At 71.1% G+C, this 57,671-nt stretch carries 38 protein-coding genes and 1 riboswitch; of the genes, 24 read left to right on the top strand and 14 right to left on the bottom strand.

From position 1 onward, the window contains the following. Window positions 1-84 precede the first annotated feature (84 nt). Together ACFVFR_RS06355 and ACFVFR_RS06360 are read right to left on the bottom strand one after the other, a co-directional pair. Complete coding sequence (locus tag ACFVFR_RS06355) at window positions 85-762, bottom strand: potassium channel family protein (RefSeq protein ID WP_383698513.1); 678 nt, start codon at window positions 760-762, stop codon at window positions 85-87. A 100-nt stretch (window positions 763-862) separates the two neighbouring features. Beyond that, entirely contained in the window at window positions 863-1,528 is a 666-nt protein-coding gene (locus ACFVFR_RS06360) for a potassium channel family protein (protein ID WP_383698514.1), read from the bottom strand. A gap of 567 nt (window positions 1,529-2,095) precedes the next feature. Between ACFVFR_RS06360 and ACFVFR_RS06365 the strand changes: the two genes are divergently transcribed. The 8 genes from ACFVFR_RS06365 to ACFVFR_RS06400 all read left to right on the top strand — a co-directional run bounded on the left by ACFVFR_RS06365 (window position 2,096) and on the right by ACFVFR_RS06400 (window position 11,676). Next, the gene (locus ACFVFR_RS06365; RefSeq protein ID WP_383698515.1) at window positions 2,096-3,478 is read left to right on the top strand and encodes an ATP-binding protein; all 1,383 of its coding nucleotides are present in this window, start codon (window positions 2,096-2,098) and stop codon (window positions 3,476-3,478) included. Beyond that, a complete protein-coding gene (locus ACFVFR_RS06370) occupies window positions 3,475-3,912 on the top strand; it encodes a roadblock/LC7 domain-containing protein (RefSeq protein WP_383698516.1) in 438 nt (145 codons plus the stop codon). The genes ACFVFR_RS06365 and ACFVFR_RS06370 overlap by 4 nt, the downstream gene beginning before the upstream one ends. Next, the gene (locus ACFVFR_RS06375) at window positions 3,909-4,265 is read left to right on the top strand and encodes a DUF742 domain-containing protein (RefSeq protein WP_383698517.1); all 357 of its coding nucleotides are present in this window, start codon (window positions 3,909-3,911) and stop codon (window positions 4,263-4,265) included. Before ACFVFR_RS06370 ends, ACFVFR_RS06375 begins: the two co-directional genes overlap by 4 nt. After that, complete coding sequence (locus tag ACFVFR_RS06380; RefSeq protein WP_383698518.1) at window positions 4,243-4,845, top strand: ATP/GTP-binding protein; 603 nt, start codon at window positions 4,243-4,245, stop codon at window positions 4,843-4,845. The genes ACFVFR_RS06375 and ACFVFR_RS06380 overlap by 23 nt, the downstream gene beginning before the upstream one ends. A gap of 201 nt (window positions 4,846-5,046) precedes the next feature. Continuing rightward, complete coding sequence (locus ACFVFR_RS06385) at window positions 5,047-6,495, top strand: cytochrome P450 (protein WP_383698519.1); 1,449 nt, start codon at window positions 5,047-5,049, stop codon at window positions 6,493-6,495. Continuing rightward, complete coding sequence (locus ACFVFR_RS06390; protein WP_383698520.1) at window positions 6,492-7,601, top strand: cytochrome P450; 1,110 nt, start codon at window positions 6,492-6,494, stop codon at window positions 7,599-7,601. The genes ACFVFR_RS06385 and ACFVFR_RS06390 overlap by 4 nt, the downstream gene beginning before the upstream one ends. Before the next feature lie 70 nt (window positions 7,602-7,671). Beyond that, entirely contained in the window at window positions 7,672-9,723 is a 2,052-nt protein-coding gene (locus ACFVFR_RS06395; protein WP_383698521.1) for an APC family permease, read from the top strand. 633 nt (window positions 9,724-10,356) lie between these two features. After that, a complete protein-coding gene (locus tag ACFVFR_RS06400; protein WP_383698600.1) occupies window positions 10,357-11,676 on the top strand; it encodes a class I SAM-dependent RNA methyltransferase in 1,320 nt (439 codons plus the stop codon). Window positions 11,677-11,819: 143 nt separating this feature from the next. Here the strand turns inward: ACFVFR_RS06400 and ACFVFR_RS06405 are convergent, their stop codons facing one another. Both ACFVFR_RS06405 and ACFVFR_RS06410 read right to left on the bottom strand, forming a co-directional pair. Beyond that, window positions 11,820-12,023, bottom strand: a complete 204-nt coding sequence (locus ACFVFR_RS06405) for a hypothetical protein (RefSeq protein WP_383698522.1) — start codon at window positions 12,021-12,023, stop codon at window positions 11,820-11,822. A gap of 218 nt (window positions 12,024-12,241) precedes the next feature. Beyond that, the gene (locus tag ACFVFR_RS06410) at window positions 12,242-12,694 is read right to left on the bottom strand and encodes a hypothetical protein (RefSeq protein ID WP_383698523.1); all 453 of its coding nucleotides are present in this window, start codon (window positions 12,692-12,694) and stop codon (window positions 12,242-12,244) included. Between ACFVFR_RS06410 and ACFVFR_RS06415 the strand changes: the two genes are divergently transcribed. From ACFVFR_RS06415 to ACFVFR_RS06465, 11 genes are all read left to right on the top strand, one after another. Further along, complete coding sequence (locus tag ACFVFR_RS06415) at window positions 12,686-14,464, top strand: AIPR family protein (RefSeq protein ID WP_383698524.1); 1,779 nt, start codon at window positions 12,686-12,688, stop codon at window positions 14,462-14,464. The genes ACFVFR_RS06410 and ACFVFR_RS06415 overlap by 9 nt on opposite strands. A gap of 255 nt (window positions 14,465-14,719) precedes the next feature. Beyond that, a complete protein-coding gene (locus tag ACFVFR_RS06420; RefSeq protein WP_383698525.1) occupies window positions 14,720-16,876 on the top strand; it encodes a restriction endonuclease subunit M in 2,157 nt (718 codons plus the stop codon). Continuing rightward, complete coding sequence (locus ACFVFR_RS06425) at window positions 16,873-18,297, top strand: restriction endonuclease subunit S (RefSeq protein ID WP_383698526.1); 1,425 nt, start codon at window positions 16,873-16,875, stop codon at window positions 18,295-18,297. The genes ACFVFR_RS06420 and ACFVFR_RS06425 overlap by 4 nt, the downstream gene beginning before the upstream one ends. After that, a complete protein-coding gene (locus tag ACFVFR_RS06430) occupies window positions 18,297-22,691 on the top strand; it encodes a protein kinase (protein ID WP_383698527.1) in 4,395 nt (1,464 codons plus the stop codon). Before ACFVFR_RS06425 ends, ACFVFR_RS06430 begins: the two co-directional genes overlap by 1 nt. After that, window positions 22,682-24,328, top strand: coding sequence for a hypothetical protein (locus tag ACFVFR_RS06435; RefSeq protein WP_383698528.1), 1,647 nt, complete (start codon window positions 22,682-22,684; stop codon window positions 24,326-24,328). The genes ACFVFR_RS06430 and ACFVFR_RS06435 overlap by 10 nt, the downstream gene beginning before the upstream one ends. Further along, on the top strand, window positions 24,328-30,015 hold the full coding sequence (locus tag ACFVFR_RS06440) for a hypothetical protein (protein WP_383698529.1): 5,688 nt from the start codon (window positions 24,328-24,330) through the stop codon (window positions 30,013-30,015). Before ACFVFR_RS06435 ends, ACFVFR_RS06440 begins: the two co-directional genes overlap by 1 nt. Before the next feature lie 894 nt (window positions 30,016-30,909). Further along, on the top strand, window positions 30,910-31,506 hold the full coding sequence (locus tag ACFVFR_RS06445; protein WP_383698601.1) for a tyrosine-type recombinase/integrase: 597 nt from the start codon (window positions 30,910-30,912) through the stop codon (window positions 31,504-31,506). Window positions 31,507-31,742: 236 nt separating this feature from the next. Continuing rightward, window positions 31,743-31,949: a helix-turn-helix transcriptional regulator gene (locus ACFVFR_RS06450; protein WP_383698530.1), complete on the top strand. Its 207-nt coding sequence runs from the start codon at window positions 31,743-31,745 to the stop codon at window positions 31,947-31,949. Between the two features lie 59 nt (window positions 31,950-32,008). Further along, window positions 32,009-33,097 carry a tyrosine-type recombinase/integrase gene (locus ACFVFR_RS06455; protein ID WP_383698531.1) on the top strand — a complete coding sequence of 363 codons (1,089 nt, stop codon included), beginning with the start codon at window positions 32,009-32,011 and terminating at the stop codon, window positions 33,095-33,097. A 178-nt stretch (window positions 33,098-33,275) separates the two neighbouring features. After that, window positions 33,276-34,415, top strand: coding sequence for a hypothetical protein (locus tag ACFVFR_RS06460; RefSeq protein WP_383698532.1), 1,140 nt, complete (start codon window positions 33,276-33,278; stop codon window positions 34,413-34,415). A gap of 590 nt (window positions 34,416-35,005) precedes the next feature. After that, window positions 35,006-35,398 carry a hypothetical protein gene (locus ACFVFR_RS06465; protein WP_383698533.1) on the top strand — a complete coding sequence of 131 codons (393 nt, stop codon included), beginning with the start codon at window positions 35,006-35,008 and terminating at the stop codon, window positions 35,396-35,398. 88 nt (window positions 35,399-35,486) lie between these two features. Here ACFVFR_RS06465 and ACFVFR_RS06470 read toward each other — a convergent pair whose 3' ends face one another. Then, window positions 35,487-35,984, bottom strand: a complete 498-nt coding sequence (locus ACFVFR_RS06470) for a hypothetical protein (RefSeq protein ID WP_383698534.1) — start codon at window positions 35,982-35,984, stop codon at window positions 35,487-35,489. A 521-nt stretch (window positions 35,985-36,505) separates the two neighbouring features. Between ACFVFR_RS06470 and ACFVFR_RS06475 the strand changes: the two genes are divergently transcribed. Next, the gene (locus ACFVFR_RS06475; RefSeq protein ID WP_383698535.1) at window positions 36,506-38,461 is read left to right on the top strand and encodes a TerD family protein; all 1,956 of its coding nucleotides are present in this window, start codon (window positions 36,506-36,508) and stop codon (window positions 38,459-38,461) included. A 271-nt stretch (window positions 38,462-38,732) separates the two neighbouring features. On the opposite strand, the gene ACFVFR_RS06480 is transcribed toward ACFVFR_RS06475, so the two are convergent. The 4 genes from ACFVFR_RS06480 to ACFVFR_RS06495 form a co-directional block, all read right to left on the bottom strand. After that, entirely contained in the window at window positions 38,733-40,916 is a 2,184-nt protein-coding gene (locus tag ACFVFR_RS06480; RefSeq protein WP_383698536.1) for a UvrD-helicase domain-containing protein, read from the bottom strand. Window positions 40,917-41,158: 242 nt separating this feature from the next. Beyond that, complete coding sequence (locus ACFVFR_RS06485; RefSeq protein ID WP_383698537.1) at window positions 41,159-42,418, bottom strand: NUDIX domain-containing protein; 1,260 nt, start codon at window positions 42,416-42,418, stop codon at window positions 41,159-41,161. Between the two features lie 98 nt (window positions 42,419-42,516). Next, the gene (gene fxlM, locus ACFVFR_RS06490; protein ID WP_383698538.1) at window positions 42,517-43,821 is read right to left on the bottom strand and encodes a methyltransferase, FxLD system; all 1,305 of its coding nucleotides are present in this window, start codon (window positions 43,819-43,821) and stop codon (window positions 42,517-42,519) included. Window positions 43,822-43,844: 23 nt separating this feature from the next. After that, on the bottom strand, window positions 43,845-45,836 hold the full coding sequence (locus ACFVFR_RS06495) for an ABC transporter ATP-binding protein (RefSeq protein WP_383698539.1): 1,992 nt from the start codon (window positions 45,834-45,836) through the stop codon (window positions 43,845-43,847). Window positions 45,837-46,800: 964 nt separating this feature from the next. Here ACFVFR_RS06495 and ACFVFR_RS06500 point away from each other — a divergent pair. Together ACFVFR_RS06500 and ACFVFR_RS06505 are read left to right on the top strand one after the other, a co-directional pair. Then, window positions 46,801-47,847 (top strand): beta family protein, encoded by a 1,047-nt coding sequence (locus tag ACFVFR_RS06500; protein ID WP_383698540.1) that lies wholly within the window; start codon window positions 46,801-46,803, stop codon window positions 47,845-47,847. Between the two features lie 365 nt (window positions 47,848-48,212). After that, window positions 48,213-49,211 carry a ferric reductase-like transmembrane domain-containing protein gene (locus ACFVFR_RS06505; protein WP_383698541.1) on the top strand — a complete coding sequence of 333 codons (999 nt, stop codon included), beginning with the start codon at window positions 48,213-48,215 and terminating at the stop codon, window positions 49,209-49,211. Between the two features lie 42 nt (window positions 49,212-49,253). On the opposite strand, the gene ACFVFR_RS06510 is transcribed toward ACFVFR_RS06505, so the two are convergent. The 5 genes from ACFVFR_RS06510 to ACFVFR_RS06530 are packed head-to-tail and all read right to left on the bottom strand — an operon-like array spanning window position 49,254 to window position 54,494. Further along, window positions 49,254-50,003, bottom strand: coding sequence for a class I SAM-dependent methyltransferase (locus ACFVFR_RS06510; RefSeq protein WP_383698542.1), 750 nt, complete (start codon window positions 50,001-50,003; stop codon window positions 49,254-49,256). Further along, complete coding sequence (locus ACFVFR_RS06515; protein ID WP_383698543.1) at window positions 49,972-51,231, bottom strand: MFS transporter; 1,260 nt, start codon at window positions 51,229-51,231, stop codon at window positions 49,972-49,974. The genes ACFVFR_RS06510 and ACFVFR_RS06515 overlap by 32 nt, the downstream gene beginning before the upstream one ends. Beyond that, window positions 51,224-52,483 (bottom strand): ATP-grasp domain-containing protein, encoded by a 1,260-nt coding sequence (locus ACFVFR_RS06520; RefSeq protein WP_383698544.1) that lies wholly within the window; start codon window positions 52,481-52,483, stop codon window positions 51,224-51,226. The genes ACFVFR_RS06515 and ACFVFR_RS06520 overlap by 8 nt, the downstream gene beginning before the upstream one ends. Next, window positions 52,480-53,502, bottom strand: a complete 1,023-nt coding sequence (locus ACFVFR_RS06525) for a cysteine synthase family protein (protein ID WP_383698545.1) — start codon at window positions 53,500-53,502, stop codon at window positions 52,480-52,482. The genes ACFVFR_RS06520 and ACFVFR_RS06525 overlap by 4 nt, the downstream gene beginning before the upstream one ends. Further along, complete coding sequence (locus ACFVFR_RS06530) at window positions 53,499-54,494, bottom strand: hypothetical protein (RefSeq protein ID WP_383698546.1); 996 nt, start codon at window positions 54,492-54,494, stop codon at window positions 53,499-53,501. The genes ACFVFR_RS06525 and ACFVFR_RS06530 overlap by 4 nt, the downstream gene beginning before the upstream one ends. A 127-nt stretch (window positions 54,495-54,621) precedes the next feature. Continuing rightward, window positions 54,622-54,842: riboswitch (cobalamin riboswitch) on the bottom strand. 364 nt (window positions 54,843-55,206) lie between these two features. On the opposite strand from ACFVFR_RS06530, the gene ACFVFR_RS06535 reads away from it, so the two are divergent. Both ACFVFR_RS06535 and ACFVFR_RS06540 read left to right on the top strand, forming a co-directional pair. Continuing rightward, complete coding sequence (locus ACFVFR_RS06535; RefSeq protein ID WP_383698547.1) at window positions 55,207-55,662, top strand: NUDIX hydrolase; 456 nt, start codon at window positions 55,207-55,209, stop codon at window positions 55,660-55,662. Window positions 55,663-56,044: 382 nt separating this feature from the next. Continuing rightward, window positions 56,045-57,397, top strand: coding sequence for an MFS transporter (locus ACFVFR_RS06540; RefSeq protein WP_383698602.1), 1,353 nt, complete (start codon window positions 56,045-56,047; stop codon window positions 57,395-57,397). Window positions 57,398-57,671 lie beyond the last annotated feature (274 nt).

Here is a 57,671-nt window from a genome sequence, read left to right on the forward strand (position 1 = left end):
GGGGGGGCGTCGGTGTACCCCCACCCCCCGGGGCCCTTTGGGGGGGGGGGGGGGGGGGGGCGGCGCCCCCGCACCACGGACGCGCTAGTCGGCCACGTCCTCGCGACGCAGCGAGAGCAGGTCCTCAAGCTGTTCCTCGCGGGCCTGGGCCGCCACGAACAGCAACTCGTCACCGGCCTCCAGGACGTCGTCCCCGCTGGGCGTCAGCACCCGCGTGCCACGGATGATCGTGACCAGCGAGGTGTCCTCGGGCCAGGCGACATCGCCGACCCGGGTGCCCGCGAGCGCCGCCTCGGGCGGCAGCGTCAGCTCGACCAGGTTCGCGTCACCGTGGCTGAAGCGCAGCAGCCGCACCAGGTCGCCGACGCTCACCGCCTCCTCGACCAGCGCCGACATCAGGCGCGGCGTGGAGACGGCGACGTCCACCCCCCACGCCTCGTTGAACAGCCACTCGTTCTTCGGGTTGTTCACCCGGGCCACCACCCGGGGCACCCCGTACTCGGTCTTGGCCAGCAGCGAGACCACCAGGTTGACCTTGTCGTCACCGGTGGCGGCGATGACCACGTTGCAGCGCTGGAGCGCGGCCTCGTCCAGCGAGGTGATCTCGCACGCGTCGGCCAGCAGCCACTCCGCCAGCGGCACCCGCTCCACCGAGATGGCGGTCGGCGCCTTGTCGATGAGCAGCACCTCGTGGCCGTTCTCCAGCAGTTCCCCCGCGATGGAGCGGCCCACCGCGCCCGCTCCGGCGATAGCGACCCTCATGCCGCCGCCTCCTTGTCCGCCTGGCCGCGCCAGCGGCCACCGATCCCGCCAGCGGCCGCGCCGTGGCCCCCTGCACCCGCGCCCCGGGCGCGCACGCGGCTCACGCGCCGCCCTCCGGGCCCTTGGCGAACGCCGCCTCGACGGCCTCCACCTCGTTGGTGCGCATCATCACGTGGACGAGGTCGCCCTCCTGGAGCACCGTCTGCGAGGTGGGCAGGATCGCCTCGCCCAACCGGGTGAGGAAGGCCACCCGCACCCCGGTCTCCTCCTGGAGCCGGCTGACCTTGTGGCCCACCCACGCCGGCGAGGTGTGCACCTCGGCGAGCTGGACGCCGCCGCTCGGGTCGCGCCACAGCGGCTCGGCCCCCGAGGGCAGCAGCCGGCGCAGCATCTGGTCGGCCGTCCACCGCACGGTGGCCACCGTGGGGATGCCCAGCCGCTGGTAGACCTCGGCCCGGCGCGGGTCGTAGATCCGGGCGGCCACGTTCTCGACGCTGAACATCTCGCGCGCCACCCGGGCCGCGATGATGTTGGAGTTGTCGCCGCTGCTGACCGCGGCGAACGCCCCGGCCTCCTCGATGCCCGCCTCGCGCAGCGTGTCCTGGTCGAACCCGACGCCGGTGACCCGGCGCCCGCTGAAGCCCGCCCCGAGCCGCCGAAAGGCCGTCGGGTCCTGGTCCACGACGGCGACGGTGTGCCCCTGCCGCTCCAGGGTCTGGGCGAGCGCGGCTCCCACTCGGCCGCAGCCCATGATGACGATGTGCATCCGCCTTTACCCCGCACTCCTGGTCGGCGCGCTGTCCTGCGTGAAAACCCTGCTCATATCTTCCTTCCGGGCATCCGGGGCGACAACGAGGCGGCTGGCCCCCGGCGACGACGGTACGCGGCAGGAGTGAGTGTCATCCGGCCAGGCGTCCGGCACAACGGTAGCCGCACCACCCGCCGCCCCCACGCGGCCCCTACGCCGGCGCCCGGCGCCGGGGAACCGGCGGGCCCTCGCCGCCCGCGACCGCCCGCGCACCCGCCGCGACCAGCGCCGCGACCGCCCTCCGCGCCGACCACGACCCGGCGCCCACCGACCGCCACGGGCCTGGGCGCCGGGCCGGCCCACCGGCGCCCCGTCAGTCGGACAGGGCGCCCCCCGTCACCCGACGGGGGCGGGACCCGGCCACCCGCGCGCCTGGCGAGGGTCCGCGCCCGTCCCGACCGATCCGCCGGGCACCGTGCCGGATCTCGCCAAACACGACCTCGTCGGAGATCGTTCTGGCTAGGATGAGCGCCCGTATTCCGCTTCGGCGATACGTGCTGCCCACCCCCGTCGCATGAGGACTTGATGACACAACACATATCGGAGGTGGTGTTCTGGTGTGTGGCCGCCGCGTTGCTGGTCGTCTCCGTGCTGCTGCTCCGCCAGCGACAGATCACGACCGGTCTGCGTAAGCACAACGCCGCACTGGAGGGCAGCCTGCGCGCCCGGGACGAGGAGGCGCGACACCTCGTCGAGGTCAGACTCCCGGCCGCCGAGGACTTCGGACACCAGTCACTGCCGACCCCGGGCCTGCTGGACGAGCAGTTGACCGGCACCGCGTACGCCTGGCACCTCCAGCAGGCCACCGAACTGTTCGCCGGTGCCGTGGAGAAGGCGCAGACCCGCGCGGACCAGGCCGCCAAGGCCGCCCTCAAGGCGTCGATGCGCGCCCTCCAGGGCCTGGCGCACGAACAGCAGCTGTCCATCTCGGGCATGCAGGACCGGCACGACAACGCCGACGTACTGCGCGACCTGCTGGAGATCGACCACGCCAACTCCCAGTTCGGCCGCCGCGCCCAGGCCATCGCCGTCCTGTGCGGCTCCTGGCCGGGCCGCCAGCGCGCCGCCTCCCCGCTCCTGGACGTGGTGCGCGGGGCCACCAGCCGCATCAGGGACTACCGCCGGGTGCGCGTCCACGCCCAGGTCGACATCGCTGTCGCCAGCCGGGCGGTGGAGCCCGTGGTGCTCGCCGTGGCCGAACTGCTGGACAACGCCGCCCGCCACTCGCAGCCCAACACCACCGTCGAGGTCAACCTCCAGCCCGCGCACAACGGCGCCTGTGTCGTCATCGACGACGCCGGTGTCGGCATGGACGGACAGGAGGTCGACCGCGCCACCCGACTGCTGTCCGGCCGCCAGTCCATCGACGTCTCCCGGCTCGGCGACCCGCCGCAGTTCGGCTTCGCCGTCATCGGTGTCCTGGCCACCCGTTACGGCTTCAGCGTCTCGGTCGACACCCGCTCCCCCTACGGCGGCGTGCGCGCGGTGCTCTTCCTGCCCAGCGTGCTCCTCACCCACCTGGCCGAGGACGGACCGAGCACGGCCTTCACCCCGCCCACCGCCCCCGAGATCACCGCCGCGCCCCAGGGCACCCCCACCCGGGCCGGTGCCCCGGCCGGCCAGGACACCGCCGCGGCCCGCCCCCCCGCTCCCCGCGCGCCAGCCGACGAGGAGGCGGGACCGGTCATTCACGGTTCGACAGCGGGCGGCCTGCCCAAGCGCCGCCGCAGGCAACCCACCACGGGCCACGCGAGCACCGGCGCCACGCCCACCGCCCCGCCGCCCGCCGAGCGGGCACCGACCCGGTCGGCGGAGGAGACGGCACGCCGCATGGGCGCCTTCGCCCGCGGCACCAGGTCAGGGCGCGCCACCCACCCCACCGACGAGGAAGGCAACTCCCCGGCATGACCAGCGTGAACGACCACATGACCAACGACCTGGGCTGGATGCTCGACGAGGCCGTGCGAATGCCGGAGGCCAGCCACGCGATTCTGCTGTCGGCCGACGGCATGCTGCGCGCGCACTCCCAGGGCATCGGCCGGGACGAGGCGGAGCGACAGGCCGCCGCGCTCTCCGGCCTCCAGTCCATCAGCCGCAGCACCGCCGAGTTCTGCGCCCACGAGAACACCCCCTGGCAGCAGACGCTGGTGGAGTTCGCCGACGGCTACGTCTTCCTGGTGGCCGCCGGCCAGGGCGCCTACCTGGCGGTCTCGGCCACCGCCGAGGTCGACATGGAGGCCGTGACGTACCGGATGCAAAAGCTCGTGGACCGGCTCGGCAAGGAACTGACCAGCCCGCCCCGGCACACCGCCGCCGAGCAGGGCATCGGCAGCCCGGCATGACGCCGCCCCGGCGCGAGCGGGGACTGATCCGGCCCTACGTCGTCACCGGCGGCCGGGCCTATCCGACCCGTAACACCTTCGACCTGGTCACGCTCGTCATCGCGCAGCACGACCGACCGCTGGGCGAGCTGAACCCCGAACAGCGGCGGCTCGTGGAGCTGTGCCGGGGCGGGGCGCTGTCGGTCGCGGAGGTCGCCAGCCATCTGGGGCTGGCCGTCAGCGTCACCAAGGTGCTGCTCGGCGACCTCGTCGACAGCGGCCACATCGTCACCCGGGCCCCCATCCCCCGGGCCCAACTCCCCGAATCCCAGCTCTTGCAGGAGGTGCTCGATGGACTCCGCGCTCGCCTCTGACAACGTCTACCTGCGACAGACGGTCCGCACCGCGGCCAAACTCCTGGTCGTCGGCCACTTCGCGGTCGGCAAGACCACGTTCGTCGGGTCCCTCTCGGAGATCAAGCCGCTGCGCACCGAGGAGACCATGACGCAGGCCAGCGCGCTGGTCGACGACCTGGCCGGCATCGAGGGCAAGTCCACGACCACCGTCGCCATGGACTTCGGCCGCCTGACCCTCAGCGACCAGCTCGTCCTCTACCTGTTCGGCGCCCCGGGCCAGAAGCGCTTCACCCGCCTGTGGCAGGACATGACCCAGGGAGCCCTCGGCGCCCTGGTCCTGGCCGACACCCGGCGCCTGGACCAGTCCTTCGACGTCATGGGCCTGCTGGAGGAGCACGACCTGCCGTACGCGGTCGCCGTCAACCACTTCGACGGTGCGCCCACCTACGCCGACGACGAGATACGCGAGGCGCTCGACCTGCTGCCCGACACGCCGCTGATCACCTGCGACGCCCGGGACCGCATCTCCTCCACGCACGCGCTGATCGCCCTCGTGCAGTACCTCCAGGCCCGCAACGCCCATCGCGCGCTCGCCTGACGACCCACCGCACGCCCGTCGGCGGCGGGCCGCCCGGCCACCGCGCACACCCCGCGCGCCCGCGCGACCCGCACCGCCGCACGCCCACCCCCCACCGCTGCCCGTACCCGCCCCTCACCCCCCGCGTCCGCACCGAGCGGCCGGCCGCCCCCAGCCCTCTCCCGTACCACCCGCCCCTCCCGCTTCCGATCAGGAGCACGCGTGACCTCTCACCCCGACGTCGGCGTCCAGCCGCCGCCAGGCTGCCCCGCGCACGCCGGCCGGCCCAGCGGCGAGCCGATCTACGGACCCGACTTCGCCGCCGACCCGACCCGCGCCTACGAGCGGATGCGCCGCTTCGGCCCGGCGGCCCCGGTCCAGCTCGCCCCCGGCGTGGACGCCACCCTCGTCACCGGCTACCAGGCGGCCCTGAACGTGCTGCGCAGCCCGGAGACCTTCGTCAAGGACCCGCGCCGCTGGCGGGCCCTGGCCGACGGCACGGTGCCCATGGACAGCCCCGTGGTGCCGATGATGATGTACCGGCCCAACTGCCTGTTCGCCGACGGCGAGCAACACCGCCGACTGCGCCAGGCCGTCACCGACTCGCTGGAGCGCATCGACCCCAACACGCTGCGCGGCTACGTCGAGGAGAGCGCCGACACCCTCATCGACCGGTTCTGCGCCCAGGGCGAGGCCGACCTGCTCGTCGAGTACGCCCGGGCCATCCCGATGCTCGTGTCCAACCACATGTTCGGCTGCCCGCCCGAGATCGGCCAACGGCTGCTGGCCGGCATGTCCGGCATCTTCGACGGCGTCAACGCCGAGCAGGCCAACGCCCAGCTCACCCAGGCCCTGGTCGAACTGGTCGCCCTCAAGCGGGCCAAGCCCGGCGCCGACGTCACCTCCTGGCTGATGGCCCACCCCGCCGCGCTGACCGACGAGGAGATGCTCCACCAACTGGTGGTCCTCATGGGCGCCGGCACCGAACCCGAGCAGAACCTGATCGCCAACGGGCTGCGCCTGCTGCTGTCCGACGACCGGTTCGCGGGCAACCTGGCCGGCGGCAGCCTGCCGGTGGACGACGCCCTGGACGAGGTCCTGTGGACGGACCCGCCGATGGCCAACTACGCCGTCCACTACCCCCTCCACGACGTGGACCTGTCCGGACTGCGCCTGCGCGCCGGCGAACCCGTCGTCATCAGCTTCACCGCCGCCAACAACGACCCCTCCCTCGCCTCCGACCAGCGCGCGGGCAACCGAGCCCACCTGGCCTGGAGCGCGGGCCCGCACGCCTGCCCGGCCCAGGGCAGCGCCCGACTGGCCGCCTCGGTCGCCGTCGAGAAGCTCCTGGACCGGCTGCCGGACATCGAACTCGCCGTCCCCGTCGAGGCGTTGGAGTGGCGCCCGGGCCCCTTCCACCGCGCGCTCGTCGCGCTGCCCGTCCGCTTCCCCCCGGTCCCCGCGCCGGCGCGCGACATCCCGTCCGCGACCACCAGCGCCACACCCGCCCGAACCGACGCGACCTCTGGAGAGACCCCATGGAACGCCAGTCCTGCCCCGTCGCCATCGACCCCACCGGCCGCGACATCCACGGCGAGGGGAACCGGCTCCGCGCCCACGGGCCGGCGACGCTGGTGGAACTCCCTGGCGGGGTGGTGGCGTGGGCGGTGACAGGGCAGGCCATGCTCAAGGACCTGCTCGCCGACCCCCGCGTCTCCAAGGACGCGCGCCAGCACTGGCCCGCCTGGGCCAACGGTGAGATATCCCCCGAGTGGCCGCTGTTCACCTGGGTCGCGGTACAGAACATGTTCACCGCCTACGGCGACGACCACAAGCGGCTGCGCTCCCTGGTATCCAAGGCGTTCACACTGCGCCGCTCCAACGCGCTGCGCCCGCGCATCGAGCAGATCACCGAGGACCTGCTCGCCGGCTTCGACGCGGTCGAGCCCGGCGGCGTGGTGGACCTGCGCCAAGGCTACGCGTACCCCATCCCGATCCAGGTCATCTGCGAGCTGTTCGGCGTCACGGACACCGCCATGCGCGACGGCCTGCACGCCTGCGTGGACAGCATCTTCCACACCTCCGCCGACCCGGAGGAGGTGACCGCCACCTACACCGAGATCTACCGGCTGCTCGGCGAGCTCATCGAGACCAAGCGCCAGCAGCCCGCCGACGACATGACCAGCGGGCTCATCGCCGCCCACGACGAGGACGGCGACTCGCGGCTGAGCGGGCAGGAGCTGGCCGACACCCTGCTGCTGATGCTCAGCGCCGGGCACGAGACCACCGTGAACCTGCTCGACAACGCCCTGCACGCGCTGCTCACCCACCCCGACCAGCTCGCCCTCGTCCGCTCCGGCGAGGTGAGCTGGGACGACGTCATCGACGAGACGCTGCGCGTCCAGGCCCCGGTGGCCAACCTGCCGCTGCGCTACGCGGTGGAGGACATCGAGCTGGCCGGCACCACGATCCGCAAGGGCGAGGCCATCCTCGCCTCGTACGCCGCCGCCGGCCGCGACCCGGAGGTGCACGGCCCCGACGCCGACCGCTTCGACGCGACCCGCGCCAACAAGGAGCACCTCTCCTTCGGCCACGGCGTGCACTTCTGCGTGGGGATGTCGCTGGCCCGGCTGGAGGCGACCATCGCCCTGCCCGCGTTCTTCGAGCGCTACCCGGATGTGGCCCTCGCCGTCGCGCCGGACGAGCTGCGCCCGGTGGAGTCCTTCATCTCCAACGGCCACCGCGAGCTCCCAGTGCGGCTGCGCCCGCGCGGCTAGGAAAGTCAGGGGGGCCGCCGTACGGGTGGCGGGTGGGCGGGCCGTGAGGCGACCGCCTACGATCCTCTGCGTGTCCAAACTGACCGACCTGCCGAAACGGATCCTGATCGGCAGGGCGCTGCGCAGCGACAAACTGGGCGAGACCCTTCTCCCCAAGCGCATCGCCCTGCCGGTCTTCGCCTCCGATCCGCTCTCCTCCGTCGCCTACGCGCCGGGCGAGGTCCTCCTCGTTCTCTCCGTGGCAGGCGTGTCGGCCTACCACTTCAGCCCGTGGATCGCGCTCGCGGTCGTGGTGCTGATGTTCACCGTGGTCGCCTCGTACCGCCAGAACGTGCACGCCTACCCGAGCGGCGGCGGCGACTACGAGGTCGCCACCACCAACCTCGGCCCCCGGGCCGGACTCACCGTGGCCAGCGCGCTGCTGGTGGACTACGTCCTGACCGTCGCGGTGTCCATCTCCTCCGGGGTGGAGAACCTCGGCTCCGCCGTCCCCTTCGTCGTCGAGCACAAGACGCTGTGCGCCGTGGGCACCATCGTGCTGCTGACGCTGATGAACCTGCGCGGCGTCAAGGAGTCCGGCAAGCTCTTCGCCATCCCCACCTACGTCTTCGTCGCGGGCGTCTTCCTGCTCATCGCCTGGGGCGCCTTCCGTGGCCTGGTGCTCGACGACTCCATGCACGCGCCCACCTCCGACTACGAGATCCACGCGGAGAAGACCGGCCTGGCCGGTTTCGCCATGGTCTTCCTGCTGCTGCGGGCGTTCTCCTCCGGCTGCGCGGCGCTCACCGGTGTCGAGGCCATCAGCAACGGCGTGCCCGCCTTCCGCAAGCCCAAGAGCAGGAACGCGGCCACCACGCTGCTGCTGATGGGGACCCTGGCGGTGACCATGTTCTGCGGGATCATCGCGCTGGCCATGGCCACCGACGTCAAGATGGCCGAGAACCCGGCCAAGGACCTGCTGCACAACGGCGTGCCGGTCGGCGCCGGCTTCACCCAGGACCCGGTCATCTCCCAGGTGGCGGCGGCCGTCTTCGGCGACGGCTCGTTCCTGTTCGTGGTGCTCGCCGCGGCCACCGCGCTCGTGCTCTTCCTGGCCGCCAACACCGCGTACAACGGCTTCCCGCTACTCGGCTCGATCCTCGCCCAGGACCGCTACCTGCCCCGCCAGCTCCACACCCGTGGCGACCGGCTCGCCTTCTCCAACGGCATCGTGCTGCTCGCGCTCGCGGCGGCCGTCCTCGTCTACGTCTACGGGGCCGACTCCACCAAGCTCATCCAGCTCTACATCGTCGGCGTCTTCGTCTCCTTCACGCTCAGCCAGACCGGCATGGTCCGCCACTGGAACCGCCACCTGCGCACCGAGAAGGACCCGGCCCGACGCCGCCACATGGTCCGCTCCCGCGCCATCAACACCTTCGGCGCCTTCTTCACCGGCCTGGTCCTGATCGTCGTCCTGGTGACCAAGTTCACCCACGGCGCCTGGGTCGCCCTGCTCGGCATGGTCATCTTCTACGCGACCATGAGCGCGATCCGCCGCCACTACGACCGGGTCGCCGAGGAGCTGGCCTCCGACGAGGAGCCCGAGGACTCGGTGCGCCCCTCCCGGGTGCACTCCATCGTCCTGGTCTCCAAGGTCCACAAGCCCACCCTGCGGGCGCTGGCCTACGCCAAGCTGATGCGCTCGGACCGGCTGGAGGCCCTGAGCATCAGCGTGGACCCGGCCGAGACCAAGGCGCTCCAGGCCGAGTGGAACGAGCGCGGCATCGACGTCCCCCTGAAGATCCTCGACTCCCCGTACCGCGAGATCACCCGCCCGGTGATCGACTACGTCAAGGGCCTGCGCCGGGAGAGCCCGCGCGAGGTGATCAGCGTCTACATCCCCGAGTACGTCGTCGGCCGCTGGTACGAACAACTCCTCCACAACCAGAGCGCCCTGCGCCTCAAGGGCCGACTCCTGTTCACCCCCGGCGTCATGGTCACCTCCGTCCCCTGGCAGCTCGACTCCTCCGAGGCGGCCAAGCTCCGCGCCCGCAAGCGCGCCGAGTGGAACGCCCCGGGCGCCGTCCGCCGGGGGCCGGTCACCCGGCCCGCCAAGCGGGAGAAGGCGGGCAGCGGGAAGTAGCGCTCTCACCACCGCGACGCGACGGGGCCGGGCACCCGCCGGTGGAGGCACTCGCTGGTGGGGCCTGGCTCGCGCCGGTCGGGGGCGGAGCGTCCGCCGGTCGGGGGGTGGAGCGTCCGCCGGTGGGCCCGGCAGCCGCCGACAGGGCCGGGACTTCGTCGGCGGGGCCCAGCAGCCGCCGGGAGGGCCCGGGTCCTGGTCGGCGGAGGCGCCGGCCGACCGGGCGAGGTCCGGCCGCGAGCGCGCGCGACGACGAAGGGGCGGCGGGCCCGGGGGTACGGCGGGCCCGGGCGTACGGCGGCCGGCCCACCGGCGTGCGGGGTGGGGTGACGGCCGGGCGGCCGGAGGTGGCGGCGACCCGTAAACTGGTGGACTTGGCGTTCTTCCGCCGCTCCGAAGGCCCCGGAAGCCGCCGGCGACCCCGTCGCCCCGCAAGCCGCCCGTCCCCGCGCCCGGCCCGAACCCGGGCCCGGCCACCCCGCCCCACCCTCTTCCGTCAGGAGCCCGTCCGCCGTGACACACCGCACGAACCGTACGCATCGGCCGAGCGCGAGCCAGGCACGGCAGCGGGCCACCGGCTCGGATGCCGCCACCGGGCACGGGGCCGCCGCGGGCGCCAGCGAGCCGCTCTCGCTGGTCGGCGAGCGCTACGAGGTCGAGGTCGGTCCCGTCGCGCACGGCGGGCACTGCGTCGCGCGGACCACCCTGCCCGGCGAGGAGCGCGCCCGCGTGCTGTTCGTCCGGCACACCCTGCCGGGGGAGCGGGTCGTGGCCCAGGTCACCGAGGGTGACGCCGACTCCCGCTTCCTGCGGGCCGACGCCGTCGAGGTGCTGGAGCCCTCGCCGGACCGGGTGCCGGCGCCCTGCCCGTTCTCCGGTCCCGGCGCGTGCGGCGGCTGCGACTGGCAGCACGCGGCGCCCGGCGCGCAGCGCCGCCTCAAGGTCGAGGTGATCACCGAACAGCTCGCCAGGCTGGCCGGCCTCACCCCGCAGGAGGCCGGCTGGAACGGCACCGTCGAGCCCGCCCCCGGCGACAAGCTGCCCAAGGGCGAGGTGCCCGCCTGGCGCACCCGGGTGCAGTACGCGGTGGACCAGGACGGCTACGCCGGCCTGCGCCGCCACCGCTCGCACGAGGTGCAGCGCATCGACCACTGCCTGATCGCGGCGCCCGGCGTCAGCGAGCTGGGCATCGAGTCCCGCGAGTGGCCCGGGGTGGCCGGCGTCCAGGCGATCGCCGCCACCGGTTCCTCGGACCGCCAGGTCCTGGTCGAGCCGGAGCCGGGCGAGCGGCTGCCGATCGTGGAGCTGGACAAGCCCGTCTCGGTGCTGCGGATCGACGAGCACGACGGTGGCGTCCACCGCGTCCACGGTCGCGGTTTCGTCCGCGAACGCGCCGACGGCCGCACCTACCGCGTGGGCTCCGGCGGCTTCTGGCAGGTCCACCCCAAGGCCCCCGAGGTGCTGGTGGAGGCCGTGATGCAGGGCCTGACGCCGCGCAAGGGCGAGATGGCGCTCGACCTGTACTGCGGGGTCGGCCTGTTCGCCGGCGCGATCGCCGAGCGCGTGGGGGAGCGCGGCGCCGTCCTCGGCATCGAGTCCGGCAAGCGCGCCGTCGAGGACGCCCGCCACAACCTGCGCGACCTGGAGCGGGTCCGCGTCGAACACGGCAAGGTGGAGACGGTCCTCCCGCGCACCGGCATCACCGAGGTCGACATCGTCGTCCTGGACCCGCCCCGCGCCGGCGCCGGCCAACAGACGGTCACCCACCTGGCCAGCCTGACCCCCCGCCGCATCGCCTACGTGGCCTGCGACCCCGCCGCCCTGGCCCGAGACCTCGCCTACTTCGCGACAGCCGGCTACCGCCCCCGCTTCCTCCGCGCCTTCGACCTCTTCCCGATGACCCACCACGTGGAGTGCGTGGCGATCCTTGAACCGGTGAAGAAGGACGCCTGACCTGCGGTTTCGTGCGTGCGCATGATGTGCGGTGTGAGCGTTACGGGCGATATCTTGACGCCGAAATGACGCTCGTGACGCTCGTTCTGATGGGGCGTCAGGAGATCTGTCGAGCAGCTCAGGGATGTCAGGGGTTGCGTATCTCAATGGGTCTGGAGAGAGTGCGACGCTGCTGAGCGTCGATCTACTGAGTCCTGCTCGCCAGATGTCTCGCGCCACTTGCGGAACCATGACTCGCTCACGCCCAGAGCGCGGTACGAGTCGGTGTACGGGACGCAGTGCTCGGTCTTGTTGTCGCTGATCAGCCCGACCAGCGCGGCCGGGCACGCCGCAACTACTTCACCCACAGGGCCATGCAGTGTTGGAGGAATGGCGCTCCATCACCAGCTCCTTGTTCTCCTTCTCTAACGCCGCGTTCTCCGCCGTCAGCCGGGCGATCAGCTCGTCCCTGTCCTTGGATGTATGCTTCCCGGCCCGCACCGCCCGCGAGGCCCAGCTCGCCAGGGTCGTCTCGTTGATCCCAGGTCCTTCGCGATCTTGGGGACCGGTTTCCCGGACACCGTCACTATCCGTACCGCCCTTCACGAAACTCCGCCGTGAACTCGCGACGCTTCTCTGCCATGACAACCAACATCCTTTGCCTCGATAGGGTGTTGACGATCTGAGGCACTGACAGGGGTGGATCGTGAGCAAACTGCACGTGGGGTACGTCCGCAAGGCGATCGAGGACCGATTCACTGGTCTCATCGACATGTCGGACCAGGCGCGACTGTCGGAGGCCAGTCGCCATCAGGCGTTCCTGAGCCGTGGTCTTGCCGCGCTCGCCGCGCAGATCGAGCACCCGTGCAGCGACCGGGTAGCCGCTGCGAGGGTCTTCGACGGGCAGGACGATCAGGGCCTTGACTCGATCGCGGTGGACTTCGGCGCCACACGTTCCCGGATCTGTCTGGTGCAGGCGAAGTGGAGCGATCAGAACAGGGGCGGCTTCGGCGAGGCCGAGGTGCATAAGATGTTCCACGGTCTGGAGTTGATGCTCGACCGGAACTTCGGCCGATTCAACCGCCGCTTCCAGCCGTTCGTCCCCGACATCGAACGGGCCTACGACTCCGGCACCCCGAAGATCGCTCTGGTGCTCGCCCTGATGCGCGAGGCGCCGCTCAGCGACGGCGTACGCGAGCTGATCAAGATGAAGCAGGACGAGCAGAACCAGGTCGTCCGCGACATGGTCGAAGTCAAGGTCCTCGACCTGCGCGACTTCCACCGCGCGATTCTCGGCGACTCCGCCGCACCAAAGATTGACACCAAGGTGCAACTGGAGTGCTTCGGCCAGGAGTCGACACCGTACAAGGCGATGTACGGCACTATGACCGTCCCCGCCCTCGCCGACCTCTACGAGGAGCACCGGCGCGGCCTCTTCGCCCGGAACATCCGCGACTCCCTCGACGAGAGCGACGTCAACTCCAAGATCAGGGAGACCCTGCGGGAGGAGCCCGAGCACTTCTGGTACTTCAGCAACGGCATCACCATGCTGTGCGAGGCGATCCAGCCGATCGGCCGGGCGCTGCCCGGCAAGGTGGGCAACTTCCAGCTGTCCGGCGTCAGCGTGGTCAACGGCGCGCAGACGGTGAGTGCCATCTACCGGGCCTTCACCGAGGACACGGGCGCGGCGCAGGACGGCCGGGTCCTGGTGCGCCTGATCTCCCTGGAAGACTGCCCGCCAGGCTTCGGCGACCAGGTGACCACCACAACGAACACGCAGAACCCGATCGAGGAGCGCGACTTCAAGTCGCTTGACCCCGGCCAGGTCAGACTTCGCGACGACTTCGCCATGCTCCTCAAGCGCAGTTACGTCATCAAGCGCGGCGAGACGGTCCCCGACCCAGCACACGGCTGCTCCATTACCGAGGCTGCCGAGGCGCTCGCGGCCGTCAGCCCGAACGCCCGGCTCGCAGCCGTGGCCAAGCGTGACGACAACCTCGCCGGGCTGTGGGAGGATCGCAACTACCAGGAGACCTTCGGCCCCGAACCGAACGTCTTCAAGGTCTGGCGCAGCGTCGAGCTGCTCCGTGAGGTCCGGGCGCAGCTGCAGCTCCTGCGCGAGGGGCTGGTCTGGCGCGCCGACGCGGCGGCCTTCTACGGCGACCTCCTGGTCACTCACATCGTTTACCGCCGCCTGGACACCCGGGCCATCGAGGACCCGGAGTGCGACTGGGCGACGGAGCTCGCCAAGGTGCCCGACCTGGTCCGTGACTCCCTGTCCTGGGTGCTCGACGCAATCGACAACGAGTACGGCACGTCCAGCCACATCATCGCCGCCGTCCGGAACACGGAACGGATCGAGCGAGTGGTACGTGCGGCCCTGCGCAAGCTCGACTCCGAGGACGAGGCGCCGGCGCTCAACGAGGACTATCGGGTAGCTACGGCCGAGGCTCGGGGACGGAAGGTGAACGCAGTGACGACCTTGGTCGCCGCCGGCGAGATTGAGGAGGGCACGGCACTGGAGTTTCGACCGTACAGCAAGCCGGAGCGCCGTGAGATGACTGAGTGGCTGGCGGCGGATCCGCGGCGGGCCCAGGCGACGTGGAGCAACGAGGCAGGGCGTAACCCCTTGCAGTGGCACGCCGACGACGAGTGGTACTCGCCCAGTGGCCTCGCGCGGAAGATGCGCTTTGAGGCGTCCGGGGTGGACAGCGCGGCGCAGGGCACGATCCGGTGGTTCGTACCGGGTCAGGGGTCGCTGGACGAGCTGGCGCTGGCAGTGCGGCTGCGCGAGGGCAACGAGCCGTGAGCGTGGTCAGGGGGTAACGGGCTGGGGCGCCGCTGGCCCAGCCCGTCTTCCGCTTCTGCCCAGGCGTTGTCCGTGCTCCCCTGTAGGGTCCGAAAACACCGGACCGCGCACCCTCTGGCCTGGCGGACCGCGCCTTCGGAGGCACCCCTGGGGTCATAGGATCACAGATGGCATCTGCGTTAGCGCACGCACGGACCGCCCCGGGGCGCAGGCCCCTACCCGCACCACCGAGCACAGGAAAGTAGCAGCACGCCGATGGAGGAACTGACCTTGGACCTGGACATCCCGCAGCAGCCTGAGGACGGCGCGGGGCCTGCAGCGGAGGGCTCCGCGCCCAAGGTCATGGCCCTCAAGGAGGGCCAGGTCGTCGACTACGTCTCCGGCGAAGCGATCAAGGAAACGGAGAAGGAAAAGGTCCGGCAGCGTATCGCCCGCGCCCTGGTGCACGAGCACGGTATCGACCCCGGCGACATGCAGCGCGACTTCTCCGTCACGGTCAGCGAGGAGGGCGCCAAGCGGAAGCGGAGCAAGAAGGCCGACATCGCGATCTTCGAGTCCGGTGCCCCGCACACCACGGCGAACCTGCGGCGGGTGGTGATCTGCAAGCAGGAGCCCAAGCGCGGAAAGTACGTCGTCAAGCTCCGCGAGCCCGACCAGGCCCGGAAGGACCTGGAGGAGCTCCAGGAACTGATGGGTAACGAGGACCGCCCGCAATGCGCGGACGGCATGTGGACCGACGGTGTCGACTTCTTCTTCCTCAAGAAGGTGGTCGGCGACTTCGGCGCCGACTTTGAGGACCGCAGCGACTGGGAGATCGCCGACGGCACCCTCGGCAGCCGCACTGTCGCCTCGCACCAGCGGCTGCGCCAGGCTGACCCGGAGATGCTCAAGATCGCCTTCCGGCGCTGCCACAACTACATCCACGGTAACGAAGGCATGCCCAAGGACGCCGCCTTCTGGCAGTTCCTCTACCTCCTCTTCGCCAAGATGTACGACGAGCGCGTCAGCCACGGCTCCGTGCACGGCCGGTTCCGCACCGGTCTGAAGGAGATGTTCGACGAGAACGGGCGCGCGGCCATCAGTAAGCGGGTCAAGGAGCTTTTCGAGGACGTCAAGGGCGAGTACAAGGGCGTCTTCAAGCCCACCGACGAGATCACCCTCTCCGACCGGGCCCTCGCCTTCATCGTCAGCGAGCTCGCCCCGTACGACCTGAGCGGCACGGACGTCGACGCCAAGGGCATTGCCTACCAGGAGCTCGTCGGCACCAACCTACGCGGCGACCGAGGCCAGTACTTCACCCCGCGCGGCGCGGTCAACCTGATGGTCGAGATGCTCGACCCGAAGGAGGACGAGACCGTCCTCGACCCGACCTGCGGCACCGGCGGCTTCCTCCAGGCCACCCTCAAGCACCTGCACCAAACCTGGAAGAAGGAGGCCGGCACGCTCGGCTTCCCGGACGAGAAGGAGGAGCGGGAGCGGTACGGCGACAAGCTCAAGGAGTACGCGGAGAAGCACCTGTTCGGCTCCGACTTCGACCCGTTCCTGGTGCGTGCGACAACCATGGCGATCATGACCCTGGCGCAGACCACAGGGAATGTCTTCCACATGGACTCGCTCGCTTTCCCGCAGGGACACCTCCCAGGCGTCGAGGCGGCGAAGAAGAAGATCCCGCTGGACAAGCCCACCGTGGACGTGCTCCTGACCAACCCGCCCTTCGGTGCGGACATCCCGGTCAGTGACGAGTCGGTGCTCGGCTCGTTCCGCAACGGGATCGCCAGGTCCTGGGGGCGCAACAAGGAGACCGGCGAGGTCGAGGCGAGCACGACCAGCATGCCGTCGAGCATGGCGCCGGAACAGTTGTTCATCCAGCGCGCCATCGAGTGGGTCAAGCCCGGTGGGCGGATCGGCATCGTGCTGCCGAACGGCATCCTGTCGAACCCCGGGCCGACGGACGAGGCGATCCGCCGTTACATCCTGCGCAACTGCTGGGTCCTCGCGAGCGTTGAGCTGCCGGTGGAGACGTTCATCGTTGACGCCAACGTCAACATCCTCACCACGCTCCTCTTCCTGAAGCGCAAGACCCGGCAGGAGATCCAGAACCACGACCTCGGGACGGAGAAGGCGTACCCCGTCTTCATGGCGGTCGCCGAGAAGGTCGGCTTCGACCGACGTGGCAACGACCTCTACAAGCGTGAGCCCAGCGGAGAGATCGTGGTGGAGACGGAGGTCGTCATGGAGCGGCTCCGTATCCGGGGCAAGGAGGTGACCCGGCCGCTGACCCGCAGCAAGAAGGTCATCGACAACGATCTGCCGGTGATCGCGGAGAAATACCGGAAGTTCCGGGCCGAGTACCCGGTGCCGGGTGTGGATCCGCGTACGGCTGGGTCTGCGCGAACGGAGGCCGGGGCGTGAAGGTCGCCGAGCTGTCCAACCCGGTGAAGTCCGACTGGTTCGCGGACCAGGGGCTTCGGCTCGATGCCTCGCCGTATGTGGCGGGGTCGATGAAGACGAAGAAGCTGCTGGAGCAGTTGCCGAAGACGGAACCGCTGGCGAGGCTGACGGTGGGGCATAACGGGGGCATCTTCAACGGGCCCATGTTCCGGCGGGTCTATCTCACCGACTCCGAGCACAGCGTGCCGTTTCTCGGGACGAAGGACATGATGGCGGCTGACTTGACCGGGCTGCCCCGGTTGCGTAAGTCGGACGCGGAGTCGTCGACTTTGTCCTATCTCCAACTCAAGCCCGGGATGACACTGATCTCGTGCTCGGGATTCAATGCCGGTCGGCGGGCCTACGTCCGGCACGATATGGGTGACTGCTGGTCATCGCAGGACACCCTCAAGGTCGAACCCGACCCGGAGAAGATCAAGTCCGGGTATCTGTACGCCTTCTTGCTCAGCAAGTTCGGCGAGTCGCTCGTGCGAGGGTCGGTGTATGGCTCGGCCGTGAAGCACATCGAGCCTCATCACATCGCGGGGCTGCCGGTGCCGCGATTGGGAACGAAGCTCGAGGGTCAGATCCACGACCTGGTGGAAGAGTGCGCGCGGCTGCGTGCCGAGTTCCAGTCGTCTTCGGTCAGCGCGACGAAAGACCTCTTCACGAGCGTGGGGCTGCCCGAGCTGATCGATATCGGATGGCATCAGCAGGAGCGGGATCTTGGGTTCAAGGTCGATGGGCTGAGCCCTGATTCCCTTCGGGCTCTTAACTTCTCTCCGCGAGCCCAAAATTTGGCACGACGGCTGAGCTCGGTGCCTGGAGAGTCGTTCGGGGAAGTGTGCACAGAATCCAGCTTGAAAATCGGGTCACGATTCAAGAGGATCGACGTTGATTCCGCGAATGGCATTCGTCTACTGGGGCAGCGGCAGGTATTTTGGATCCGACCGGAAGGACGATGGATTAGCGCTGCTAAAGCGCCTAGCAACTCAAGCCTTCCAGATGAAACAATCCTGATTGCCGGGCGCGGAACTCTTGGCGAAAATGAAGTATACGGCCGTGCGATTTTCGTCACCGGATCCTGGTTGACGAATGCCTACAGTCAAGATTTCGTGCGGGTTTCGAGTGGGAATTCTGAAATTCCAGGAGCCTATCTTTTCGCGTTCTTCCGTTCTGCTGTGGCCTTCAGGCTACTTCGCGCCATGAGCTATGGGGGAAAGCAACAAGGTTTTCTACCCAGTAGGCTCCAAGAGTTTCGCATCCCCCTCGCACCTCCGGCCGACCGTAAGCGCATCGCCGCTACCGTCCGTCACGCCTACAAATGCCGCGACCAAGCCGATGTCCTAGAGGACCGGGCCCTCGCGTTGCTCACCACCGCCATCGAGGAGGCCGCCGGCTGATGGGTGCCAGGATCGTTGCTGTTGGGGAGGCCGTCAACGATGCCGAGCGGAGGGTGATCGCGCACCTGCGTGATCACGCCCCCGACGACTGGACGGTCCTGCACTCCGTCGAGATTCCGTACAATCGGAATGAGCTGTTCGAGGTCGACCTCGTCGTGGTCACCGGGCATGCCGTGTACGTCATCGACGTCAAGGGCACCCGGGGCCGCATCGAGGTCGACGGCGGCCGTTGGCAGCCCTCTCACCGGGCGCCGTTCCGCTCCCCGTTGCCGAAGCTGCGCGGGCACGCCAAGCAGCTGAAGACGCTCCTGGAGACGGCTCACCACCCGCTGTCCCGGCTCTACGCGGATGCCCTCGTCGTCCTGCCCGCACCCGACGCCCTGCTCGTCGACCGGACACCCCGCCAGCACGACGCCCGTGACACCGTCACCCTCCCGGACCTGATCGGCCGGCTCGCGGACGTTAACCGCGTACCCACCTCGACCAACCGCTTCGACACGGACGTCTCCGCGCACCACGAGCTGATCGTGCGCGCGGTGCAGGGTTCGTCCCGGCCGCCGTCGGGCCCCCTGCGATTCGGCAGCTGGGAAGTGATCGAGCGACTGAGCGAGACGGGCCCGGAGGAGGGCGACGACGTCCACCGCGAGTACCGGGCGAAGAACGCCCTCGCGGTGCAGGGGTCGGGCACGGTCCGGCTCTCCGTCCGCAGGGCCGATCCGTACGCGCCGGAGGCCGAGCGGCTCCAGCAGCAGAAGCGGATCGGCATCGCGTACGAGGCGCTCGGCAAGTTGCCCTCGCACCCGAACATCGTCGGAGTGCGGGACTTCTTCGCCGACGAGGACAAGGACTCCTTTGTCACCGTCTACGACGACGTTCCGGGGCACGCCCTCGCCCTGCATCTGAATGGGGCCGCAGACCCACTGACCGCCGACGCGAAGCTGCGGACAATCCGTAACATGCTGATGGGCCTGGCCCATGCGCACAGCCGCCTGATCGCACACCGCGAGCTGAACCCGTCCACCGTGCTGATCGCGCAGGACGGCCGGGCGACGCTGACCGGTTTCGAGTACGCGAAGACCGCACAGCGCCGCGCTCACACAGTCATGCGGGAGGCGTACCAGGTCGCCGATCGCGCGTATCTGGCGCCCGAGTGCCATGCCGACCCGGTGACGATGGGCATGAAGTCGGACATCTACGCGGTCGGTGTCATCGGGTTCCAGCTCCTCACCGGCGAGCTGCCGTTCACCTCCGCCACCGAGCAGGCCGACGCGGCAGGGCGGCTCCCTGCGCAGGTCCTCGAAGCCGCCGAGGTCCGCGTTGAACTGGCCCACTGGTTGCAGAAGTTGTGCGCGACGGCTCCGGACGACCGGCCGACCGCCGTGGAGGCGCTGCACCGCCTGGACCTGGTGATGGGAGCACGGAGGGCTCCGGCCCGGCGTATCGGCTCCTCGGCCGCAGTTCACCCGGCTCCTCCTCCGGCCTCCGCCGGACAGCCCGCGCAGGACGGACCGCGGGGCCCAGAATTCTATCGTGACTTGCCGGCCGACCACCAGCTCGGTACGAAGTACCTGGTGCGCCACCGTCTCGGCCGTCCCGGCTCGTTCGGTGTGGCCTACCGGGTGTACGACACGATAAGGAGTGTCGACCGGGCGGTGAAACTAGTCCTGCGGGACCGGGACTCTGTCCTGGAGCGGCTGCGCCGCGAGGCGGGCGTCCTGGACCGGCTGCAGAACGCCCCGCACCCCAATGTGGTGTCGATGGTGGACGCGGACCGGCTGATGCCGCCGGACGAGTACCCATACCTGGTCTTCGAGTTCGTCGACGGCAAGGACGTCGCCGAAGTGATCCGTGGCGGCCGGATGGGCGCGGCGGACGTGCTGCGGCTCGCGATCGACACCGCGCGCGGGCTGCGTCACATCCACGAGCGCGGGGTGTGGCACTGCGACATCAAGCCGAGCAATCTGCTGTGGACCGACGACGGCGTCAAGCTGATCGACTTCGGGATCTCCAAGACCTCCGACTCCTCCGAGGGGCACAGCTACACCAGCCCCCGGTACAGCCCGCCGGACCTGGACCAGGTGCCCGCCGACGCCTCCGGCTACACCGACCGCGACCTGTTCGGCCTCGGCGTCGCGCTGTACGAGGCGCTGACCGGCGGGCAGTACCCGTGGGAGGGAGTCGGGCGGCCCTCGCCCGGTGTGCCGCCGGTGGACCCGCGCACCGCGTTCAGCGGTTTCGGTGATCTGGCGCCCGGTTTCGCCGAGATCATGCTGCGCGCGATCTCCCCGTACCGGGCGGAGCGCTTCTCCACGGCCGAGGAACTGCTGCGCGCATTGGAGGCGCTGGAATCCGCGCGCGTCACCCCCGGACCGCTACCACCGGCTGTGGCCCCGTCGTCCTCGTCCGACCGGTCCGAACAGCCCCCGGCGCCATCGTCGGAACCGGGCTCCGGCCAGGAGCCGCAGGAGCCCGAGCCGAACACCAACCCGTTCGTGGTCCACCTGCAAACGCTGTACAGCCAGAGCCGCCGCAGCAACCGCGGCACCCGCGGCCTCGACCCGCACACGATGTCCGTGTACGTCGAGACGGCCCTGGACCGGGAGCTCGTGCCCGCACTGCGGGAAGGCCGGCACGCGCTGGTCGTGGTGACCGGTAACGCGGGCGACGGCAAGACGGCCTTCCTGGAGCGATTTGAACGCCAGGCGCACGAGCTTGGGGCCGAGTTCGGGCCCCGCCGGGCCAACGGCAGCGACTTCAGCCTGGACGGGCATCGGTTCCGCACCAACCATGACGGCAGTCAAGACGAGGGTGAGATCAGCGGCGACGACGTACTGGACGAGTTCTTTGCCCCCTTCGCCGGGGCTGACGCATCGGCGTGGCAGGTCGCGGGGGAAACTCGGTTGATCGCCATTAACGAGGGGCGTCTGGTCGACTTCCTCAGCCACCACCACGACCGCTTCCCTCACCTTGCCAAGGTGGCCAACCTCGGCCTGGCGGGCCGGGACACCGGGCAGGCCATCGCCGTCGTCAACCTCAACGCACGGGACGTCGCGGCTCGTTCCCTCGACGCCGACGGCGAACCGCAGAACGGCGGATCGCTCCTGGAGCGCATGCTCGACCGGATGACACACGACCGGTTTTGGGAGGACTGCGAGCGCTGCGACCTGGCCGCCACCTGCTACGCCCGGCACAACGCCCAGACCTTCCAGCACCCCGCCGCCGGTCCGCAGGCAGCGCGTCGTCTGCGCCGCCTTTACGAAGTGACCCAGCTGCGCGGGAGGCTCCACATCACCCTGCGCGATCTGCGCTCCGCGCTCGCCTACACCCTCACCTCGGGCCGCGACTGTGCAGAGATCCACCAGCTATACGCGGCCGGTTCCGGTCAGGAGATCCTGGACAGCTTCTACTTCTCCGCCCACCTCGGCGCCCCGGCCGCCGCCGATGGCAGTCCGCGCGAGCGGGACCGACTGCTGACCCTGCTGCGCGAGGCCGATGTGGCGGCGCTCCCGCAGCCGCAGCTCGACCGTCGTCTGGACTACGCCGGGCTCCTGGAAGACCGGGCGCTTGTCGCGGTCGACGGGCGTGGCGACCGTGATCGCGTACTGCTGCGCGGCGCGTTCGAGCAGCTCGGCCGGTCGGTCACCGAACGCGTCTCCCAGGCCGCGGCCCACCGCCACTACGTGGACGCGGCCCGCCGCCTGCTCTACTTCGAACTCCACGACGAGGATCGTGCGGAGCGGATGCTGCCGTACCCGTCGGTGCTGAACTTCATGGCGCTGTTGTCCAGCGCAACGCAGACGGGCACCAAGGATCGGGATCGGATCCTGCGGGCGCTCAACCGTGGTGAGGGACTCGTGGCACCCGAGCGGATCGGCGACGCCCTCGCGCTGAAGGTGCGCGACGTACCTGGCGGCACCATCCGTACCTTCCGCCGCTTTCCCGCAGAAGGGTTCCGGCTCGAACCAGGTAACGCGGCGGCCTCGCCGTACATCGAGTCGGAGCGCACCTCGCTGCGGCTGAGCTACCGGGATCCGGCCGGCAGCCAGGGCGGCACGGCCGAACTCGACATCCGGCTCGACCTGTTCGAGCTTCTCCAGAGGTTCGAGCGCGGCTACCGGCCGTCCGTGACCGACCTGCAAGGGCAGCAGCTCGCCCTCGCCGTGTTCAAGAACCGGCTGGCGGCCGTGCCATACCAGGAGATCCTGCTCACTACACACGGACACGACCTGCGACGGATCCACCGCACTGAGGACTCTGTCCTGCACATGGAAGAACTGACAGCACGGTCCGGCGACGACCACAGCGGGGCGGACGGCGACGGTCCGGCTGTCGTGGGCACTGCGGTCGGCATCGCACGGGACGCCGCGAGGGCGGAGGAGACGACATGGCGCTGAGCGGTTCCTTGGGGACGTTTCACCACCCCGGCATCAGTCGGCTCGACTACAAGACACTGGACATGGACCGTGTCCTGACCGGGCTGCTCGCGCGTCTGTGGCATCAGGGCATGCCCAGCAAGATCAACCGCTCCAACGAGCTCAAGGTCGACGTCTTCGTCAAGCTGTTCCTGGACCACCCGGAAGTCTTCGATGGCTTCGACCGGGAGACCACCACCCGGTGGGCCTCCACCCATCTCCTCGACATGGTCAGCCGGGGCAGGGCTACCGAGGCTGTGGCTGGCCCCAGGCCGCTGCACGGTCTCACGTACCGGTTCCGCAACAAGCGCAAGTCCCGCCCGTACGGGGCCGACGAGCAGCTGTACGAGATGCTCGCCACCGACGAGGGGGTCTTGGACCAGCTCCGCGAGTTCTTCTTCTCCGACGTCGACCGCGCCACTGCGGAGATCACTCCGGGGACGGACACCGACGTGGAGACCCAGGCGCTGCTCCACCTGGTGGAACAGGCGGGTGGACAGATGCGGGACCGGGCCGACACCACCCGGCCCCGCACCCCCTACCCCGCCCTGTGCGCCGAACCGGCCCGCCAGCTGTGCCGGGACGTACTGCGGCTGCTCTACCACCAGGACCACATGCCGCGGACCGTGCTCGTGGATTACCTGAAGATCCTCTTCGCCTTTCACCTGGCCCTTTACCATCTGCGGATGATGAAGCTGCTGCCCGCCGTGATCGAGGCCGGATCGGCGCCCGCCACATGCCGGACCGGGCATCAGGACACGCCTACGGCGGACCGCTGCCCGCACCGCGTCCGACTCTTCGTCGACGTCGAGGGTGTGCCCGGCACCCCGGCGGCTGCGCTCGCCGAGCGCAGCGCCAGCATTTGGTACGGGCGGATCACACGTTTCGTCCAGGCGACCTATCAGATCAAGAAGCTCGACGAGTTCTCCGAGGACCTCGTCAAGAGCCAGAAGCTGACCCCGCCCGTCGGCCGGAACTACTTCACCCCGGCCGAGGTCCTGCGGCGCCTCTCCACCCATCCCAAGGAACGCGAGGCGTTCTTCCTCCAGCGCGTCACCCGCGTACGGGACGAGGAGAAGGACCTTCCCTCGGAGCTGAAGCAGATTACCCAGCTCGGGCTCAACGCCTTCGACGAGTACATCGAGATGCTGATGCACTACAAGGGGAGCTACTACCGCAGCTACTTCATCGACTGCCTCGACTCGATGCTGCTCAAGCACCGGCCCGGTGCCCTGCTCGCCCAGCCTCGCGGCAGACGCGACAGCGCCGTCCGGCGATTCGTCCTGGACGCACGCCTGCTCGAAGTGCTTCTCCAGGTGTCGCTCCTGAGGGAGGGCGACGACGACACCGGCAATCTGCGCACCGCACCCATGCGTGTGGACGAGTTCCTCACTCTCCTGCGCGAGCGGTACGGACTCCACATCGACCAGCTGCCGGACGGTGACGGCTTCTCCGGCGCCCACCTGGACAACCAGGCCGCACTGCGGGCCAACGCGGCGGCCTTCCTCAACCGACTGCGCGAGATCGGCTACTACCAGGACATGTCGGATGCCTATCTGACGCAGACCATCACCCCCCGGTACACCATCGGGGCTGCGACGACGGGGGCGACGGCCTGATGAGCAGCACCAGTACCGGTCTTGCGGAGCCCACCGCGAAGGACTTCCGCGAAGCCCTCGAAGGCGTCCTCGTCCCGCGCCTCGCCAAGCTGGTCGGCGAGAGGGGAGCTGGGCACTGCATGCGGGTCACCGAGGTGGAGACCGAACTCGCGGTCTCGCTGGTCCGCCGGCTTCGGGGAGCACTCGGGCCAGCCGCCACGGTCTGCGTCCTGGGCACCGCCGAAGACCTCGCTCCCGAACAGCCGCACCACGACACCGTCGTCACCAGCACCAAACTGGTCGAACTCCGCAACCGCACCGAAGGTGACGGCGGGAATGGGAACAGCCTGCCCGGACCACTCCTCGTCTTCGTCCCTCCGGGCGCTCGGGTCAGCGCCGAGGACTCCTTCGGTATCGCGACCTTCGAGGAAGTACCCCTCAGCGACGCCTACGCGCAGCTGGCCGACCACCTTCTCGACCAAGTACCGGACCGGCTGCGGCCCGGCGTCGACGAGCTGCTCGCCGTACTCCGTGACCGGCCCGGACACGGGACGGGCGACCGGGCCGTCGCCCTGTACCTGCTGACGCTCCGGACCAACGACTACCGCGACCAGGTCGCGGGGGCCGCTGTCTACCATTTCGGCCTCGTACCCGACTTCGAGCTGTACGCCGACCCGTCGCTCGTCAAGGATCGGGCCGAGCGGAACCGCAAGCTGGTCGATAAACTCACCACCTCCAGCCGCTCGGAGCGCCAACGAGTCCTCGATCTGGGGCTGACCGACGCGGACTTCGCCGGCAAGCTCGCGGGATTCGCCACCCGCTGCGGCCTGGAGGACCCGGTGACATGGACCCGCCGTATCGTCGTCGACCGGGAGAACTGGACTCTCTCCTTTGGGAACTGGCGCGTCGACGAACGGCGCCGCGCCTCCGTCTCCATCGAGGTACGCGAACTCGGTCTGCCTGCCGCCGGAGACAACGCCGAGGAGCTACAGGCCCACCCGGCACTCGAAGCCATCGTGGGGCAGCCCTACCTGCTCGCCGGGGACAAGGGCGTTCGCGACCTCACACCCCGGTTCACCATCAAACCGTCCCCGCTCAAGGTGGAGGGTCTTGACCGCTTCCGCGTGGAGATCGTCTCGGAGAGCGGCGGGCCAATCGGTCGGATCGCCCACGTCGCCAAGGGGACGCGGGCCAAGCCCGATTACAAGGCGCCGCTGCGCCGCCTGAACAAGATTGACTGGCAGGAAGGGTGGCACTACGTCAGAATCACCCCGCTCGACGCCTCCGGTGACGCTCTCGATATCGCCCCTGGTGCGCACGGCCTGCCCGGGGGCGAGAGCGAACGATTCTACGTCGTCCCCGAGGGAGAGGTCGAGGAGCCACCGGAGCGTAGCGCCGGGCGCTACGACGGCATCACCCAAGCGCTGCGATCACTGCAGTTCGAGGCGCTGGCCGCCGGGGACGATCCGGCCCGTGTCACGCTGACGGACGTCCGTTGGAAGTCCACTTCGGCGCGCAGCCCCCTGCGCGTCCTCTACGCCCGCATCCACACGGCGGGAAGCGCAGAGATCCGGCTCTCCCCGCTGCTCGTGCAAATCCAGCAGGACCTACTCGCCCGCCCTCATGACACTTCCCTGCGCCGACTAGTACTGCGCCTCGACGGTATTAGCGGGGCCCCGGAGGGGAACGAGGAGGACCTGTCCCTCGCCCTGACCGGGCGGGCCGCCGAGGCTTACGACCGCTTTCTCGCGACACGCCACGCCTATTTCGCCGCCCTGTGCGGCCAGGCGGGAGACCCGGCCGATACCGAGCAGCTCCTGGTCAGCGAGGCTGTCGACTTTGAGGTGGTCCGGGACGAACTGGTCACCTACACCGAGGCGTACGCGGAACTGGTGGAAGCCCAGTCGCTTCAGGCCGAGCGGGCTGGTGACGGCACCCGGGGCGCCGCGCTGGTGGCGCTGGCCCGCATCCAGCAGACCGACTGCGCGGCTGTCACCCTTACGGACGGTCTCGGCGGGCGCGACACCGTCCTGCTCGTCTCCCCGACGCACCCCCTCCGCGCACTCTGGCTGGCGACCTGGTCGGCCTTGGGCAGGGACTGGGCCGCGCGCCTCACCGGCGAGGAAAAGCGACGGGTCATCGCCACCCGCGACTCCTTCCTCCAAGCCCTCTCGCCTTTGGGCTTCCCGTTCGCCGTCCCGCGCCAGGACGGCAGGCTCATGACGGCCGCTGACAACCTCACCCCGTACTGGGCTGCCTACCTGCCCAGCGAGACCGCCGATCCCCGTGGCCTGCTTGGCCGACTCACCACCGCGCTGCACCTCCCGGCCGTCGGGCCCCGCGCCGCAGGCGGATCCGGTGCGTTGTCCGGTACGGCGCTCGCCGACCGGATCGAGCGGTACGTACGTCTCCACCCGTACGTCCGCACCCTGGTCATGAACATCGTCAACGCCGGCCGGGCCGAGATCGTCACCGACGCCCTTCTCGAGCTGCAGCGCCGCACCCCCACCCGGGACCTCACCTACGACATTCGGCTGTGCGTGTCCGACCCGGAAGCCCCTGAGTCCGGTGCGGCGCTGGGTGAACTGATCAGCGCACAGAGTCAGTTCACCTCCACCGAGGCGGAGGCGTTCCTGCACGCCGCGGAAGGCACCCGGAGCGCGAAACTCGTCTACTCCGTTCGCTCGGTGGAGGAGTTCAGCGAACCCGGAGCCGAGTTCGACGCCCATCTGACCGTGCTCATCGACGCCTTTGGCGGGCAACAGCATGGTTCCGTCACACGCCACGACATAGCGCACGCCCCGGTCCACGGCCTGGTTCAGCCGACATCCTCCACGTACGAGGACAACGAGCAGCAGATCGTGTGGCGGACTATGCCACGCCACGGCGTCGCTCTGCCCGCCGAGGATGCGGAGGACCTTGCCACTCTCCTGGGCCGGCTACCCGGACTCCTCGCCGGCGCTGCGGCCAACGTCGCCACCGCGGGACAGGCGCCGCGCCATGTGCCGTGCACCGTCCTTTCCCTGGACAACACTGACCGGGCCCTGCTCTACCAGGCCCACGAGGTCGGCGACTGGGTCGTCACCATCGACAGGACCCTCGGCCTGGAGTACTTCGACCACGCCGGGCAACGTGACCGACCCGAGTACGTCATCGACTACGCGCCCCCGCTGGACAGCGGCCTCGGCCACCAGATCATGGTCAGTTCGAACTCGGTCGACGAACTGCGTGCCCTGCTCGGGCCGACTGCCCAGCAGCATGGCCTCGACGTCGAACAGCGCCACCTCAACACCTTCTTCGAGCAACTGCGCCTGCTCTCCGGCAACCTCGCCTTCAAGCTGGCCTCCACCGCCCCCACACAGCGCACCGAAGTACTCGGCCTCGCCCTGGCCCGCCTCTACCTGGACTACCAGGACGCCCTGAACAACCAGATCGTCGTCCCCCTGGACGCCCACCCCGAGCTGTACGCCGAAGTCCGCCGCCAGGCTCGGGAGCTGGGCGACGCCCTCACCTTCCAGCGCAGTGACCTCGCCCTGTTCCACCTAGACGCGCGAACCCGGACCATCACCTGCCGCCTCGTCGAGGTCAAGTGCTACACGGCGCTCGACGACATCGGCGCATACCAGCGCCTCAAAGCCAAGGTCACCCAGCAGCTCGGACGGAGCCAGACCGTGCTCACCGAATCCTTCGATCCGGGCCACACCTCCCCGGACCGGGTGGACCGGCCGGTCAAGAACCTGGCACTCGGCTCCCTGCTCCGCTTCTACCTGGAGCGGGCGGCACGCCACGGGACCATGGGGCACGCCCCCAGGAAGGCGGCCCACGCCCTGCTCGACAACCTTGATGACGGCTACGCCCTCCAATTCACCCGCAGCGGCCTGATCTTCGACCTCGCCCGCGAGGGAACCGACCGCGAACTCGACGACGAGGTGGAGTTCCATCGCATCGGTAGCGATCTGATCACCGAGCTGATCAATGCGATTCCCACTGTTCGGCCGGGTGTACCCGCGCCCATGGACCTAGCCGTTGAGGAGCAGGAGGAGGACAGAGCGGCCACCGCTCCCACCCTGGCACTGTCGCAGTTGGCTGTGCCACGGCTCTCCGATGCCGAATTCCGGGCACCTGACGTACAGGACGAGCGGGATGCCAAAGATGCTCAGGAGCAAGACCGCGGGCAGGCCGGTGGAGGCAAGGCAGTAACCATCCTCGACACGGACGAGGTCGCGAACGGCAACGAGACCACGCCACTCACCGCACCTGAGCGTGCGGGCCCTCAGGCAGATCCGGCCCAGTCCGTGGCACCTTTGACCGTGCCTGGTGCCGACGCGGAGGGGGCGGTCCCGACGTCTCCTTCTTCGGAAGGAACCTCATCGGCTGCTCCTCCTCCCGGCGGTACCGGAAATCCGCTACGGACGGGCACCATCGCTGAAGGTCAGGGCTTCCTCGAGTCGCCGACCATCGATGCCCAGCCCACCTCTGCCACACCGGGGTCGGCTTCACCAGGGGGCCTCCCCGAGATCTTCCTCGGCGTCACCCGCCCCTCCCTGCAACACGGTGTACTCGGTGAGGTAGCGGGCCGGAAAGTCGCGGTCGATCTCGACGAAACCCACACCATCAGCCTCTTTGGCGTACAAGGAGGCGGCAAGAGCTACACCCTGGGCAGCATCATCGAGATGGCCTCGCTGCCCGCTCCGCCGGTCAACGAACTTCCCCGCCCTCTCGCGACCGTGGTGTTCCACTACAGCCGCACCATGGACTACGCACCGGAGTTCACTTCCATGGAGCGCCCCAATGATGACCAAGCGCAGCTCCGGGTCCTGAAGGAGCGTTACGGAGCCGAACCCCAAGCGCTGTCGGACGTGCTGCTGCTTGCCCCCGCCGACCAGGTCGCCGACCGACGACGGGAATTTCTCGGTATCGACGTCCAGTCGCTCACCTTCTCCTCCGCCGAACTCCAGGCATCCCACTGGCGCTTCCTCATGGGAGCGGTTGGCAACCAGTCAACGTACATCCGGCAGCTGACTCGCATCATGAAGGCGAACCGCAACAACCTGAACCTCGGCGTCATCCGGCAGGGCGTGGCCGATTCCGGTATGCCCGACCACGTCAAGCAACTGGCCCAGGAGCGGCTCAATCTCGCCGAGGACTACATCGACGACAATGCCCGGCTCACCAGCCTCATCCGACCCGGCCGACTGATCATTGTTGACCTCCGCGACGAGTACATCGAGAAGGACGAAGCACTCGGTCTTTTTGTCGTCCTGATGCAGCTCTTCGCTGAGGCGCGCAGCGGGGACGAACACTTCAACAAGCTGGTCGTCTTCGACGAAGCGCACAAGTATATCGACAGCCCGGACCTGGTCGCCGGCCTAGTCGAGACCGTCCGCGAGATGCGTCACAAGGGAATGAGCATCTTGGTCGCCAGCCAGGACCCGCCCTCTGTACCGATCTCCCTAATCGAACTCTCTGACCACGTCATCCTGCACAAGTTCACCTCGCCGGCCTGGTTGAAGCACCTCCAAAAGGCGAACAGCGCCTTCGCCAGTCTGCGCTCTGAGCAGATGGCGCAGCTTCAGCCCGGCGAGGCGTATGTGTGGGCGAGTAAGGCCACTGACCCGGCGTTCACTCACGGAGCCGTCCGCATGCGATGCCGTCCTCGGGTGACCCGGCATGGCGGAGGGACGAAGACGGCAACAGGCGGACAATAAGCTGTCAGCACGTTGTCCAGAATCGGATCAGCCGGCCCGCGCGAAGAAGTCCGCCGCGGAGGCGGAGAACGAGAAGTTGCGGCATCAGGTGGAGCGGCTGGAGGGCGGTCTGCCACGGAGCAAGGCCGCCCTCCAGGTGATGGCAACAGCTTCGCGCTCTTGGGAATGATCTCTGAGAGAGTGGCTGAAGCCTGCTGTCGGCGCTGTCGTGGGCAGTGCGTTCACCGGCCTTGGATGCCACGTCCGCGGAGTGGTTCGACGCGTACATCGCGTACTACAAACATGAGTACCGGCACTCGGACATCGGCTGGCACACCCTCATAGGCGCCGACCCGTGCCGACAACACTCTCCAGTGGGTTCTTTTAATGGGACATCCGCCCACCTGGCGAATCGTCAACCGAACGCTGGCCACAGCGCGGCTCCCGTAGAGCATGCCGTCGCATGCCTGCAGGCAAGGCGAACTTCGGCGAGCCTCGGTGCAGCCCGAATTCAACGTACCAATCGAGCAGGCGCTTAGAAGGCGCCTGCTCTGTTCATTCATCCAGGGTGCCATTGCGTCCCGGTTTAGTGACTTTTGTGCAGCGAACGCTACTTTCAGGAGTAGTTCGCCGACGGCAGAGTATTGAGTCGGAAACGGACTGGATTAGTTCGGCCGCTTCAAGTGAACCTAGGTGTAGGCGGGTTAGCCGCGGGCGCGTGTAGTCGGCGTGGAGCGACGGAAAATCCCGCACGGGTTGATGGACAGACCCTGCCTTTGTGGCACGGGATCCCCGGTTACCGAAACCGGGGATCGTGTGGACGATTGTTGTTGTCGAGCGATCCGCGTGCGACAGATTCCCTATTTCCGCAAGGAGTGCACTGCTGTGCTGGTCGATGCATTGGATGAGGAATGAATACTTTCCGAGAGGCAAGTTCTCTCGCTATTGGATTGGATACGCCAGCAGGCGGGCGGCAGTCGCTCGGTGTACCCCTTCCTGGTCGCCCTAGCCGAGGGGGCACTCCGTCCGAGTGAAGCGCGATCCCTGCGTGTTCGCAATGTTGTCCTTCGTTCGGGTGGTTCTGGTGAGCTGACGGCTGGCTATCGAGGGCGGGCTCGAGTGGTTCCGCTGCGACCGGGGTTCGCCATGTTCCTGCGCGGGTGGATCAACGATGCCGGTCTCCAGAAGGATGATCTGTTGTTCCCCGGCGCGCGTGGTGGGCGGCTATCGGTAGATGCGTACATGGGGCTGTGGGAGCAGGCGCAAGAGGCCGTGCAGCCACATGACGAGCTGCTGGCCTGGCGGTTGAGGGAGTCCGTCGACATCCTGCGGGAGTCTTCCCTGGTGCGATGGCTGAGGATGGGCGTCGATGTCGCCACGGTGGCCGAGCTCGCTGGAGTGGCCCCGGCCTGGCTGGCGCTTCGCTACCCGTACTGCTTCCGTCTTGAAGTGACAGAGATCGACTGGGAGCGCCTTGCTCAGGCGACTCGCCTGTCAGAGCTGACTGACTGATGAACCGGGCGGCGCTTCGCCAGATCAGCGGAGCGCCGCCGTCCGAGACCCATTTCCCACGCCCTCCGGTTCGCCGCCGAGAGAGTTTCTGCCTGGCTCCTGTGCGCAGGAACCTTGCCGTCCCGCGACGTGCTACGCCCCGCTCTGACCGGGCTTGCGGTCTTCGCCAGGGACTGGCCTGGCTTGCCGGCCGGCTCGCCGCCGCACCCCACTACGCCCCCGCCAAGGACTCACCCATGCCTGCACGCCTGTTGTCCAGCCCTGCCGTCGCCGCCGCCTTGGACGTCGACCGCCGCACCATCTACCGCTTCATCGCCGCAGGCGACCTTCCAGTCGTCGATCTGCGCACCGGCACGGGCCGCTCGCGAATCCACGTCCCCGATACCGGCCTCGACGAGTTCATCTCCAGCCGTGCCGTCGCCGCACCGAGACCGCGCCGCTGACCCCGGCCCGCGAGGGGCCTTCCGTACTGACATGAGGAGTTGGGCTGTATCTACGCAAGTTGAAGACCGGCAACTGGCAGGCGACGGTTCGCAACCGGCTCGGTGACCGGTTCAGCGAATCGTTTCCCCTCAAGACGCAGGCGCGTGCCTGGGGACTGGAGATGGAGACCCAGTTCGCCCGTGGGGGACTGCGTGACCCACGGGTTGGCGAAACGTCCTTCCGCGACTGGCACGACCGGTGGTGGGACGCCCGCGTCGTCGAGCCCCACACGCTGCAGGGAGACGGGTCGAGCATCAAGAACCACGTCATGCCCTACTGGGCCGACTGGGAGATGCGGGCCATCGCCCGCATGGGTGTGCAGAGTTGGATCCGCTCCCTGATTGACAAGGGCGCTGGGGCCGCGGCCATCAAGCGGGCCTACAATCTGACGCCCTCCATCATGCGCGCGGCCGTCGACGACGACGTCATCGCGGTGAGCCCCTGCCGCAGCATCGACCTGCCCCAGATCGCAGTCAAGCCGCCGCAGTGGTTCACGCTCGACCAGGCGCAGAGCGTGCTGGACGAGCTCCCGACCGTGTGGCGGACAATGTGCCTGCTTGGCTTCTACACCGGGCTGCGATGGGGCGAGCTCTCCGGGCTGCACCGCCACCGCATCGACCAGCGCCGCTCCCGCCTGTTCGTCGTCGAGGTCAACACCAAGAGCGGTATCAAGGAGTACCCCAAGAGCTCCAAGAGCCGCCGCGAGGTACCGCTCCCGCCACACGTTCTGGAGGCCCTGGAGCGCCACATCCACCGACTCGACCGTGACGCGGTGGTATTCACCACCCTCACCAAGGGCCGGGCCGGCCGCCTCCTCAACGATGGCAACTGGCGACGGCAGACATGGTGGCCGACCGCCGACAGCGTCTACTACTTCGACGATGACGGCGAGCAGCAGCTCGTCCCGCACTACCCGCCGCACTCCATGCGCCACACCTGCGCCTCATGGCTCGTACAGAAGGGCGTCTCCCTCTACGGGGTCCAACACCTCCTCGGCCACGAGAGCTTCCAGAACACCCAGCGCTACGCCCATCTCCAGCCAGACGCCCACAAGGCCGTGCTCGGCGTCTGGGAACGCATGGAGTCCCCGCTCACCATCGCTGCATGAGTGCCCTTCGCCCCGTCCACTGTGGACGGGGCGAAGGCGTGTGCGGGTGCACGGGTGATCGGCCGGGATGGCACCGCCGCATGAGGCTCCCCGAGAGTTCCGTTGTCGACGGGACCGTTCGACGCTTGTGTCAAGCGGCTAGCATTCGACCGCTGGGATGCGGGATCGTTGCTTCCTGATGATCGACGACTCTGTGGTTGCTGACGGCGGTGAGCCGACGAAGCTTGCGCAGCCTCGGTCGCCCTATAGCGAGCGTCCCGTCGCGCGTGCCCGGCGGGCGAAGGCGCAGGAACTGATCGAGCGGCTCGTCGCGGAGGGGCGCGTGCGGATCGCTGAGCCGGATCACGACGAGGTCGCGGAGTGGCGGCGCGTCGTCAATTACGCGAAGCGCCACGGCATGGAGTCGGCGGGCCGACGTATCGAGAAGGTCCCTTACGGTGGGCCGGGACTGGAGCTGTTCCTTGCTGACGGCCCGCATCCCAACGCGCGGAGCCAGCGGTCGAAGGCAGCCGGGGAACCAATACCAGTCCCCGCACGTCTGGGAAATCTGCATCCGGCGGTGGCGAAGCTCAAAGACGAAGAGAGTCGGCTGGCGATGCCGCCTGCGTTGCGCCGCAGGGCGCTTCTGCTGCTGCAGGGGCTCGCGGCTGAGGCAGTACGCCGAGGGTACGAGGTGCGGAAGGCGAGGTCCGCCTTTCACCCGCGCGAGGGCGGAGTGGACGTCACTGTCGACGGCTTCGCGTACACCGTTTCTGCTAGGCAGGAGTTCCCAGAGTCCACGATTCCGGAGCGCTCTGCCCGTCTCGTCTTGGAGCTCGCCCATGGTCTCGGAGACAGGCCCGGTCGCTGGCGGGATCGGAAGAGCCGGACACTTGAAGGAGCCCTCGGTGTGATCCTCGGGGAGATTGAAACGCGAGCCGCCGAGGACACTCAGCATCGACAGGATGAACAGCAGGCCAAGGCAGATCGTGAGGTTCGCTGGGAGGCGGCCTTGGCTGTGGCGAAGCAACAAGCTGTTCGCGAACAGCTTGCCCATGCGCTGAGTGAAGAGGCCAGAGGGTGGCAGGAAGCAGCCGCCCTCAGCGCCTACTGCATGGCGTTGGAACGTCGTATCCAAGAACTGGATGGCACCGCGGACGAGTCGGCACTGGACTCAGCCCGACGCTGGCTGGAGTGGGCAAGGGCATATGTAAAGTCGGTAGACCCTCTGAGTGAACTTCCCGGCATGCCCCGCACACGTGAACCCACATCGGAGGAGCTCGAACCACACCTCAAGGGATGGAGCCCCCACGGACCGGAACGGCGTGGCCGAGGGTGATGTGAGCCTGTTCGGCTGCGCCTACGTGTGGCGCGACAGCCACCGAAACAGGAACGAGTTCCGCAGGGTGTGCAACTGCCGACGACTGGTCGGCAGACCTGGTCCAAGCGGCTACGTGAGGAAGCTGCTCCGGACTGTCGTGACGCTCATTTGACGCTCACAGCACCCGAAGGTTCACTTGGCAGGTCGAAAATTGGTGCCTGACCTGCAGGTATGCCTCGTCCCTCATGATCTGATGTGTTCCCGATGACCCACCACGTGGAGTGCGTGGCGATCCTTGAACCGGTGAAGAAGGACGCCTGATCCGAGTTCGCGTGAGGTGCGCGCGGGGTGGGGGGTGCGCGGTGCCCGGCGGCGTGCGGAGGCGTGACTGGTGCGCGGCTGACGCCTTGTCGCTGACCTCGCGTCAGATTGGTGTGGGCCGTTCCCGTTCCCCGGTGGCCCGGGAGCGAGGGGCGGTCGGGCCGTAGAGTTGGGCGCCCCTGCTCGTGACGAGGCGCGGGCCGGTCGCTTGGCCTCGGGCCGGGCCGGTGGGGGAAATACCGTGGGAGATCGAGAGGTTCCCTTCACCCGGGGGCTGCGATTTCGCTATGGATCACTTACGTCGCGTCAAGGGCGCGCTGGCCGTTGCCACCGCCACGGCCGTCTGCCACGTCGTCATGTCGTACGGCTACGGGAAGGCCCGCGCGTCCGAGCAGCGGAACCCGGACGCCGTACTGGGCGGGGCGGCCGAGCACCTTCTGACCACCTTCACCTGCTGGGCCCTGATGCCCCTTCTGCTGGGGGTGGGCATGCGCCTGATGGGGGAGCGGGGCAACCGTCTCCTGGTCATCACGGGCGGCCTCATCTGGCTGCCGCTGTCGGGTTACTTCGTCGACGAGATGGACGTCGAGGGGGGCCACCTCCCCGTCGCCGTCCTCGTCCCGTACGTCGCCCTCGGCGCGTTGCTGGCCGGGAACAGGCCGCGCGACGGCGGGAGGTGAACTGCGGTGCGGTGTCCGTGCCCGGGGCGGTCGCGGGCGGCCAGTCGTCGCCGGTGGCCCTCGCCTGCGCGCCGCGCCGCCCGGCGGGTTACCGGTGTTCCGGTGGTCGCGGTGGGGCGGCGGAGGTGGCGGCGAGCAGATGCCGGTCGAGGGTGTCCAGGGTGGCCTGGAACGCCTCGTCCGCGCCGTGCTGGGCCAGTGAGCCGGGCAGGACGAGGGGGCGGCCGGTGGAGCGGTGGGCGCGGATGACCCACCAGCGCACGGCACCGCGACCGGAGCGTTCCCGCGCCTCGAAGCGGGTGACCTGGTGCCACGGGATGGTCCGCCGGCTCACCGCCGTCCGGAAGCGCACACCCCCGGCAGTGAGCACGGTCGCGCCGTACGCGCGGTTCAGCGTGTAGAAGGCGGTCGGCAGCCAGATCCCGGCGAGTACGACGGTGGCGACCAGGCCGCTGTCGGGCCCGGTCGCGTACGCACGCGGCAGTACGTACCACGCGAAGAGCCCGAGCAGGAGCGTCGTCACCGCCAGACCGAGAAGCAGCGACCGCCGCTGGTCCCGGGGGAGGGAGATACGTGCTGTTTCCACTGGTTCATGATAGTTCGCTCCCGTGGGGTGCGGGACTCCGGTCGGGGGCGGGCGGGGAGTGTGGGGGGCGTGCGGAAGCATGCGGGCATGACGGCTCGGCGGGACGTCCGGCGTGGCTCCGGTGGTTCCGGCGGGTCGGCCGGCTGCGGCGTTCCGAGCCGCCGTGGTCCGTTCCGTCGCGTCGCGGGCACGGCTCGGGTGTGCTCCGCGACGCTCTGCCGGCGTCCCGGCCGGCCGGCTTCCGGTCGCCTCTGACCGCTCCTCGGACCCGCCGTGACCTGCGTCAACGCTCAGCTCCCGAGCGGCGGTCGGCGCCCGGCATCCCGCGCGCCGACGGTTCCGCGCGCCCCGAGGCCAGGAGCGAAGCGGAGTCGCCGAGGTGCCCCTGCCGTACGACCGTGCCCCGTCGTAGGGTCGGCCTGGCGATGCCTTCCACGCCGCCGGAACGGGCCGGCGGGACAAGCGGTACAGAGCGGCACAAGGCTTGAAGGGGAGCGGTATATCGCATCATCCTTGGCGCCATGAGTCTCACCGCTACCCCGCGTGACGCGCACGCCTTCGGTGGTCACGCCCATGACTGGGCCCTGGTCGACGTCGAGACCTCGGGGCTGGTGGCCCGGCGTGACCGGGTGCTGTCCGTCGCGGTGATCACGGTGGGGCCCGACGGCGAACCGACCGACGAGTACTCCACGTTGCTCGACCCCGGATGCGACCCGGGCCCGGTGGAGGTGCACGGGCTGACCGCCGAGCGACTGCGGGGCGCGCCGACCTTCGAGCAGGTCGCCGGGCGGATCGGGGCGATGCTTCAGGGCCGGGTCATGGTCGCTCACCACGCCCAGTTCGACTACGACTTCCTGGCTCACGAGTTCGCGCGTGCCCGCACGTACCTGCCGGTCTCCCAGCGGTTGTGCACCCTGGCCCTGAACCGCCAAGTGGACCCGCCGACGGATGACATGAAGCTCGGCAGCCTCGCCGCGCACTACGGCGTACCGCGACGACGGGCCCACGACGCGCTGGACGACACCCGCGTACTGGCCGGCGTCCTGCGTGCCTCGCTGCGCGAGGCGGCGCGGCTCGACCTGCCGTTGCCGCTGGTGAAGTGCCCTCCGCGAGCCCAGTCGCAGTTCACGCCGCGGCCCCCCAAGACGCCGTGCGCCTACCGCAACCCGGGCCGCTGGACGCCCGGCGGGCCCCTCCGACAGGGTATGAAGATAGCGATCACCGGCGAGACCACCCACGCCCGGGCCGAGTTGGTCACCCGGGCGGTCGCCGCCGGGCTGAACATGGTCACCTCCGTCAGCCGCCACACCAGCGCCCTGGTCAGCAACGAGTCGGCCACGCGCTCCACGAAGGCGCGGCGGGCGGTGGCCGAGGGGGTGCCGGTCGTCGACGAGGCCACGTTCGTACGGTTGTTGGCCGACGTCCAGGCCGGTGTGGCGCACGAGGCGCAGGCCGGGCCGGTGGTCACGGTGGCGACCACACCGGCCGCCGCGACCTCGGCCCCGGTCGCGCCCCCGCGCACGTCCCCCGCCCGCCCGCCGACACCGGTGCCCGCCTCGGCCCCGAGCGTCGCCAGCGCGCCCACCCGCCCCGCGCCCACCTCCACCCCACCCGTCGGCCCGGTCCCGGTCGCGGCCCCGGCCTCGCGCCGGCCGGGTCGGGCGGCGGGCCGCTCGGACGGCATGCTGGCGGGACGTCGGGTGCTGGTGCTCGGCGGGGTGCACGCCACGGCCGTGGCGGCGCGTACCCGGGTGGTCGAACTCGGCGGGTCGGCGGCGATCAACCTCTCGGCCAGCGTCACCGACGTCGTTCTGTTGCCCGGCGGTGAGACCGATCGTCGTATGAAGCGCGTCACGGCCATCGAACTGCCCGTGCACGACGCCCACTGGCTCGCCTCGCCGACCACCACCGACCGGCCCGTGCCCCCGGCGCGATCCGGCGAGCCCCTGGTGATGCCACGGGGCGGGGTCTTCGACCTGCCCGCCGTGGCCGCCGACGCGCCCGCATGGCATGTCACCGTGAGCTGGGCACCGCCCGGGGACGCTGAGATCGACGTCGTCGCCTTCCTCCTGGACGAGGACGAGCAGGTCACCCGCGACGAGGACTTCGTCTTCTACGGAGCGCCAGAGAGCCCCGCTGGTACCGTACGGCTGCTCACCGACGGCCCCTCCGAACAGACCGTCGCACTCGACCTCGCCGCCCTGTCCGTCGCGACCCGCAGAGTCGTCGTCGCGGCGGCCATCGATGGTGACGCCACCTTCGGCACCGTCGGCGCCATCCAACTCGGCGCGACCCTCGGCCCCAGTGCCGCGCCCCTCACCCGCGCCACCCTGGACGCGGCGACCACCGAGCGCACCATGCTCCTGGCGGAGATCTACCGCAGAGGCCCGGCATGGCGCCTGCGGGCCGTCGGCCAGGGATACGACCACGGTCTGGACATCCTGGCTCGCGACTACGGGGTGAACATCGCCGACTGACGGCCTTCGCGTCGGCTGAGAGCTGGGCGACGGGACCCGGCGGCGGGGGGCGCGAAGTCCGCGACGCCGCCGCGCCGCGCGGGGGCGTCCTCGCGCGTGCGCCGCGTGGCCCCGTGCTGGTGCGCGCGCCGGCCGCCCGGCTCGCAGCGGGCCGGGCTGCCACCCGTCGGCCGCCGCACCCCGGCGCCCGACGGCGCCCGGCCCCGGTCGCGGCCCGCGCCCGCGCCTCGGCGTCGTGGCCCGCCGCCTTCGGCCACCGCCCCGGGGGGCGTTACCCGCTCACGCGGCCCAGCCAGAGCACGTCCCGGGCCCGGGTCATCGCGACGAAGAGCTGGCTTCGCCGCAACTCCGCGCGCTCCCGGGAGGCTTCGGACACCGTGGGCCCGCCGGCCGGTGGATCGTTCGGCGCGCGGGTGTCGTACCGGGGCAAGTAGACGCGCTTGAACTCCAGGCCCTTGGCCCTGCGGTAGGTGCCCAGCTTGACCGCGTCGACGGGGCGGCCGTCGTAGCGGTCCAGCGGGCAGACCGGTATGCCGGCCTGGGTCAGGAGTGCGCGGTAGTGGTCGATGGCGTGCCGGGAGGGGCACAGGACGGCGACATCGGCGTGCCCGCCGGCGGGCAGCGCGCGCAGGGCGGCCAGCAGCGCTTGGTCGTGGGCGGCCACGGTCGGCTCCACGATCCGCAGCACCTGGCCGTCGTGGTAGGTGAGGTCGACATCGCGGCGGCCGGGCGTACGCACCCCGTCGATGTCCTCGAACGCGTCGTCGGCCACCACCTGGAGCGCGGCGGTCAGGATCTGCTCGCTGTTGCGGTAGTTGGTGCGGAGCACCTGTCCACGGTCGCCACGGATGTCGATGCCCGCGTCGGTGAGACGGAACCCGCCCGGGTAGACGGCCTGTTGACCGTCGCCGACCAGCAGCAGCCCGTTGGGTACGTCGCCCACGACGGCGTGCAGCAGCCGCACCCCGACCAGCGACAGGTCCTGTACCTCGTCCGCGATCACGCCCGCGTAGCGGGGCCGGTCCGTCGCTCGCGTCGCCTCGGCCAGCGCGAGCGAGAGGACGTCGTTGAAGTCGTGCACCCCACGCTCGACGCGCAGCGCCTCGTACGCCTCGTACAACGCCCACACGGCCTCCCGGTGCGGCCGGCGCAGGCTCGTCCGGCGCCGACGGCGGGGCACCGTGGCGTACTCCTCGAACGTGGTCAGGCCACGGCCCTTGATGACGTAACCGATCTCCTCCTCCCAGTAGCCCGGCGCCGGATCGATCTCGGCCAGGCGGCTGTCGCGCCCCACGCGCTTCCAGGCCAGGCTGAAGGCGGTCGCGGCCTTCTCCCCGTGCAGTCGCACCGGTACGCCGCGCTCGCGCAGGAACTCCCGCGCCCAGGAGTGCAGGCTGCGAAAGTCCACCCGGTCCGCGACCGCGGGCGACATGGTCGCGAGGAACGTGCCCTGCACCCGGGGCAGGTTGTTGGCGTAGGTGACGTAGAGGAGGCGGCCGGTCGTGCGGCGCGCGAGGTACGCCGCGCGGTGGAGCCCGACCACCGTCTTGCCGGTGCCCGCCGCTCCGCTGATCCGCGCGGGGCCCGACCAGTCGCGGCGTACCAGCGCGAGCTGGGAGGGGTCCAGGAAGGACATCCACTGTTCGATCGGCGCTCGCAACGCCTCCTCACGTGCCGCGTCCCGCAGCCCCGCCAGGTCGAACAGGCCCTCCGGAGCCTTTGGCCGGGGCCGCGACCGGGGCGTTCGCGCCGGCGGGTCGGCGGTCGCCGACACGTAGCCGGGGAAGGCGCGTTCCAGGTCGTCGGCGATCGCGCGCACCGACCGGGCGCCCAGCCGCCCGCGCTCCGACAGCAACGCCGGGCCGACCTCCCGGCCGCCGAGCAGCCGGACCCGGCCCGCCGCGCTGTCGAGGCGATGGGCCGCGAAGACCATGAGGGGGTGGACCGCCACCGGTGAGAGTCCGAGCCCGGCCACGGCGCGCTCGGCGGACCTGGTCGCCGCCAGCAGGCTCGCCACCGCGTCGGGGCCCACCCCGCCGGGCCCGGGTCGGCCGCCGCCGGTGGTTCGGCCGGCGGGAGCCGGTCGGGGTGCGGCGCGCCGCCCGGCGGCGGACGAGGTGTCCGTGGGGCGCGGTGCCTCGCCGGCGCGCAGGGTGCCGTCCACGACCGTGGGGACGGCCGGCCAGTCCTTGACGTCGATCACGAACATTCCACCGGGACCGACGAGCATCACGTCCGCCCGCGCGTCGCTCGTGAGGGGCCACCGGCGCTCGACGAGCAGCCGCCAACCACGCGTGGTCAGCACCAAAAACTGTGCCAGCACCCCGCGTTCGGCCTCGCTGGCCCCGCTCCAACGCTGTGCCTGTCGCCAGGCGCTCTGCCACTGCTCGCGCAGCATCCGCTCCTGTCGCCGCGCCTCCCGCGCCCGCCGCGACCCGCCCCCGTCCGCCGCCATACCAGCCCCCTCGTCCGCGGAGTGGCGATGATAGGCCGACCACCCGCACGCGCGGCAGGGCGCATGACGGCCGCGCCGGAGCGGTGTACCGGCCGTGCCGGGACGGCGCGGTCCCGTGCGTGGCTGGCCCGGGGCGGTGGGGGAGGCCAAGCCGCACGTCCGTGCCGGCGCGTGGGGGCGTGTGCCGGGTCGGGGACGTGGGGCGGTCTGCGGGCGTACGCCGGCCCGTGTCGTGTTCGCCCCTACGTCAGGCTGCCCTTCGGCGGGGACGGGGCGGTGGGGGCGAAAGGGGTGAAGTGCGCGGGTGGGTGGTCGATGGGCAGGTGAGGGCGCCAGGCCGTGAGGATCTGGGCGCTGCAGACGAACAGGCCGTCGGGGAGCTGGTCGAGAGGGTGCCAGGCCCAGTCGCCGATGCTCTCGTTCGGCTGGGTGGCCGGGCGGCCCCGCCAGGTGGGGACGAAGGCGGCGACGGTGAGGCGTGGGACGCCCCCGACGTGGTCGAGAAGGCCGCCCAGGAGCCGGACGTCGCCGGGGCGGGCGACCAGACCGGTCTCCTCGCCGAGCTCGCGGACCACCGCGGCCTCGAAGGACTCGCCGGCCTCGACACTGCCACCGGGCAGTTCGAGGGTGCCGCGACGGTGGCGGCCCAGCAAGAGGCCCCGCTCTCCGAGGAGGATCGCCCCGACCCCGACGGCCGCGTGCGCCACCGGCGGCCGGGCGCCGCGCGGGCGGCTGGAGATCCGGGCCGGCCGGTCGGTCAGCCGGCGGGCGCGGATGAGCTGCTGGACGGCCGGTGTGCTCCGGCTCGGGTCGGTCAGCAGGTCGATGGCCTCGACGCGGAAGCCGTACTCGGTCAGCAGGTCCTCCCACAGCTGCGGTGCCAGGACCCACACACGGGTCGGCAGCGGCGGTTCGCCGGCCAGCGGGAGCGTCCGCGCGCGGGGCGCCACCGCCGTGGACGGGCTGAGCCCGTCCGGGTCGGTGTGCGGGAGCGAGAGGACCAGCGGCGCTCCGGGGCGCAGGCCACCGCGCAGGGCTGGCAGCGCGCGGTGCGGGTCGACGTAGGCCAGGGTGTCGATGGCGTACGCGGCGTCGAACGCTTCGGCCCCGGCGAGGTACGCGGCCACGTCCTGGTGCGCGAACTCCACGCCCCGTACGCCCGCGTGGCCGGTGGTGGCACGCTGGTGCTGAGTCGGGGACAGCTCGACGCCGGTCACGCGCGCTCGGTGGGCCCGCGCGAGGTGGACGGCGTGGTGTCCGGCTCCGGAGCCGATGTCCAGGACACGGCGGCCGGCGAGGTCGCCGAGGACCTCGGCGCCCGGGCCGACGCCCTCCCAGGGCGCCCAGCACAGGCGGTCGGGAACGGCTGGGGGGTGGGAGCGGGCCAGTTGACGCTGCCCGTAGACCCGCCACGCGTCGGCGTTGACGTCCTCGGGCGGACGCGCGGGCTCGTCGTGTCCTTCGGGGTGGTCGGAATCCCCTGCGTCCTGGGTGGTGAGCATGTGCGAAGGCGTGCCTTTCTCGGCTGCGGACGTGCGGACGTGCGGACGTGCGGGCGGCGGGACGGCGGAGCCGCGCCCACGGGCTCGGGGCGGGGTGGTCAGGGCCGGCGCGGGGAGAGCCGGCCGTGGCCGCTGTCGTCGGTGAGCCGGGTCGCGGTGGCGGGAACGAGCGGCCAGTCGACCGTGACGCGGGTGTGCCGCTTGACGAAGACGTGCGGCTGGTCGGGCACGGGGCCGCTGTCGGCCCGTGGACGGACGGTCAGGCGCGGGTAGCGGGCGGCGCGGTGGTCGCGCTGCCAGCACCGCACCTGGTCGGCCAGCTCCGTAGAGGCCAACCGGCCGCGCGGGCCGTAGCCGTGGATCACGAACTCGTACCGGCCGCGCCCGTCGTCCCCGTCGCCGACGCGCTCGGTGGCCAGCCGCGCCAGGCAGGCACCGCGCACGATCGCGGCGCCCGGCCAGTGCGGGGGCGGTGGGTCCAGGACCGCGTGGGCGCCGTCGGGGTCGACGGTGAGTCGGCAGAAGCCGGGCAGCGCGCCGGCCAGGTAGAGGGCGAGGCCGTCGAAGGGCTCCCGGCCGCCGACGGTGACGTTCGTACGGGTCACGGACGGCGCGCGGGTGAGCGCGGGGGCCAGCTGGTCGACGGGTAGCGCGGTGCCGTCCTCCCAGGACAGGTGGACGCCGGTGCCGGGGACGGTACGCCGGTGGGAGTCCCAGGCACCGTCGCCCCGCATGGCGACGAAACCGCAGACGACGAGCGGCCCGTCGCTGTACAGCGCCCCGTCGCGCCGGGTGAAGCCGATGGCCCAGGTGTACTGGTGCAGCCGCAGCGGGGCGACCAGACGTCCGCCCTCGGCGAGGGCGCCGATCCAGGGCAGGTCCCAGGTGCCGACGGTGACCAGGACGGCGTCGAAGCCGCCGCCCGGTACGAGGTCGGCGGGCAGGTGCTCGGCGTCCGCGGTGACCACGTGGACGTGGCCGTATCCGGTGCGGGCCAGGAAGCGGGTGGCGCGGTCGGTGACGACCGGGTCGATGTCGAGGGTGGTGACGGCACCGGTGGGGCCGACGATCTCGGCGATGAGCGCGGCGTGGTAGCCACCGGAGCCGATCTCCAGGACGCGGTGGCCGGGCCGTAGGCGGGCGGCTTCGAGCATGTCGGCCTGGAGCCAGGGCGCGGACAGCGAGCTGGTGACGCGTCCGTCGTCGTCGTGCCGGGTGGCGACGATGTCGTCGGCGTAGGCCGCGTGGACGGGCACCTCGGGGGCGAAGGCGTGCCGGGGCACGGTGCGCAGGGCCGCCTCGACCGCCGCGGTGCGCAGGTGTCCCGACGCGGCGAGCCGGTCGACCAGTTGGTGCCGTAAGGCGCCGGCCTCGTCGGGGGTGGTGGTGCGGGGTGTGCTCACGGTGGGCCTTTCGGGCGGGCGGGTCACACGGAGTCCGGGACGGTGGGGGTGGCGGGTGCGGGGACGGTGACGGTGGGGGCGTACTGGGCGGCCTGCGCGGCGAACATGGCGGCGTACCGGCCACGGGCGGCGACGAGTTCGTCGTGGGTGCCGTCCTCGACCAGGCGTCCCGCGTGGAGGACGTAGATGCGGTCGGCGTGCCGGACGCCGGACATGCGGTGGGTGACCAGGACGACGGCCCGGTTCGGCGCGGCGAGGCGGCGGATGCGGTCGAAGGCCGCGATCTCGGCCTCGGGGTCGAGCGCGGAGGTGGGCTCGTCGACGATGAGGACGCCGTCCGCCCGCGAGGTCACGCTGCGCCAGTGGGTGCGGGCCAGGCCCACCTTCTGCCATTCGCCGCCGGACAGTTCGGTGGCGCCGCGAAAGACCCGGGCCAACAGGCTGCGGAGCCCGGCGGGGAGTTTGGCGATGACCGGGCCGGCCCCGGCGTACGCGACCGAGGGCTCCAGGTCCCGGTCCGTGGCGGCCCGCGCGGGCCGGCCCAGGCGGATGTTCATGGCGGCCGTCACGGGCCAGCGCTGGAAGTCCTGGGTGAGCAGGGAGACCCGCTCGAAGACCTGCTCGCGGTCCAGGTCGGTGAGGTCGGCCTCGCCCCAGCGCAGGGTGCCGGCCTGGGGCAGCAGCAGGCCCGACAGGATCTTCATCAGCGTGCTCTTGCCGGAGCCGTTCTCGCCCACCACGGCGGTGACCGACCCCATCGGCAGCGTCAACGACACCTGCTCCAGGGCCGCCGTGTCACGGTCGGGGTAGCGGTAGGTGACGCGGTCCAGGGCGATCTCCGTGACCCGCTCGGGAACCCGGTCGCCACCCGGGGGGATGACGCGCTCCCTGGCCTGGTCGAGGAAGCGGCCGTGGTCGCGGACGTAGAGGGACTCCTCGTGCAACTGGTTGACGTTCATCACCAGCGCGCCCAGGCTCGCCGACCCGGTCCGCACCGCGATCACGGCCGTACCGGCGACCGCCAGGCTCATGTGGCCGGCCAGGATCAGCCAGAACATGGCCCCGTACGTCGCGGCCATCGCCAGGCCCGACAGCGCGGAGGCGACCCACTCGGTGAGGGCCTTGCTGGCGGCGAGGCGCTCCTGCTCGGCCTCGGCGCTCTCGGCCATGCGCTCGTAGCGGCTGAGCAGGAAGGCGCCGACGGCGTGCAGCCGGACCTCCTGGGCGGCGGTGCGGTCGGTGAGCAGGTTGCCGATCAGCCGGCCGGCCCGCACGTGCTCGATCCAGGACATCACCGACACGTACCGTTCCTGGGCCACGCGCATGGCGCCCCAGCCGCGCGGGGCGGCGATGAGGATCAGCATGGGCAGCAGGACGGGGTGCAGCACGGCGAGCACGCCGGCGGTGGTGACCAGGGAGATGACGCCGTTCAGGGCGGCCACACAGGCACCGATCATGCGGCGGGCGGAGCCGGGGCCGTGCTGGGCGATGTCGACGAGTCGCCGGAAGTCGGGGTCGTCGATGGCCTCCAACTCGACGCTGGCCGCCGCCGCCAGGTACTGGGTGGTGGCGATCCGCTCGACCTTGGGCTCCAGGCGCCCGGCGCGCGAGGTCGACCAGGCGGCGAGGGCGGAGTTGGCGACGCCGATGACGGCGGCGGCCAGCAGGCCGGGCAACAGGGCGTGCAGCCGGTCGGCGGCGCTGCCGCCGCCGGCCAACAGCGCGTGCATGACGGCGTTGACGGCGAGCAGGCCGGCGGCGGCGGCGAGGCCCTGGCCGAGTTGGCTGACCGCCACGGCGAGCAGCGCGCGGCGGTCGGCCCGCCACGCCATCCGTAGCGTGGCGCCGACCAGCGCGGGCATGGACCGCAGCGCGGAGAGCATGGTCAGCTCCAGGCCGGCGTGCTCGTGGTGGGACCAGCCCATGTCGTAGCGCAGCGGCCCGCCGAACAACTCCCGCTCGGCGTCGGAGACCTGGGGCTCGGCCATCCTCACCGGTCCGAAGAACCTCTTCATCGAGCGCCTCCCGGGGCGGTCCGGTGCGGGGCCCGGTGGGACGGGCCGTGGGGGAGCGGGCGGACGGTGGCGGCGGTGCGCGCACGGCGGTCGAGGGCCCCGGCGCGCTCGCGCGGGCGGTGTGGTCTGACCGCGCGCGGGGGGCGGCTCCGCGCGGCGGCCGATGGCTCACGGCGCGGCGGGCCGGGGCGAGCGGGTGTGGGGGAACCGGCGCCCGCCCCGGGGGCGTCGCCACGGTCGGGACACGGCGGGACCGCACGGCGGGCGCGGGCCGCCCGCCCGCGCGCCGCACCCGGCGTGGCACAGGCGCGAGGACGCGTGGGCTCCGTCATGCCAGGTACCTCGTATCCGGTCGGGACGCGTGGGCGCGCGGCGCGGCACGCCCGACGGCCCGGCGGGCGGTGACCTCCGAGGGGGCACCGACGCTTTCGAACGCAGGATGAACAACTACGGGGCGGCGTACGGGATGCATGAGGGCTCCTCGGGGTGGGATGCGGACAGGTGATCGGATAACGGGGGGCCTCCTGTCGCCGTTACGGGTCAACGCGGGCGAATTCTAGAACTGGATTTCGAATACCGGGCCCTCTCCTTGCGTTCCGGGCCGCGATGCGTCGTGATGCTGTGTTCGATCACCCGTGTGGGTTGCGGTACCCCTTTTGGGGGATTGCCTGGCGCGGGCTTGCCGCGCGAACGGCGGGGTCGGCGAGGCGATCGCGGCGGGAACCGGGGGAGCCTTCGCGCACGGGGGCCCCGTGGTTCCGGTGTCGCCGTCGAGTCGCGGGGCGCGGGACCGGGCGCCTGACCGGCCGGCGCGAGGTGCGCCGATGATCGCGGTCGGCCGACGGCGCGACGGGCGTGTGTCCAGGGTGGCGAAGGATGGCCGATTGGCGCCCTTTCCGGCTCTTGTCGACGGTTTCACCCTGAAAGGACGCCCTGCGCGCGGGCCGTTCCGAGGGGGAGCGCCATGTCCGTATCGCCGTACGTCCCCGTCCTGCCGACCCGACCGCACGCGGTAGCCGCGTTCCGCGACCTCCCCAGGGACGCGCACCGACACATCACCCCGCTCTGGACGCTGCCGCCACGCGTGGGCGTGCCACCCGAGCCCCTGGCGCGGTACGTCGCGAAGGACGCCGAGCGTGCCGCCAGCGCGCAGTCGCGCACGCCGGCCTGGCTGGACGCCCCCTTCGCCGACGCCGCCGAGGCCGCGGTGTTGGCCGACACCCTGAACCCGGAGTGGTGGGAGGGCCGCCTCCTGCGCCCCGTCACCGGTCCCGGGCGGCCGGCCGCACAGCAGTCACTGGCCCTGGCCGTCGTGCGACAGCACGGCCTCCCCCTCGCCCTGCGGGTCCGGCTGCCCGGCGAGTGGAACGACCGCGCCGCCCTGGCGGCCGCCGAGGTCGCCGAGCTGCTCGGGCGGGTGCCCGCCGATCACCCCGTCCACCTCGTACTCGACCTCGGCACGGTGCTGCCCGACCGCCCGGACGCCGGGAAGGAGGCCCTGCGCGCCCTGGACGCGCTGCTCCCCCTCGCCCCCTGGCGCGCGGTGACCGTGGTGGCCGGCGGGTTCCCCGAGCCGCCCGACGACTTCCGCGAGGGCACGCCGTACGAGGCCCCGCGCACGGACTGGGAGATCTGGCACGAGATGCGGCACGCGGGTCGGCCGGCTCTCGCCGGGCTGGGCTACGGCGACTACGGCATCCATCCGGCGACGTACGTCACGCGACCGCCGGCGTCGGGTGGCGGTCCGTCGTGGGGCGTCCTGCGCTACACCACCGACCGCTCCTACCATCTCGCCAGGGTCCCCTTCGGCAAGCGGTACGACGACGCGAACCGCGCGGCCGTCAAGAGCCTCACCGGCCTTACGGACTTCCGGGGAGCGGCGGCGAGCGCGGGGGAGCGGTGGTTGTGCGCCCGCGCGCGGGGCGCCGAATCCCCCGGCAACCACTCCACCTGGAACAGGGCCGGAAACATTCAGCACATGGCGTTCGTGGCCACCAGCCTCGGTGGGTGAGCGGGGCCGACGCGAGGGCCGCGACCGTGTCGACCCCGGCCCCCGCGCGTGCGGGGTGCACGGCCCGGCCGGCGGCGAGGGGCGCCGCGCGCCGCCTCCCGCCGGGTGCGTCGCCCACCCCACCCCTCACCAGGGAAGTCCGCTGACCGCCGGGGGCCCGCCACGAGCTCGCCAGCGCCCTCCCGTGACGCCCGGGCGTATCGACGGACACGTCCCCGACCTCGCACGCCCGCCCCTCGTTCGTACGCTCGTTCTGGCTGAATCCGGCACTCCGCAACTTCCGCCATCTGCGTCACACTTGGCTCGTACGACACGTGCGCCACCCCTGCCACCCTTGCGGTGGCCCGTGATCGGGAGGCTCGGGCATGTTGCCAGATGTGACGTCGGGCGGAGCGGGGACCACCGCACGGCCGGAGCGCGAGCGGCGCTCGGCCGATCGGGTGGCGTTACGGGCCGACGCGAGGGCCGCCGTGCCGGATGCTGTGGCCGCGTTGGTGGTGACGGCGGCCGTGTTCGTGTTCCTCTACGTTCGCATGGACTCGGGGGCCTCGGCCACCGTCGCCGTGATGCCGTTCATGGACGACTCCCGCACGTACTGGATGTACCTGCTCAGTCAGGCGTTCGGCTGGTCGGGACTGTTGTGGGCGTGGGGCACGGTCATGCTGGGGCTGGTGTTGTCCGGTCCGGGCCCCGCGCGGCTGCCGGTCTCCCGGCAGACGTTCGAGCGCTGGCACCGCACCACGAGCCTGACCACCATGGCCCTGATGGCCGCGCACGCGATCATGTTCGCGGCGGAACTCGTACGGTACGAGACCGAGTTGGGGTGGGCCTCGCGGCTGTGGGCCGGGTTCGCGGACAGCTTCGTGCCCGGCTGGTACGACTCCGGGACCGGGCGCACCGCCATCCCGATCGGCCAGGGCGCCCTCTACCTCGCCGTCCCGCTGGGCCTGCTGTTCTACGTGCGGCACCGCATCGGGGCGAACACCTGGCGGCGCCTGCACCGGTTCGTGATCGTCGTGTACGTGCTGAGCGTGTGGCACACGCTGCTGTACGGCACCAACGTCTGGTACGACGAGTGGCCGCGCACCGTGCTGTGGCTGCTGCAACTGCCCATCGCCGCGCTGTTCCTGTGGCGGCTGCTGCGGCCCGCCCGGCGGGCCGAGCGGTTGGGGAGGCCGGACCAGCGGGCGGGATTCCCTCGGCCGGGCTGGGTGGGGCGGGCCGCGGGCCGGGTCGTGCTCGGCGCGGTGGCCGTCACCGTCGTCGGCGTGATCGCCGTCGTCGTCTCGGGCCACGACGGCGGACGCCCCCGGCCGGCCGATCCGCCGGTCACGGTCCCGCACGAGAAGGAGGGGACGTCCTAGCCCGCCCCCTCCCCGCCTGACGCCGTCGCGTGGGCGCCGGGGCTACCCCTCCCGCACCGCCCGCAGGATCAGGCGTTGGGCGTCGTGGTCGTAGGGGCGTCCGTCGAAGTCGCCGAAGAGCTCTGTGCGGGTGAATCCCGCCTCCCGGGCGAGTTGGCGCAGTTCGACGGCGCTGTAGACGAACCACTCCAGGGCGGCCCGGGTGACGCGGTCGCCCCGGACCAGGACCCAGTCGCTGCGCAGGCGGGCCCAGTCGTCCAGGACCGTGTCGGTCTGGACGAGGAGGTCCTCGCCGCGTCGTACCACCTTGGGTGGGGTGACCCGGCTGGCCAGGAGTTCCTTGCCGGCCAGGTCCAGCAGGAGGGTGCCGCCGGGGGCCAGGCTCTCGTACATGGTGCGCAGGGCCCGCGCGTTGTCGGCGGGGTCCTCGAAGTAGCCGAAGGAGGTGAACATGTTGAGGACGACATCGAAGGCGCCGGGCCGCTGGTACGCGCGGATGTCGGCCTCCACGTACGTGACGGGCGCGCCGGCCTCGGCGGAGTGGGCGCGGGCCCGCTCCAGCATGGCCGGGCTGCGGTCCACGCCGGTCACCCGGTAGCCGCGGCGGGCCAGCGGGACGGTGAAGACGCCCGGCCCGCAGCACAGGTCGAGCACCCGTGCCCCGTCGGGCAGGGCCAGCAGCGGGGACTCGTCCAGGAGCCGCTCGGCCTGGGTGAAGCGCTGGTCGGAGAAGAGGAAGTCGTAGAACTCGGTCCAGAAGTCATCGTCCTGGAATCCGCCCGTGTGTGTCATGGGACTCGGGTGCTCCTTCGGTGTCGCCGGGGTGGGTGGGGGGCCGTGCCGCGCGGTCGCGCAGGGCGAGCAGCAGCGGGGGGAGGAGCAGACACTGGGCCGCGGCCAGCAGCCAGAAGGTGCCGGTGTCGCCGGCGCGTTCGCTCAGGCGGTAGAGCTGCCCGCCCAGCACGCCGCTCGCGCAGGCGCCCAGGCCCGCGGCGAGCCGCTGCTGGCCGAAGATCACGGCGTCGGAGCGGTCGCCACGGCGCAGCGCCTCCAGGTCGTTCTTGAGGAAGAGCACGATGTCGCCGAGGGTGATCAGCGCCCCGCCGGCCAGCAGCGCCGGCCGGTTCCCGATGGCCAGCACGGCCAGCCCCGCCGCCAGACACAGGAAGCCGAACGCCAGGGCCAGGGCGTAGGGCAGCGCGCGGATCAGACCGGAGGCCAGCGGCTGTACGACGATGACCAGCGTGAAGCACAGCAGTAGCACCAGGCTGTAGAACTCGCTTGAGGCCCGCTCGACCGCGTACACGGCCAGGTAGTGCTGGAAGTGGAAGTAGAGGTAGAAGGTCAGGGCGCAGGCGGCGAACGGCAGGATGGCCACACCGGCCAGCGGACTCCGCCGGGCCTCGGTGGCCGCCGCCCGCCGCTCGCCGTCCGGGGCGGGCAGCCGCGCGTGGCCGCAGGTGACCGCGGCGAACAGCGCGGTGACGGCGACGAAGAGCCAGCCGGGCGAGGAGAGGACGAACGGCCCGGCGATCAGCGGGCCCACGGCCATGCCGGCGTTCAGCGCCGCGTTGCCCACCGACAGGAACGCCGGGCGGCGCCGCTCGTCCACGCCGTGCACCAGGTACGCCTTGTTGGCCGGCAGGTACAGGGCGGCGCCGCAGCAGGTGAGGATCAGCGCGGCGACGGCCAACGGCGGCCAGCGCAACGCGAGGAGCAGGCCCACGAACCCGGCCGTGCGCACGACCAGCGCCCACAGCATGGTGCGGCGCAGGCCGACGCATTCGGCGAGCGCGCCGCCCACGATCCCGCCGGAGAACTGGACGAGGGAGGCGGCGGCCAGCACGACGCCGACCGTGCCCAGGCCCATGCCCAGCCGCTCGTGCAGGAAGACCGACATGAACGGCAGGACCATGAAGCTGCCGAGCGGGATCAGGAAGGAGCTCAGCAGCAGGAAGCGCAGGGGGGTGCTGAGCGAGGCCACCAGGGCGCGCGGGCCCTCGCGCGGGGGGTCACCCATCGTCGGCCGGGTTCCGGGCCGGGTCGGCGAAGGGCTCGGTGCGCACCCGCAGCGTGTTCGCGGCGGCCACGGCGCGGTGGGTGGCGAGTTCGGCCGTCTCGGCCTCGGCGTAGACGATGCCCGCGTAGCCGCGGCTGTCGGTCAGGTGCTCCAAGCGGTCGCCAGGGCGTCTGACGGGGTACCAGGTCGGCGAACCAGGCAGCTCCGCCAGCCGCTCCACCCCGCTGACCTCCGTGAACACTCCGGGGGCGGCCGGGTAGCCGAGCACGAAGGCGACGGCGGGGCCACCGGGCGGCTCGGCGTCCAGCAGGCTCGGGCGCCGACCCAGGGCCGCCTCGATCATGGCCTCGTACACGTTGAGGCCCAGGGCCCGGCACAGGCCCTCGCCGACCAGGGCACCCCCGATGCGCGGGTTGATCTCCACCACCTCGGGGCCGCTCGCGCCCAGCACGAACTCCAGGTGGGCGAAGCGGTCGGTGTACCCGATCGCCGCCAGCACCCGGCCCAGCCACTCCTCCAGCCCCGCCCGCTGGTCGGCGGGGAAGGCGACGGGGAAGGCGGTGATCTCCTCGCGGAAGTGGGGCTCGGCGGACATGAGCCGGCTGGAGACGCCGAGCAGCCGGGTGTGGCCGGCCCAGGTGAGTGTCTCGGCGCTGTAGACGGGGCCGCTGACGTACGGCTCGGCGAACAGGCGGCCCGTCAGCCGCCGCCCGGCGACCTCGGTCAGGGCCGCCTCCCAGGCGTGCTCGTCGCGCACCAGGTAGACGTTCTGACTGCCGGTGCCCGCCGTGTCCTTGAGGATGGCCGGCAGGCCCACCTCCGCCAGGAGCGCCGCCCGCGCCGCCGGCTCGCGCACGGCCGCACCGACCTCCACGGCCCGCCCGCGACTGAGCCCGGCCGCGTGCAGCCGGTTGCGTACGGCCGCCTTGTCGCGGGCCAGCCGCAGCACCGAGGCGTCCGGGCCGGGCAGGTCGAAGCGGGCGCTCAGCTCGGCGCCGACCAGGGTCCAGGTGTCGGTCGAGCTGATCAGGCCGCGCAGCCGGGGCAGCGTGGCCAGGTGGGCGGCCACCCGCTCGGTGTCGAAGGTGTCGATCTCCACGACGTCCAGGGCGCCGGCGGGCAGCCGCTCCAACTCGTACGCGTAGTACGTGGGGTCGCGGGTCAGCAGGCACAGCCGCTCGCCGAGCGCGTCGGCGGCGCGCACCAGGTGTCCCAGGCCGAAGGTGAGTGACTCCAGGCAGACCACGGTCATGCCGCCTGCTCCTTTGGGGGGGTGGGGCACGCGCCGCGGTTCCACGCCATCGTGGACCAGGGCATGCGCATCTCCTGCGGGTCGGTGACCTCGGCGGGCCGCAGGTCGGCCGGGTCCAGGGCCTCGGTGTGGCGGGCGAAGACGTCGTCGACGTAGCGGTGTCCGGTGTCGGCGGCGATGACCAGGTGCAGCCGGTCGGGGCGGCGGCGGGCGTCGTCGAGCGCGGCCAGGTAGGCGGCGCCGGTGGACAGCCCGGCGAAGACGGCGTGTTCGCGCAGCAGGGCGACGGCGCCGGACAGGGCGTGCCGGAAGTCCATCCAGTGGATGGCGTCGTACAGCTCGTGCCGGACGTTGTCGAAGACGATCGCGGAGCCGATGCCGGCGATGATGGCCCGCGGGTCGTGGTGGTCCTGGCTGCCGAAGGTGACGCTGCCGAACGGCTGCACCCCCACCAGGCGTACGCCCGGGTCGGCGCGGCGCAGGTGGGTGACGAGGCCGCCGGTGGAGGCGCCCGAGCCGACGCCGCCGACCACGGCCAGCGGCCGGTCGGGGAAGGCCGCCGCGAGCAGGTCGGCGACCTCGCGGTAGCCCAGGTAGTGGATGGCGTCGTGGTACTGGCGCATCCAGTGGACGTCGGGGCGTTCGGCGAGGATCTCGCGCACCCGCCGCACGCGCAGCTCCTGGTCGAGTCCCAGGTCGGCCGAGGGCGGCACCTGTTCCACGGTGGCGCCTAGGATCTCCAGTTGGGCGCGCGTGGTGGCGTCCACCGTGGTGGAGGCCACGATGTGGCAGCGCATGCCGTAGCGGTGACAGGCCAGCGCCAGGGCGTGCGCGTAGATGCCGCTGGAGCTGTCGACGAGCGTCTGGCCGGGGCGTACGGTGCCCCGGTCCAGGAGGTGGCGGACGGCCGCGAGCGCCGAGTAGATCTTCATCGACTCGAAGCGGATCAGAGCCGTGCCGTCGGTGAGGCGGACCAGGTCGGGGACCTTCAGGGCGTCGGCGATGTGGGGGTGGATCACCCGTAGCCTCCTTGGGCGAATGAGCACTGGTGACCGAGCGAGTGGAAGAAGGCGGACAGCTCGGACTTGGTGTCGGCGGGGGGTCGGCGGGCGAAGAGGTAGCCGATCAGGGAGCCGGTGTGGGCGACGAAGACCCCGTCGGCCCCGAACCGTTCGCGCTGGGCCAGCACACTGGCGAACGTCCGCTTGGGCAGCACCTGTTGGGAGAGCGTGGCGCTGGCGGTCGCGGCGCGCGCGACGGCGGCCGGGTCGGCGGTCTCGAAGCCCTTGAGGAGGTCGGTCAGGCACCGCTCGTACTCCGTCGCGCGCCGCGCGTAGTGCCCCAGCAGGCGCGCGGTGACGGCCGCGGTGTCCACGGTGCCGGGTTCGGTGACGAAGGCGGTGTGGAAGCCGATGTCCGCGCCGAGCCGGCGCACGACGCGGTGCCGCGCGCTCAGGTGCAGCGCGAACTCGTCCAGGAAGACGCTGTCGGCCCGCTCGATCGCCGCCAGCACGCGGGTCACCACGCGCTGGTCGTAGGGAAGGCCGAAGACGCGGAACAGGCAGCGCAGGGTCGCCACGATGTCGGCGGTCGAGCTGGCCATGCCCACGCCGACGCACAGTTCGGAGTGGGCGCTCCAGCGGCCCGGCGGCAGCCGCAGCCCGAAGTGGTCCAGGAACAGGCGCGCCGCCCGCGCGGCCTTCTCGCCCGGAAGCGGGGCCTGCGGCTGGTCGGCGCCCGGGGTGAAGTACACCCAGGAGTGGCGGTCCACGGGGAAGGAGACGAGCGCGATGTCGGGGGTGCCGCCGGCGCGTAGCGGCCCCTGGTAGAGCTCGCCCAGCGTGCCGTGGCAGACGCCGGCGGCGCGGTGGGGGCCGGGCGTCGCGCCGGGGCCCGGGGCGGGCGGAGTGGCCGGGGGTGGCGGGTCGGCCGGGGGTGGCGGTGGTGCGGGCCGGGGCCGGGGTGAGTGGGTCGCCGGCCGGTCCGGGCGCGGACTTCCGTGGCCGTGCACGCGTCCTCCCTCGTCATCCCGCGCCCCGAGCGCCGACTGGGAGGAAGCGACGGCCCCGGGCCAAGAGCCCGTCGAACCGTCTGTACCGCCGACCCAGTCCTCGAGGTCACCGTGCACGGCACGCGCGGGTGGCGCGTGCGCGGTTGGCAGGTCTTCGGACTCGTGGAACGACCTGCCGGACTTCCGACGGGCACCTACGGGCCGCCGCGCTCCGGGGCCGTCCGGGCCCGGTACGACGACGGCGTTCGTTCTCACTCACCGTTGCGGGACAGTCCCGGATTCCCACCGGGTTCCCTCTTGCGACGCGCCACGGCGAGCGTGGCGCGAACCAACTGCGCGTATCAGCGTAGGGGCGCTCGCGCTCCTTGCGACAGAGCGGGTTCGCGCCTTGTCCTGATGTGGCTGTCGTGTCCTGATGCGCGTGGTGTACGAGGGGTGTGAGGTGTGTTAGATGCGCGCGACGCTCGGCGACGGCCCGCGCTGCGGGTGGGGCGCGCGCGAGCGGGTCAGCGGTGGTGCGGGTCCCCGGGCCGGGGGCGAGTGTCGGGGGTCGAGGGTGGGGGCCTGGGTGTGGGGTGCGACGGGTGGGGTCGGTTCGCGCGGTGGCGGCGAACCCTTGGCGGAAGGCCGTTCATGATCGATAGTTGCGCGAGCACGATCGACAGGTGCGCGCGGTGGCGCACCCCGCGACCGCCCCGTTGGAGGCCCGCCCATGGAATCGCCCGCGCGTACCCGCGTCTCGGCCTACGCCATCGCCGTCGCGGACGGCCGGCTGTTGCTGACTCGGCTCTCCGCCGCCTCGCCCGTCTTCGCCCCGGGCCTGTGGCACCTGCCGGGCGGCGGGATCGACCCCGGTGAGCAACCGGCGCGGGCGTTGGCCCGCGAACTGCGCGAGGAGACCGGGCGGGAGCTGCTCGACGCGCGGTTGGTCGGCGCGCACAGCTACGCGGCGCACCGGCTCGGCGTCCGCTGGCACCTGGTGGGCCTCTTCTACGCCGTGACCCTGGCGCCCGGCCCGCTACGGGTGACCGAGGTGGACGGCGCGACGGCCGCGGTGGCCTGGCTGCCGCTGTCCGACCTGGACCCCGCGTCGCTGTCCCCGGCCGCCCGCGACGCCCTGCCCCTGCTCGACGCGACGGCTCCGCCCACCCTCGAACGCCACCCGTAGCGGTCGCGCGGACAGGTGCTCCGCGCTGCCCAGCTCCTCGCGCCCCGGGGCCGCGGCGAACGGAGCGCCGAGCGATCCACGGGCGAAGGTACGAGGCACCGGGCGGATGTCCGGCCCGCGTGCCCCTCCTGGTAGCGTGCCCGGCATGTCCGCTGCTTCGTGTGCGGCCGGTTGTGCCGCTGTGACCAGGACGTCCCGCTAGCGGCGGGGCGTTCGACTCACACCTTCCTCGACGTCCAGCCGCTTCGTGATCCATCCGGAGCGGCACGTTCGTGCTGCTCAGAGCTTCCTCTGAGCAACGGAGCACCTGATGTTCCCAGACATCCTCCCCTCACGCGGGCACAGCCCGTCCTCGGCACGCGCATGGCTGGTGCTGTGCGCGATGTCCATGTTGCAGTTCTTCATCGCGGTTGACGTGACCGTGGTCAACATCGCCCTGCCCTCGATCGGCGACGGCTTCGACGTCGACGGGCACACGCTGACCTGGGTCGTGGTCGGCTACACGGTCACCGGTGGCGGGTTGCTGGCGCTCGGTGGCCGGTTGAGCGATCTGCTCGGGCGGCGGCGCGTACTGCTGCTCGGCACCGGCCTGTTCGGCGCCGCTTCCCTGCTGGCCGGCCTGGCCCCCACGTTCTCGCTGCTGGTGGTCGCGCGCCTGCTGCAGGGTGCGGGCGAGGCTGTCGCGCTGCCTGCCGCGATGGCCACCATCGTCCTGATGTTCCCCGAAGGCCCGCGTCGGTCGCGGGCCCTGAGCGTGTGGGCGGCGGTGGCCAGTTGCGGTCTCGTGCTCGGTTTCGTGCTGTCCGGCGTCATCACCGCGCACCTGGGGTGGCGGTGGATCTTCCTGGTCTCGGTCCCGTTCATCGTGGTCGTGCTGCTGGCGGCCAGCTTCCTGATCGAGGGGGACCGGCCCGTGGCCGGGGAGGCCCCGCCGGTGGACCTGCCCGGTGCGCTGCTGCTGACCGCCTGTCCGCTGTTGTTCACCTTCGGCGTGGTCGAGGCCGGCGAGTCCGGCACGCCCGCCTGGGTGGTCCCGGGGGCACTGGCCGGGGCGGTGGCCGCCGGGGTCGGGTTCGTGCGGGTCGAGGCCCGCTCGCCCCACCCGCTGCTGCCGCCGCGCTTCTTCGCCCACCGCACGAGGGCGGCGGCCAACCTGGTCACGATGCTGCTGAGCGGCGCGTTGTCGACCTCGTTTCTGTTGTTCACCTTCTCTCTGCAGGGCCGGTTGGGCCTCGGCCCGCTCGGCGCGGGACTGATGATGCTGCCCCTGGCGGTCTCGTTGATCGTGTTCTCCCTGCTCGTGCCCCGGCTGCTGGGCCGCTGGGGGGCCCGCGCGTGTGTGCTGGCCGGCCTCGGGTTCACCGCGACGGCGATGGCCGTGATCGCGCTGGTCTCGGCCTCGCGGGCAGGCGGGGTGGCGATGGTTTTGGCCATGCTCCTGATCTCGGCCGGGATGGGGTTCGGCCTCGTGGGGCTCCAGTACATCGCGGTCAGCGGCGTCACCGACGAGGACGCCGGGATCGCCTCGGGCGTACAGCGCGCGGCTGACCAGCTGGGCGGTGCGACCGGGGTGGCGGTCTGTGTCGGGATCGGGTTCGCTCCGAGCCTGCACTCCCTCGATCCGTTCCTGGTCGCCACGCTGCTGGCCGTCGTGGGGCTCGTGATCGGCGCGGTCCTGGTCTGGCGCATGCCCGCGCCGGCTCCCGCCCCGGAGCCGCTGGAACAGACCGGGTGACCGTCGTCCCGCCGGGGTGCGCCGCCCTGATGGTCGAGGCGACGCACCCCGACGGGGCTCGCTGGTCAGCGTCCTCCGCGTACTCCACGGCTGAGCGAAGGTCACATGCCCGTCCCGCGCTCCTTCAGCACCGCCCCGTCGGGGACCAGGCGTACCGGGGGCGAGCGGGCGCGACGCCTCGTCGAACAGGCCACTGACCAGGGCCGACCGGAGGTTGGTGGCCTCGCGTACGTCACCGTCGGCGACGGCGTCCGCTCGCGTCCGGCGTCCGCCC

It is taken from the genome of Streptomyces sp. NPDC057702 (genome assembly GCF_042799315.1).
Taxonomy (GTDB): Bacteria; Actinomycetota; Actinomycetes; order Streptomycetales; family Streptomycetaceae; genus Streptomyces.

Bases quoted from the DNA above. Each gene is read 5' to 3' on its own strand.
- ACFVFR_RS06355 (WP_383698513.1), bottom strand. From the start codon at position 762: ATGAGGGTCGCTATCGCCGGAGCGGGCGCGGTGGGCCGCTCCATCGCG.
- ACFVFR_RS06360 (WP_383698514.1), bottom strand. From the start codon at position 1,528: ATGCACATCGTCATCATGGGCTGCGGCCGAGTGGGAGCCGCGCTCGCC.
- ACFVFR_RS06365 (WP_383698515.1), top strand. From the start codon at position 2,096: ATGACACAACACATATCGGAGGTGGTGTTCTGGTGTGTGGCCGCCGCG.
- ACFVFR_RS06370 (WP_383698516.1), top strand. From the start codon at position 3,475: ATGACCAGCGTGAACGACCACATGACCAACGACCTGGGCTGGATGCTC.
- ACFVFR_RS06375 (WP_383698517.1), top strand. From the start codon at position 3,909: ATGACGCCGCCCCGGCGCGAGCGGGGACTGATCCGGCCCTACGTCGTC.
- ACFVFR_RS06380 (WP_383698518.1), top strand. From the start codon at position 4,243: ATGGACTCCGCGCTCGCCTCTGACAACGTCTACCTGCGACAGACGGTC.
- ACFVFR_RS06415 (WP_383698524.1), top strand. From the start codon at position 12,686: ATGTTCCACGGTCTGGAGTTGATGCTCGACCGGAACTTCGGCCGATTC.
- ACFVFR_RS06420 (WP_383698525.1), top strand. From the start codon at position 14,720: ATGGAGGAACTGACCTTGGACCTGGACATCCCGCAGCAGCCTGAGGAC.
- ACFVFR_RS06430 (WP_383698527.1), top strand. From the start codon at position 18,297: ATGGGTGCCAGGATCGTTGCTGTTGGGGAGGCCGTCAACGATGCCGAG.
- ACFVFR_RS06435 (WP_383698528.1), top strand. From the start codon at position 22,682: ATGGCGCTGAGCGGTTCCTTGGGGACGTTTCACCACCCCGGCATCAGT.
- ACFVFR_RS06440 (WP_383698529.1), top strand. From the start codon at position 24,328: ATGAGCAGCACCAGTACCGGTCTTGCGGAGCCCACCGCGAAGGACTTC.
- ACFVFR_RS06450 (WP_383698530.1), top strand. From the start codon at position 31,743: ATGCCTGCACGCCTGTTGTCCAGCCCTGCCGTCGCCGCCGCCTTGGAC.
- ACFVFR_RS06460 (WP_383698532.1), top strand. From the start codon at position 33,276: ATGATCGACGACTCTGTGGTTGCTGACGGCGGTGAGCCGACGAAGCTT.
- ACFVFR_RS06465 (WP_383698533.1), top strand. From the start codon at position 35,006: ATGGATCACTTACGTCGCGTCAAGGGCGCGCTGGCCGTTGCCACCGCC.
- ACFVFR_RS06475 (WP_383698535.1), top strand. From the start codon at position 36,506: ATGAGTCTCACCGCTACCCCGCGTGACGCGCACGCCTTCGGTGGTCAC.
- ACFVFR_RS06480 (WP_383698536.1), bottom strand. From the start codon at position 40,916: ATGGCGGCGGACGGGGGCGGGTCGCGGCGGGCGCGGGAGGCGCGGCGA.
- ACFVFR_RS06485 (WP_383698537.1), bottom strand. From the start codon at position 42,418: ATGCTCACCACCCAGGACGCAGGGGATTCCGACCACCCCGAAGGACAC.
- ACFVFR_RS06495 (WP_383698539.1), bottom strand. From the start codon at position 45,836: ATGAAGAGGTTCTTCGGACCGGTGAGGATGGCCGAGCCCCAGGTCTCC.
- ACFVFR_RS06500 (WP_383698540.1), top strand. From the start codon at position 46,801: ATGTCCGTATCGCCGTACGTCCCCGTCCTGCCGACCCGACCGCACGCG.
- ACFVFR_RS06505 (WP_383698541.1), top strand. From the start codon at position 48,213: ATGTTGCCAGATGTGACGTCGGGCGGAGCGGGGACCACCGCACGGCCG.
- ACFVFR_RS06510 (WP_383698542.1), bottom strand. From the start codon at position 50,003: ATGACACACACGGGCGGATTCCAGGACGATGACTTCTGGACCGAGTTC.
- ACFVFR_RS06515 (WP_383698543.1), bottom strand. From the start codon at position 51,231: ATGGGTGACCCCCCGCGCGAGGGCCCGCGCGCCCTGGTGGCCTCGCTC.
- ACFVFR_RS06520 (WP_383698544.1), bottom strand. From the start codon at position 52,483: ATGACCGTGGTCTGCCTGGAGTCACTCACCTTCGGCCTGGGACACCTG.
- ACFVFR_RS06535 (WP_383698547.1), top strand. From the start codon at position 55,207: ATGGAATCGCCCGCGCGTACCCGCGTCTCGGCCTACGCCATCGCCGTC.
- ACFVFR_RS06540 (WP_383698602.1), top strand. From the start codon at position 56,045: ATGTCCATGTTGCAGTTCTTCATCGCGGTTGACGTGACCGTGGTCAAC.